The sequence below is a fragment of the Vallitalea okinawensis genome (assembly GCF_002964605.1).
GTDB lineage: Bacteria > Bacillota > Clostridia > Lachnospirales > PQDH01 > Vallitalea_A > Vallitalea_A okinawensis.
Genome location: NZ_PQDH01000002.1, coordinates 807,402 through 865,072 on the forward strand (window position 1 = coordinate 807,402; position 57,671 = coordinate 865,072).

47 protein-coding genes, 1 tRNA gene, 1 riboswitch and 2 other annotated features (2 of these 51 cut by a window edge) are annotated in these 57,671 nt (G+C 33.2%); of the genes, 14 read left to right on the plus strand and 34 right to left on the minus strand.

Annotated elements, in window-relative coordinates:
* A protein-coding gene (ptsP, locus tag C1Y58_RS08625; RefSeq protein ID WP_105615607.1) for a phosphoenolpyruvate--protein phosphotransferase crosses the window boundary here: on the minus strand, positions 1–1,342 show its 5' portion. Its footprint begins 374 nt before the window's first position; 1,342 of the gene's 1,716 nt are visible here — the first part of the coding sequence; the start codon lies at positions 1,340–1,342; its stop codon lies off the left edge, out of view.
* A gap of 183 nt (positions 1,343–1,525) precedes the next feature.
* Between ptsP and C1Y58_RS08630 the strand changes: the two genes are divergently transcribed.
* Positions 1,526–2,791, plus strand: coding sequence for a methyl-accepting chemotaxis protein (locus C1Y58_RS08630; protein ID WP_157950024.1), 1,266 nt, complete (start codon positions 1,526–1,528; stop codon positions 2,789–2,791).
* Between the two features lie 190 nt (positions 2,792–2,981).
* On the plus strand, positions 2,982–4,718 hold the full coding sequence (locus tag C1Y58_RS08635) for a methyl-accepting chemotaxis protein (protein ID WP_105615609.1): 1,737 nt from the start codon (positions 2,982–2,984) through the stop codon (positions 4,716–4,718).
* 48 nt (positions 4,719–4,766) lie between these two features.
* Here C1Y58_RS08635 and trpA read toward each other — a convergent pair whose 3' ends face one another.
* From trpA to C1Y58_RS08675, 8 genes are all read right to left on the minus strand, one after another.
* The gene (gene trpA, locus C1Y58_RS08640) at positions 4,767–5,552 is read right to left on the minus strand and encodes a tryptophan synthase subunit alpha (protein WP_157950025.1); all 786 of its coding nucleotides are present in this window, start codon (positions 5,550–5,552) and stop codon (positions 4,767–4,769) included.
* Positions 5,552–6,727 (minus strand): tryptophan synthase subunit beta, encoded by a 1,176-nt coding sequence (trpB, locus tag C1Y58_RS08645; protein ID WP_105615611.1) that lies wholly within the window; start codon positions 6,725–6,727, stop codon positions 5,552–5,554. Before trpB ends, trpA begins: the two co-directional genes overlap by 1 nt.
* Positions 6,717–7,340, minus strand: coding sequence for a phosphoribosylanthranilate isomerase (locus C1Y58_RS08650; RefSeq protein WP_105615612.1), 624 nt, complete (start codon positions 7,338–7,340; stop codon positions 6,717–6,719). Before C1Y58_RS08650 ends, trpB begins: the two co-directional genes overlap by 11 nt.
* On the minus strand, positions 7,324–8,115 hold the full coding sequence (gene trpC / locus C1Y58_RS08655) for an indole-3-glycerol phosphate synthase TrpC (protein ID WP_105615613.1): 792 nt from the start codon (positions 8,113–8,115) through the stop codon (positions 7,324–7,326). The genes C1Y58_RS08650 and trpC overlap by 17 nt, the downstream gene beginning before the upstream one ends.
* Complete coding sequence (trpD, locus tag C1Y58_RS08660; RefSeq protein WP_105615614.1) at positions 8,112–9,131, minus strand: anthranilate phosphoribosyltransferase; 1,020 nt, start codon at positions 9,129–9,131, stop codon at positions 8,112–8,114. Before trpD ends, trpC begins: the two co-directional genes overlap by 4 nt.
* A 71-nt stretch (positions 9,132–9,202) precedes the next feature.
* A complete protein-coding gene (locus C1Y58_RS08665; protein ID WP_105615615.1) occupies positions 9,203–9,778 on the minus strand; it encodes an anthranilate synthase component II in 576 nt (191 codons plus the stop codon).
* Entirely contained in the window at positions 9,775–11,193 is a 1,419-nt protein-coding gene (trpE, locus tag C1Y58_RS08670) for an anthranilate synthase component I (RefSeq protein ID WP_105615616.1), read from the minus strand. Before trpE ends, C1Y58_RS08665 begins: the two co-directional genes overlap by 4 nt.
* 68 nt (positions 11,194–11,261) lie before the next feature.
* Positions 11,262–11,642: a binding site (T-box leader), on the minus strand.
* A gap of 291 nt (positions 11,643–11,933) precedes the next feature.
* Positions 11,934–12,335, minus strand: a complete 402-nt coding sequence (locus C1Y58_RS08675; RefSeq protein ID WP_157950026.1) for a VOC family protein — start codon at positions 12,333–12,335, stop codon at positions 11,934–11,936.
* Between the two features lie 719 nt (positions 12,336–13,054).
* On the opposite strand from C1Y58_RS08675, the gene C1Y58_RS08680 reads away from it, so the two are divergent.
* Positions 13,055–13,327 carry a late competence development ComFB family protein gene (locus tag C1Y58_RS08680; protein WP_105615618.1) on the plus strand — a complete coding sequence of 91 codons (273 nt, stop codon included), beginning with the start codon at positions 13,055–13,057 and terminating at the stop codon, positions 13,325–13,327.
* Between the two features lie 74 nt (positions 13,328–13,401).
* Here the strand turns inward: C1Y58_RS08680 and C1Y58_RS08685 are convergent, their stop codons facing one another.
* Complete coding sequence (locus tag C1Y58_RS08685; RefSeq protein ID WP_105615619.1) at positions 13,402–14,049, minus strand: SIMPL domain-containing protein; 648 nt, start codon at positions 14,047–14,049, stop codon at positions 13,402–13,404.
* A gap of 200 nt (positions 14,050–14,249) precedes the next feature.
* Positions 14,250–15,047 carry an MBL fold metallo-hydrolase gene (locus C1Y58_RS08690; RefSeq protein WP_105615620.1) on the minus strand — a complete coding sequence of 266 codons (798 nt, stop codon included), beginning with the start codon at positions 15,045–15,047 and terminating at the stop codon, positions 14,250–14,252.
* 390 nt (positions 15,048–15,437) lie between these two features.
* Here C1Y58_RS08690 and C1Y58_RS08695 point away from each other — a divergent pair, with 390 nt between their 5' ends.
* On the plus strand, positions 15,438–16,469 hold the full coding sequence (locus C1Y58_RS08695) for a phosphotransferase enzyme family protein (RefSeq protein ID WP_105615621.1): 1,032 nt from the start codon (positions 15,438–15,440) through the stop codon (positions 16,467–16,469).
* A gap of 319 nt (positions 16,470–16,788) precedes the next feature.
* Here C1Y58_RS08695 and def read toward each other — a convergent pair whose 3' ends face one another.
* The 8 genes from def to C1Y58_RS08740 form a co-directional block, all read right to left on the minus strand.
* On the minus strand, positions 16,789–17,238 hold the full coding sequence (gene def / locus C1Y58_RS08700; RefSeq protein ID WP_105615622.1) for a peptide deformylase: 450 nt from the start codon (positions 17,236–17,238) through the stop codon (positions 16,789–16,791).
* A 139-nt stretch (positions 17,239–17,377) separates the two neighbouring features.
* A complete protein-coding gene (locus tag C1Y58_RS08705; protein ID WP_105615623.1) occupies positions 17,378–17,881 on the minus strand; it encodes a DUF6790 family protein in 504 nt (167 codons plus the stop codon).
* Between the two features lie 889 nt (positions 17,882–18,770).
* Entirely contained in the window at positions 18,771–19,238 is a 468-nt protein-coding gene (locus C1Y58_RS08715) for an HIT family protein (protein WP_105615625.1), read from the minus strand.
* 492 nt (positions 19,239–19,730) lie between these two features.
* Positions 19,731–21,536 carry a HAMP domain-containing sensor histidine kinase gene (locus C1Y58_RS08720; RefSeq protein ID WP_105615626.1) on the minus strand — a complete coding sequence of 602 codons (1,806 nt, stop codon included), beginning with the start codon at positions 21,534–21,536 and terminating at the stop codon, positions 19,731–19,733.
* Positions 21,523–22,194: a response regulator transcription factor gene (locus C1Y58_RS08725; protein WP_105615627.1), complete on the minus strand. Its 672-nt coding sequence runs from the start codon at positions 22,192–22,194 to the stop codon at positions 21,523–21,525. The genes C1Y58_RS08720 and C1Y58_RS08725 overlap by 14 nt, the downstream gene beginning before the upstream one ends.
* A 294-nt stretch (positions 22,195–22,488) precedes the next feature.
* Positions 22,489–23,208 (minus strand): hypothetical protein, encoded by a 720-nt coding sequence (locus C1Y58_RS08730; RefSeq protein ID WP_105615628.1) that lies wholly within the window; start codon positions 23,206–23,208, stop codon positions 22,489–22,491.
* A 295-nt stretch (positions 23,209–23,503) separates the two neighbouring features.
* A complete protein-coding gene (gene guaA / locus C1Y58_RS08735) occupies positions 23,504–25,039 on the minus strand; it encodes a glutamine-hydrolyzing GMP synthase (protein ID WP_105615629.1) in 1,536 nt (511 codons plus the stop codon).
* 193 nt (positions 25,040–25,232) lie between these two features.
* Positions 25,233–25,688: an SRPBCC domain-containing protein gene (locus tag C1Y58_RS08740; RefSeq protein WP_105615630.1), complete on the minus strand. Its 456-nt coding sequence runs from the start codon at positions 25,686–25,688 to the stop codon at positions 25,233–25,235.
* Positions 25,689–25,782: 94 nt separating this feature from the next.
* Between C1Y58_RS08740 and C1Y58_RS08745 the strand changes: the two genes are divergently transcribed.
* Complete coding sequence (locus C1Y58_RS08745; protein ID WP_105615631.1) at positions 25,783–26,559, plus strand: DUF6597 domain-containing transcriptional factor; 777 nt, start codon at positions 25,783–25,785, stop codon at positions 26,557–26,559.
* A 36-nt stretch (positions 26,560–26,595) separates the two neighbouring features.
* On the opposite strand, the gene udk is transcribed toward C1Y58_RS08745, so the two are convergent.
* Positions 26,596–27,213: a uridine kinase gene (udk, locus tag C1Y58_RS08750; RefSeq protein ID WP_105615632.1), complete on the minus strand. Its 618-nt coding sequence runs from the start codon at positions 27,211–27,213 to the stop codon at positions 26,596–26,598.
* Between the two features lie 247 nt (positions 27,214–27,460).
* Positions 27,461–27,568: riboswitch (TPP riboswitch) on the plus strand.
* 150 nt (positions 27,569–27,718) lie between these two features.
* Between udk and thiW the strand changes: the two genes are divergently transcribed.
* From thiW to thiC, 3 genes are read left to right on the plus strand one after another with little or no spacing between them, the layout of a single operon-like run.
* Positions 27,719–28,222 carry an energy coupling factor transporter S component ThiW gene (gene thiW / locus C1Y58_RS08755; RefSeq protein WP_105615633.1) on the plus strand — a complete coding sequence of 168 codons (504 nt, stop codon included), beginning with the start codon at positions 27,719–27,721 and terminating at the stop codon, positions 28,220–28,222.
* Positions 28,209–28,835, plus strand: a complete 627-nt coding sequence (thiE, locus tag C1Y58_RS08760) for a thiamine phosphate synthase (RefSeq protein ID WP_105615634.1) — start codon at positions 28,209–28,211, stop codon at positions 28,833–28,835. Before thiW ends, thiE begins: the two co-directional genes overlap by 14 nt.
* A gap of 32 nt (positions 28,836–28,867) precedes the next feature.
* Positions 28,868–30,181, plus strand: coding sequence for a phosphomethylpyrimidine synthase ThiC (thiC, locus tag C1Y58_RS08765; RefSeq protein ID WP_105615635.1), 1,314 nt, complete (start codon positions 28,868–28,870; stop codon positions 30,179–30,181).
* Between the two features lie 69 nt (positions 30,182–30,250).
* Here thiC and C1Y58_RS08770 read toward each other — a convergent pair whose 3' ends face one another.
* Together C1Y58_RS08770 and C1Y58_RS08775 are read right to left on the minus strand one after the other, a co-directional pair.
* Positions 30,251–31,132 (minus strand): glycoside hydrolase family protein, encoded by an 882-nt coding sequence (locus tag C1Y58_RS08770; RefSeq protein ID WP_105615636.1) that lies wholly within the window; start codon positions 31,130–31,132, stop codon positions 30,251–30,253.
* A 196-nt stretch (positions 31,133–31,328) separates the two neighbouring features.
* Complete coding sequence (locus C1Y58_RS08775; RefSeq protein ID WP_105615637.1) at positions 31,329–34,604, minus strand: SNF2 helicase associated domain-containing protein; 3,276 nt, start codon at positions 34,602–34,604, stop codon at positions 31,329–31,331.
* Positions 34,605–34,772: 168 nt separating this feature from the next.
* Positions 34,773–34,983 (plus strand) — a binding site (T-box leader).
* A 46-nt stretch (positions 34,984–35,029) separates the two neighbouring features.
* On the opposite strand from C1Y58_RS08775, the gene argS reads away from it, so the two are divergent.
* Together argS and C1Y58_RS08785 are read left to right on the plus strand one after the other, a co-directional pair.
* The gene (gene argS, locus C1Y58_RS08780) at positions 35,030–36,718 is read left to right on the plus strand and encodes an arginine--tRNA ligase (RefSeq protein WP_105615638.1); all 1,689 of its coding nucleotides are present in this window, start codon (positions 35,030–35,032) and stop codon (positions 36,716–36,718) included.
* Between the two features lie 95 nt (positions 36,719–36,813).
* Positions 36,814–38,526, plus strand: coding sequence for a S8 family peptidase (locus tag C1Y58_RS08785; protein ID WP_105615639.1), 1,713 nt, complete (start codon positions 36,814–36,816; stop codon positions 38,524–38,526).
* A gap of 58 nt (positions 38,527–38,584) precedes the next feature.
* Here C1Y58_RS08785 and C1Y58_RS08790 read toward each other — a convergent pair whose 3' ends face one another.
* Positions 38,585–40,624: an aminopeptidase gene (locus C1Y58_RS08790; RefSeq protein WP_105615640.1), complete on the minus strand. Its 2,040-nt coding sequence runs from the start codon at positions 40,622–40,624 to the stop codon at positions 38,585–38,587.
* Between the two features lie 100 nt (positions 40,625–40,724).
* Positions 40,725–43,151 (minus strand): ATP-dependent DNA helicase, encoded by a 2,427-nt coding sequence (locus tag C1Y58_RS08795; protein ID WP_105615641.1) that lies wholly within the window; start codon positions 43,149–43,151, stop codon positions 40,725–40,727.
* Between the two features lie 173 nt (positions 43,152–43,324).
* Between C1Y58_RS08795 and C1Y58_RS08800 the strand changes: the two genes are divergently transcribed.
* The 3 genes from C1Y58_RS08800 to C1Y58_RS08810 are packed head-to-tail and all read left to right on the plus strand — an operon-like array spanning position 43,325 to position 45,839.
* Positions 43,325–44,209, plus strand: coding sequence for an ABC transporter ATP-binding protein (locus C1Y58_RS08800; protein ID WP_105615642.1), 885 nt, complete (start codon positions 43,325–43,327; stop codon positions 44,207–44,209).
* 4 nt (positions 44,210–44,213) lie between these two features.
* On the plus strand, positions 44,214–45,011 hold the full coding sequence (locus C1Y58_RS08805) for an ABC transporter permease subunit (protein ID WP_105615643.1): 798 nt from the start codon (positions 44,214–44,216) through the stop codon (positions 45,009–45,011).
* A 30-nt stretch (positions 45,012–45,041) separates the two neighbouring features.
* A complete protein-coding gene (locus C1Y58_RS08810) occupies positions 45,042–45,839 on the plus strand; it encodes an ABC transporter permease subunit (protein ID WP_105615644.1) in 798 nt (265 codons plus the stop codon).
* 34 nt (positions 45,840–45,873) lie between these two features.
* Here C1Y58_RS08810 and C1Y58_RS08815 read toward each other — a convergent pair whose 3' ends face one another.
* From C1Y58_RS08815 to C1Y58_RS08855, 10 genes are all read right to left on the minus strand, one after another.
* Complete coding sequence (locus C1Y58_RS08815) at positions 45,874–46,443, minus strand: DUF421 domain-containing protein (protein WP_105615645.1); 570 nt, start codon at positions 46,441–46,443, stop codon at positions 45,874–45,876.
* A gap of 79 nt (positions 46,444–46,522) precedes the next feature.
* A complete protein-coding gene (selB, locus tag C1Y58_RS08820) occupies positions 46,523–48,412 on the minus strand; it encodes a selenocysteine-specific translation elongation factor (protein WP_105615646.1) in 1,890 nt (629 codons plus the stop codon).
* Between the two features lie 4 nt (positions 48,413–48,416).
* Positions 48,417–49,835 (minus strand): L-seryl-tRNA(Sec) selenium transferase, encoded by a 1,419-nt coding sequence (gene selA, locus C1Y58_RS08825; RefSeq protein WP_105615647.1) that lies wholly within the window; start codon positions 49,833–49,835, stop codon positions 48,417–48,419.
* 147 nt (positions 49,836–49,982) lie between these two features.
* Positions 49,983–51,011, minus strand: coding sequence for a selenide, water dikinase SelD (gene selD, locus C1Y58_RS08830; protein WP_408646591.1), 1,029 nt, complete (start codon positions 51,009–51,011; stop codon positions 49,983–49,985).
* Positions 51,012–51,104: 93 nt separating this feature from the next.
* A tRNA-Sec gene (locus C1Y58_RS26405) sits at positions 51,105–51,201 on the minus strand.
* A 44-nt stretch (positions 51,202–51,245) separates the two neighbouring features.
* The gene (locus tag C1Y58_RS08835; protein WP_105615649.1) at positions 51,246–52,472 is read right to left on the minus strand and encodes an RtcB family protein; all 1,227 of its coding nucleotides are present in this window, start codon (positions 52,470–52,472) and stop codon (positions 51,246–51,248) included.
* Position 52,473: 1 nt separating this feature from the next.
* Positions 52,474–53,235 (minus strand): HD domain-containing protein, encoded by a 762-nt coding sequence (locus C1Y58_RS08840; protein ID WP_105615650.1) that lies wholly within the window; start codon positions 53,233–53,235, stop codon positions 52,474–52,476.
* Positions 53,232–54,245 carry a DNA polymerase beta superfamily protein gene (locus C1Y58_RS08845; protein ID WP_105615651.1) on the minus strand — a complete coding sequence of 338 codons (1,014 nt, stop codon included), beginning with the start codon at positions 54,243–54,245 and terminating at the stop codon, positions 53,232–53,234. The genes C1Y58_RS08840 and C1Y58_RS08845 overlap by 4 nt, the downstream gene beginning before the upstream one ends.
* 182 nt (positions 54,246–54,427) lie before the next feature.
* Positions 54,428–55,264: an EAL domain-containing protein gene (locus tag C1Y58_RS08850; RefSeq protein ID WP_105615652.1), complete on the minus strand. Its 837-nt coding sequence runs from the start codon at positions 55,262–55,264 to the stop codon at positions 54,428–54,430.
* Positions 55,265–55,408: 144 nt separating this feature from the next.
* Positions 55,409–57,142, minus strand: a complete 1,734-nt coding sequence (locus tag C1Y58_RS08855; RefSeq protein WP_157950027.1) for an amylo-alpha-1,6-glucosidase — start codon at positions 57,140–57,142, stop codon at positions 55,409–55,411.
* 165 nt (positions 57,143–57,307) lie between these two features.
* Here C1Y58_RS08855 and C1Y58_RS08860 point away from each other — a divergent pair, with 165 nt between their 5' ends.
* Positions 57,308–57,671, plus strand: the 5' end (the start) of a protein-coding gene (locus C1Y58_RS08860) for a helix-turn-helix domain-containing protein (protein ID WP_105615654.1). It continues 497 nt past the right edge of the window; the window shows 364 of its 861 coding nt (coding positions 1–364); it begins with the start codon at positions 57,308–57,310; its stop codon lies beyond the right edge, outside the window.

The following is a 57,671-nucleotide window of genomic DNA, read 5'->3' on the forward strand; positions in this document are numbered from 1 at the left end:
TAAAAAAATCAACTTCTTTAGCAAACTGATCTGATAATAGAGCAGCTGATGGTACTTCAATCATCATTCCTATTTCAACATCATCATTATAAGGTACCTTTTCTATGTCCAAAAGCTTTTTGGCTTGATCCAAAAGTCCTTTAGCCTGTTTTAACTCTTCCATTGAAGATATCATAGGAAACATAATCTTTATGTTGCCATGACAGCTAGCTCTTAACAACGCTTTTAGCTGTGTAAGAAATATATCTACTTGATTCAAACATAGTCTAATAGCACGATATCCTAAAAAAGGATTCATCTCTTTTGGCATATTGAGATAAGGAATCTCCTTGTCGCCTCCAATATCCAACGTTCGTATAATGACAGGTTGATTATTCATTTTAATAGCCACCTGTTTGTACACCTGAAACTGTTCCTCTTCTGTTGGCAGATAACTTTGATCCAAATATAAGAATTCAGTTCGAAATAATCCAATACCTTCTGCTCCATTTTCAATAGCCTGATCCAAATCATTTAATGTGCCGATATTAGCAGCAATATCTACTTTACGATTATCTTTGGTTATTGTGCTCTGGTCTCTATATGTCTCATGTACTTTTTTAGCAAGTAGTTTCTGTTCTTTTCTATTTTCATAGAGAACTATTTGTTCTGGCTCTGGATTTAAAACCACTTTTCCTGTATCTCCATCCATGATGATAAAATCGCCATCTTTAACCTCTTTGAGAATATACTTTACCCCTACAACTGCTGGTATTTCCAATGTTCTGGCTATAATAGCAGAATGGGAAGTTTTTCCACCTGATTCAGTTACAAATCCTTTTACATGCTCCCCATCTAACCCAACAGTATCTGATGGTGTTAAATCTTTGGCTACAATTATGACCTCTTCCTTTAAATTAGAAAGATCCGTCTTTATAATCCCCAACAAGTTCTCTATGATTCGATTAGCAACATCCTTTAAGTCCAAGGCTCTCTCTTTAAAATAATCGTTTTCTATTTGTTTGAATTGCTCTATGTATTTTTCAAAGACACATTCAACAACAACCTCAGAATTAATTTCTTCTATTAATATTTTTTCTTTTATTTCTGTCATAAGAGTTTCATCTTCAAGAATCATTAAATGGGCTTCAAAAATACTAGCTTCATCTTTTCCAACCTCTTGAAGAACTTTGTCATACAACGCTTGAATCTGTTCTTTACTTTTATCAAAAGCTCTTATCAATCGAATAATTTCTTGATCACAATCTATAATAGGACGTTTTTCTATTTGATATAAATCTTGTTTAAATACTTTAACCCTCCCAAGTGTTATACCTGGTGATGCTCCGATCCCATTAAACACAAAGCCACCCCCATCACTTTTAACAATTACTTACATTAATATCTTACCAACATTATGAAAAGTTTACAAGACCAAAGTCTTGCACCTATAGTTGCAAAATATTGTACCCCATTTTTCAATATAATATTGTATAATAATATTATATTTTGCATTTTTTTAAAGGAGATTTATGGAGGTGCCATTTTGAAAACACAAAAGACAAAGTTCCTAATTATTTTATTTTTTTACTCAATACTCTTATCAACATGCGTTATCTTATTAACTACTGGATTTCAAGAAACAGGAAAATTTCAATTAGAGACGTATTTCGAATTAAGTTTTATTATCCTGCTTAGTCTATTTATTGCATCATTAGTTTTCCTCTATCAAACAATCAACAAGACCTATAAACTAATTAAACTTGCTCATATTAATACACAATCCATGACTGACAGTAGTACTGATAAGAACATTTCCGGGAGTCTTAATAAAAAGATTTTAAACTCTGAATTATTAAAGTCAATTTCAAATGTTGCTGAAAACCAACAAGTATTTAGAACCACTATAAAAAATTCTGTTGAACAATTATCTCACCATTCAAATACACTGAATGAATCTTATCTCTTCATGATGAGTAGCATGGATGAAATGTCTAAAGTTATACAAGAAATTGCAGAAAGCTCTACTTCTCAAGCTAACAATGTGGATATGAGTAAACAAGCTATTTATGCTCTTGGTAAAATTATCGATGAAAATTTATCTATTATTGATATAATTCTTAATTCTTTTCAGTCCATAAAGTCGGCTGTAAATGAAGGAAATATCTCCTTAGAAAATCTTGAAATAAAAAGTATGGAAAGCGCTGAATCATCAAAGAAAGTCTACAAAATTACAAAGCAAACCAGTGAAAGTTCAGATAAAATTAGTGAGGTTACCATGCTAATAGCCTCCATTGCAGAACAAACCAATCTACTTGCTTTAAATGCTGCCATAGAAGCTGCAAGAGCAGGTGAATCAGGAAAAGGATTCGCTGTTGTTGCAGAGGAGATAAGGAAATTAGCAGAACAATCATCTAATTCAACTGCCAAAATAGATGAGATTGTTAAAGAACTACAAGCAACATCACGGGCAAACTTTGAGGAAACCAAAATCGTTAGTGATCTTGTAAGTACTCAAATTAATCTCTTACAAGATACAAAAAGTAAATTTCAAGAAATCAATGGTACAATTGATATGTCAGAGATTTATGTTGCTGGTGTAAAAGAAAACAATCATAACCTCATTCAAAAGAAAGATAATGTTCTTCAGCAAATCAGTAACATTCATTCCTTATCAGAAGGCAATGCAGCTGCTACAGAAGAGGCTGCAGCTAGCTCTCAAGAGCAAACAGCTCGAGCTACAGAAATGATTAATGATCTTAACAAAATTTTAGAACATACAAAATATCTCTTAAACAATGTTCTGTCCTAAGTAAATGCATTGCAAAATACCTACCCGAAGTTTTGTATATGAAAACTTCGGGTTTATTTTAGCGCACAACAACTATACATTTTTATGATTTATAGCTAAATATTTTGAGAATCAAAATTTTTGTATTTTAAATTTATGGCTCATATGATATAATTTAAAATTGTGAGTAAATGTAAAAGGGGGTAAAAACATGTTAAGAAAAGAGAATAAAATTAAGTATTTTCATCAATTGAAAACTAAAATTACACTCTCATTCTTGTTTGTAAGCATTTTCATATGCTCGGTACTATTTGGACTGGTCTATTTTCAGAGTTACAATCTAGTCCTTGAAGACCTACAAAGAAATTCTTTGAATATCGCCAAGGCTACTTCTGAAAGAATTGACGCTAAAACTTTACAAGAACTGAATACTGAAGAAGATATGGATCATCCATATTATACTCAATTAGGAGAAACCTTAAATGATATTAGAAAGATTTCTGGAGCTAAATTTTTATACGTTATGACCTTGAATGATCAGGGTGAATACATTTACATAATAGAAAGCTCCGACTATAATAGCGCAAACGCTACACTTATAGGTGAGGTTGAAGAAAACTATTATGCCAGTTTCAGTGACGTTATGGCAGGTAATGCTGTTAGTGAAAATGAGATATCTGATGATGAATATGGTAAACTCCTATCTTCATATAGTCCGATACAAGACGGAGATCATGTTATTGGTTTTGTTGGAGTGGACTATGATGTGGAATCAGATTACCAAGCTTTTCATGAATTCAGGATTGAAATGTTACTATTAACGATGATTCTGTTTATATTAGTTTCATTGGTTGGGCTATTTATCTCTAACAAAATAGCTAAACCTATTATGTTGCTATCAAAAGAAGCTACTAAACTTGCTTCATATGACTTAACTATTGAAGGTTTAACGTTTAACTCAAATAGTGAAATAGGTGTACTTGCTAATAGCTTTAATGAAATGGTCCGTAACTTAAAGATATTAATTAATAGCATTGTACAAACATCAGTAAAAATTAATGAAACTTCAAATTCAATATCAGCTGCTTCTGAAGAAGTAACTGCTTCTAGTGAAGAGATTTCCTCAATGATTCATGAGATATCCATAGGCGCAGTTAATCAGGCTAATGAAGCCAACACTACTTTAACGACTACTAACAATTTATCTGAAAAGATTGAAGAGATAACACAAAATTTAAAGCTATCTGTTGATGATGCTATGGAAATGAAATCAATGAATGAATTAGGTCTTCAAACGATAGATGAATTGGATCAAAGCATCAAGAAAGATACTGAAGTACGAGTTCTTGTTCGAGAAAGAATTGAGGAATTATCCGATAAGTCAAAGTCAATTGGTGCAATTGTTGACACCATCAATTCCATCGCCGAGCAGACAAATCTCCTCGCACTTAACGCTGCGATTGAAGCAGCTAGAGCAGGTGAACATGGTAGAGGCTTTGCTGTTGTTGCAGAAGAAGTAAGAAAATTAGCTGAACAATCATCAAAAGCTACAATGGAGATAACTCATACTTTAGAATCCATTATCCAAGTTGTCGGTGAAACAAGTCAATCCATGCATGACTCTAAAGTTATGGCTGACAGCGCTTCCAGCCATTTGGAAACTACAAAGGCAACCTTTAAAGAGATTAAAATTGTTTCTGATGAACTGGTCAAGAAAATAGAAGGTCTTGGTAATCAAATTGCTTACGTCGATCAAACCAAACTGGATGTGGTCACATCCATTACAAATATTTCTACGATAACGCAACAATCAGCATCTGCAACCCAAGAGATCAGCTCTTCTGCAGAAGAACAAACTGGTTGTACGGAAAACATTGCAGAATCCATTCAAGAACTGAATACCATGATTAAAAAATTACATGAAACTGTTGAACTATTCAAGATTTAAAAGAGGCTGTCTAATGACAGCTTCTTTTAAGTGAATGTGATTTTAGAATTACTCATAAAGCTCTTGAACAAATTGATGAATATATGCTTCCACAAGCTCAACTCTCCCATCTACTTGATGAATATAATCAACTATAGCTGATCCAACGATAACTCCATCCACAAAGGGTTTGAAAAAAGAAGCTGTAGCTGGTGATTGAATGCCAAACCCAACCGCAACTGGAATAGGAGCTCTTGCCTTAACTTCTTGAATAAAAGTAAGCGCACTCTCAGAAAATTTTTTCCGCTTACCTGTGACTCCTAATGATGAGACACAGTAAATGTACCCTTTTCCACTTTGAAGTATCTCTTCTACTCTATTGATGGAAGTAGGTGTCACAAGTGGTATTGGAGCAATATCATGAGCAATCATGATGGGATAAATTTCATCGCTTTCTTCGAATGGTACATCAGGAATAATAAGACCATCAATACCGACTCTTTGGCATTGTTCCATAAAGTTTTGTATGCCATATTGAAAGATGGTGTTGAAGTATACTAAAAACACTATAGGTATCTCTGTATCTTGTCTTAACTTACTTATCACACGAAATATATCATTTACTTTTGTTCCTGCATCCAAAGCTCTTTTAGCTGCTTCTTGTAGAATCACCCCATCTGCTAAAGGATCTGAATAGGGGATACCTATTTCAACTATATCTGCTCCTCCACTAATCATAGCTTTAACTAAATCAATGGTTTTCATCAAGGAAGGATCGCCTGCAGTTATAAAAGGGATGAATGCTTTTCTATTTTCTAACTCTGCTTTTTTAAATGCATTTTCAATTCTTATCATCATACTTCCCCTATCTTAGCAACAGTTTGAACATCTTTATCACCACGGCCTGATAAATTAATTAGAACTATTTTCTCTTTTGTCATTTTCTTAGCAAGCTTTGTACCGTATGCTATTGCATGAGAGCTTTCTAGTGCAGGAATTATCCCTTCGGTACTGCTCAATAATCTAAACCCTTCCAGAGCTTCATCATCCGTTACGCCCTTATACTTAACACGCTTCCTTTGAAATAAATGAGCATGTTCTGGTCCCACACCTGGATAATCTAACCCAGCAGATATAGAATGAACGGGTTGAATATGCCCTTCTTTATCTTGTATGAGATAGGTTTTCATACCATGCAGGACCCCAATTGAACCTTTAGAAATCGCTGCTGCATGGTGCTCAGTGTGTAGACCATATCCAGCTGCCTCAACACCAAATAACTGAACTGTTTCAAAAGGTAAGAAAGCGTTAAATACTCCTGAAGCATTACTCCCCCCTCCAATACATGCAACAACAGCATGAGGTAACCGCCCCTCGATTTTAATCATCTGTTCTTTTGCTTCTTCTCCAATGATTTTTTGAAAATAGCCAACCATTCTAGGATAAGGATGTGGTCCCACTACAGAACCTATAACATAGAAAGTATCTTCAGCTCTTCTAACCCATTCTCTAATGGCTTCGTTAGTAGCATCTTTTAATGTGGCTGTTCCTGAGGAAATGGATTGAACTGTTGCACCTAGCATTTTCATTTTGAAAACGTTCAACTTTTGTCTTTCAATATCTTTTTCTCCCATAAAAACTGTACAGGTCAATCCAAACAAGGCTGCGCCAGTCGCTGTTGCAACGCCATGTTGTCCTGCCCCAGTCTCAGCAATGACATGTTTTTTCCCCATTCTTTTAGCTAATAGCATTTGTCCGATTACATTATTAATTTTATGAGCACCTGTATGATTCAAATCTTCTCTCTTTAAGTATATTTTAGCCCCTCCAACCTTTTTCGTCAGACGATTGGCATAGTATAAACTAGAAGGTCTACCTACGTACTCTCTAAGGTAGTAAAGGTATTCCCTTATAAAGTTTTGATCTTGCATACAGTCAACAAATGCTTTCTCTAATTCCTTGAGGGGTGACATCAGTGTTTCTGGCACATATTGACCTCCGAACTCACCAAATTTCCTTTCAAGATTCATAACCTTTCACCTTTCTAATAAAATCTCTTATTTTTCCTTCATTCTTTGACCCATCTATTTCAACTGAAGAGCTAACATCAACAACATGAGGATTGACTATGTTAATTGCTTCATTGACATTTTTTGAGTTTAACCCCCCAGCCAGAACTGTAAAATGATTCCTATAAATATCCTTAGCCATATACCAATCAAAAGATTGGCCCGAACCTCCTCTTTTTCCCTTTACATATGTATCCAGAAGTATCCCCTCCACATCCTTATAAGATTCTATCCTTTCAAAACTCCTCTTATCTTTGATACTAAAGGTCTTCCATACTTCTCTTCGAAGATCAGCACAAAAAGAAGGGTCCTCGACACCATGTAGTTGGATTATATCTAGAGAACAAACATCAGCAATTAGCTCGATATCTTCTTTAGGGGCATTTACAAAAACCCCCACTTTCTTTATACCTTTTCTCACTTTTTTAGTCAGTAACTGTGCTTGCCGCATTGTTAAGCGACGTTTACTTTCTGCAAAAATAAATCCAATATAGTCAACAGGATACTTATTAATCATTAAGACATCTTCAAGACGTGTTACCCCGCATATTTTGATTTTAGTATCTATAACCATTTCTAAGCACCTCACTTTGCTTCACTATATCTTTAGCTCGCATAAAACTTTCACCGACTAAGATCCCATTAATAGGTGTTCCCTTTAGTAAGGATACATCCTCTTCCCTATGAAAACCGCTTTCACTGACTAAAAGTACTTGTGGAGGAACATGGGAACATAGTTCTAATGATGTTCCAATATTGGTCTCAAATGTATGTAAATTACGATTATTGATTCCTAAAATCTCTGAACCAACCTCTAAAGAAGATAGTAATTCGTCAACCGTATGGACTTCTACCAAGGCATCTAAACCTAATTCATCGCATAGACCTATAAACCTTTTTAGTGTTTCCTTTTCTAGTAGCGAACTTATTAACAGGATGCAACTAGCTCCAAGAGCCTTTGACTCATAAATCTGGAATTCATCGATTATAAAGTCCTTTCTCAAAGTTGGGAGCTTTATTTTTTGGCTAATCTGACTTAAGTAATCCATACTCCCAAAAAAGTAATCCTCTTCAGTAAGTACTGAAACTGCATCAACAGCTTCTTCATATACTTCTGCAATTTTAGTTGGTTTAAAATCTTCTTTAATGATGCCACATGTTGGAGATCCTTTCTTGATTTCACCTATTATCGATAATCCTTCCTTAGCAATCTGAGATTTAAAATCCCCCTTACCCCTTTCACAATGATCAACCATTCGATAGATCTCTTTCTTATAGGATTTGCTCATTTGTTGAAGACGCTTCTCTTTTGCTGATACGATCTTTTTCAATATTGATGGTAAAGTCATGAAGTCACACCTCCTGAAACTTGAATGATTTCTTGAAGCTTTTTATAAGCCAAACCTTCATCGATGCATTTTCTCGCTACATCTATACCTTCACTCATTGAAGATACTTTTTCACCGACATAAAGTGCTGCTCCAGCGTTCATAAGAAGAATATCTCTAGCTGCTCCAAGCTTACCTTGGAAAATATCTTTTATGATTTGTCCATTCTTTTTGGCATTGCCTCCAGTAATATCTCCACTTCTACCTAATGGAATACCAAAATCTTCTGGATGTATTTCATAAGATGATATGTATCCCTCCTTTAACTCGGATATTATTGTTGAACCGGTAATTGATATTTCATCAAGTCCTTCTTTACCATGGACTACTAATGCTCTGTCTACTCCTAATGCTCTTAAAACCTCGGCCATTACTTCAGTCAGATTCTCATCATAAACACCTAATAGTTGATATTTGGCACCTCCTGGGTTCACTAGTGGTCCCAATAAATTAAATATTGTTCGAAAGCCCAAGGCTTTTCTAACAGGCATAACATTTTTTACTGCTTTATGATAAAGTGGTGCAAGCAAAAACCCAAAATTAGTTTGCTTTAAACACATAGCCGTTTCTTCTGGTGATAGATCAATTCTTACACCTAAAGCCTCTAATACATCCGCACTTCCACATAGACTGGAGAAAGAGCGGTTACCATGTTTCAGTACTTTAAGTCCTGCGGCAGCAGATAAAAGCGCTACGGCAGTAGAGATGTTAAAAGTTCCAGAGCCATCCCCTCCTGTACCACATGTATCTAAAGTATCTGTAGGAATATCGGATATGGTTAACGCTTTTTTGCGGAGTACCTTAGCACCTGCTGTCAATTCTGTAACTGACTCTCCTTTCATTTTTAATGCTGTAAGTAAGCTTGCTATTTGGTTGTCATGGATTTTACCTTCCATCATTTTTTCCATACAATGAATCATTAATTCCTGATTTAAATCATCACCATTAATGACTTTTTTCAACGCTTTTGCAAACATGCTCTCACTCCTTTTATGAATTTATAAACACTTATTACTACTTTTAATCATTGTCAGCTAGACAATAGATTCTAGAGTCTTTGTATACCCTCTAGGAAATTAGTTATAATTTTCATGCCTTCTTTTGTATAAATTGATTCTGGATGAAACTGCAATCCATAAACATAATGTTCTCTGTGTTTAATTCCCATAATCACGCCATCTTTTGTTTCAGCAATAATGCTCAATTCCCTAGGCAATGTCTCTCGATCTACTACAAGAGAATGGTATCTTGCTCCTTGAAAGGGTAGTGAAATGCCATTAAAAATGACATCATAGCTATAGTAAATAGGGGACTGCTTTCCATGAAAAATTGCTTTAGCTTTTATAACCCTGCCTCCAAACGCTTCTCCAATACATTGATGCCCTAAGCATATTCCCAGGATTGGTATAATACCAGATAACATCTTCACCACGTTAACGCATACCCCAGCTTCTTCAGGTTTTTTGGGACCGGGTGATATAATAATAGCTAATGGATTCAACTTTATAATCTCTTCTACAGTAATTTCATCATTTCTAATAACCATCACATTATCATGAAATTCACTTAAATATTGGTATAGGTTATAAGTAAAAGAGTCGTAATTATCGATTAATAAGATCATTTGATTACCTCCTTACCAATGACCTCTTCATTAATTCCGATAGCTTTTAAAAGGCCTTTTAGCTTATTCCAAGTCTCCTCATATTCCTTTTCCGGACAGGAATCTGCAACTATTCCGGCACCTGCTTGTAAATAAACTTTTAAATCATGGATGATCATGGTTCTTATCGCTATGCACATATCCATATTACTATCAAACCCAAAGTATCCAATAGCTCCACCATAAATACCTCTTTCATCACTTTCTAATTCTTCAATAATTTGCATGGCTCGAATTTTAGGTGCCCCTGTTAAAGTCCCTGCTGGCAGGAAGGCTTTAAGCACTTCAAATGGATCTACATCTGATTTTTTCTTTCCTTCGATTAAAGATACCAAGTGTATAATATGGGAAAAACACTTGATCTCTTTGAATGCCTTAATGTTTATTGACCCTATTTTTGCAACCTTCCCCATGTCATTACGTCCTAAATCGACTAACATGACATGTTCAGCAACTTCCTTCTCATCATGAAGAAGTTCTTCAGCTAGCCTTTCATCTTCTTGTCGATCTTCTCCCCTTTTACGTGTTCCAGCTATAGGGCAAGTCTGTATATTATCATCGTTTAATTTTACTAGCATCTCAGGTGAACTTCCTACGACTTGGTAAGTACTAAAGTTTAAGTAAAAGAGGTAGGGAGATGGATTAACCTGCCTAAGGTGACGATAAAGATTGAAAGATGATGTGGGTTGATCCACAGTAACCCTTCTAGATAGAACTACTTGAAAGATATCTCCTTCAACTATATACTCTTTAGCTCTTTCAACCTGTTGCATAAAAGTTTCTTGATCCACATTGGATTCCAGTTGTCCATCAAATACTACATCTGATAATGATTCTAATTGTAGATTAGAATCTTCTATCAGTTCTTTTATCTCATACAATTTTTTCATTGCAATTTTTGCTCCTGTTGGCGTTATATTCTCAAGTACAATCAAATGAACTTTATTGAGATAGTGATCATAGACGATAACTTCCTTCACAAACATTTGATGAATTTCAGGTAATTCTAGACTCTCATTGTTAAAGTCCGGCAATTTCTCATACTGTCTAACAACGTCATATCCCACCGTCCCTACTGCTCCCCCAACAAAAGGTAATTCTGTATCATTTTCAATCTTATAAGCATTTATATACTTTTTTAATATCTCTAGGGGGGAACCTTCTTCAAAATAGATACAACCTTCCTTTTCAATGATTATCTTTGACCTTCTAGACTTAAAGGTCATAAAAGGACTTTTGCCAATAATTGAGTACCTTCCTGTCCCTGTTTCCTTACTTTCAAGTAAAAATCCTTGCTCGTTTCTAACATATTTTTGATAAAGTGTTATCGGTGTCTCCATGTCACTGGATAGTGTTAAAATATAAGGCTTTAACATCTTTTCACATCCTTTCAAAATTGATAATCGCTTATTTTTCTGCACAAAAAAAACCTTATCCTCCCGTAATATGGGACGATAAGGTCATCGTGGTGCCACCCAAGTTCAGCATTAAAGAATTATTGTAACTCATGTTAATAATTAAGACTTTCTTCAGTGGCTTACATGTATTCAACAACAAAAAAAGGTATTCCATCTCACTATGAGACGAAATACCTGTGTATTCGCTATGCCACTCAACAATAATCAACTGCTCTTTTTCAGATACGGAAATATAGTTTTCGATATCCTATCTCTATAACGGGAGAATCCCGGCATCAGCTACTTGTTACCTTTCACTTAGCATCTCATGAACCCATTCCTTTACTTCATCTGTACCGGACCTTTCACCAATCGCCGGCTCGCTGAGACAAAATCACTAAAGTACTTCTTTCAATCAAAGATTTTGAATTATTATATTGTTCATAATGTTAGCACATAACAAAAGATTTGTAAAGACATATTTTTATTTAAAGCTTTATAAAATTTGTCTCTCCTTTCTCCTATATGGCACATATGATTAATATAATACAAATTTCAAAATGACTCCCTTATATAACCCCAAAACTCCATCTCAACTAACCTTAAGTATAACGGCAGATAAATCTAAATGACAAATAAAGTTAACCTCTGCCATTATTATTTATCAAAAAACCTCTACAATCATTTTATAATAAAGACTGTAGAGGTTTTATAAACTACTATTCGGAAATCAACTGCCATTTTATACCAAATTTATCTACTACTGAGCCGTACATATCACTAAAGAATTGAGGACCAAGTTCTACTATAACGTTTCCGTCTTCTTCTAGTTTGTTAAATGCATTGCATACCTCATCAACTGTTTGAAAAAATACGTTAAAACAGATCATGTTTCCTGCAATGGTTTTTTCCTGTGTGTCGCTAAAATTAAAAGGCGTGCCACAGATCGTCATACTGGAGTGCATAACTAGGTCTTTCATATCATCTGTTAAAGTAAATCCTGAATTAGATGGTGCATCACGATAAAACTCCACTTTCTTATGAGTTACATTAAATACTTTTTCATAAAAAGCTATTGCTTCATTACAATTTCCCGGGAAGTGAATCGTAGGTGAAATCATATTCATTATCTCCTTTCAATTTATATGATTAATCAAAGTCTTTCAGACGATTTTATCATATTGAAAATATATACAATGACGTTGATACTTGTGGCTTATTTAGCAATAAAACTCATGCTATCCTCAATTAATTCTATCAGTAATATCGCCATTCCTGTCATGAATATCTTAAAACAATTTAAGTATTTTGTCCATATCCCTTAAATAGCTATGTTTTTTTACGAAATAACCTATCGTAGAGTTTTCTTTTACTTTCATACCACTTTTTCATATAATTTCTGGTTTCTGATATATCTTGCCATTGATGATAATCTTATTATACATTACATCCTAAATTGATTATTGTAAAAAACGGACATATTCAATTTACACCTTAAGGACATTTTTACTATAAAATAATATATCACTTGAAATATCAGAAGTTGGTGCTTGGATATCAAATTTAAAACAATTGTAGTTTGTTAGTTCCACAATGACAGTCAATAGGTAACACTTCCTTCTATGGGTTTTACTTCACTATATACTTGTACAATATTTTTGCTTCAATATTGTTTTTTCTATTTCTATTAATTTCAATTCAATCTATAATGTGATATAATTTACTCTATAAAACAGAGATCACTTTTTAAAGTTCAGGATTAAACAGCTCAATCGTGAGACAAGAGATAATTTATAAAGACATTTTTAAATTACTTTAAAAATCGCTCGGGGGGATTACTATGGGACTGAATAATTATATGGAAGATATTGTTTTTAATGCGATAAAAGAATTAATGAAAGAAACCGAATACTGTTCTTGTGAAAAATGTATGTATGATATTGCAGCTTTGGCTTTGAATGAATTACCTCCAAGATACATTGTAACTGAAAGAGGTGAATTATATACCAAAACTGAACTGCTTCATAAACAATACCCTATAGATATCATATCGGTTATTACAAGAGCTGCTGAGATTGTAAATAAAAACCCTCATCATGATCATATAGATTAAAATATATTCTATCTTTGTGAAAACGCATCATATTCAAATCATTGAGTATGATGCATCTAGGCTGGTTTTTTTTATTATTCAATTTCTTCTACCAAAAATTTTACTTCTACAGAAGCTGGTATTACCAACATTGGGTATTCAATATCTTTCAATTGTTGCCCCGTAATAATAATTTCATCTATTATTTCATCAAAGTTAGTCGTCTCCTCCAAAACCAATGGAGTAGGAATGAGTCTTGTGTTCATACTCTCTGCAATTATATTAGCTTTGTCATAAGCTGTTAGGACCGCATTTTTTAGAGCCATATTATAGAACTCATATACATTACTTAGTGTTATTACGATTCTATTAATTATAATATCTTTTTCTTGCTCTATATTATAAACAAACTCACTCATCGAAGAATAATCATAAAAATATACAGCAATAAAAGTAGTTGCTTGATGCTTTAATATATTATTTTCGTAGTCGAAAAAAGGTGTTAATATTTCCTTTTCAACCCTTATATCTTTATCCTGGACACCAGTTCGTTTTAACCATTTTAAGATTTTATCTACAGTGTCACTATTTAACATTTCAGTTTCAACAGGATCTTCACCAGTTGAAACTATATTGGCTATTACTATCCCCATATCTGGAAGAGTGTATTCCTTGGCAATACCTCTAACAATAATTTCACTACGCTCATTCCTACGCATATAATTCCTGTGAATATTGTACATCAGTGCTCCACCTTAAATCACCACTTATACTTCAATATATGATTTTCTTTTTTTTTAATTACTATAATATTCACTAATTGTACATGCAGTTATCATTCAAGTCCTACTTCCTTTAGATGCCAAGTACTCATCAATAGATTCCTTCAATTTATTACAGTAAAGTCATTCTTAATCTAAACTAAAATCTCTTTATGTAATCTCTAAAGTTTAGCATTGTTGTATACTATACCACAATTAGCAAACTCACATAATAATCCGTCACCAACGAAGGTTTGGACAGGTTTACCCTTTTTCTGTCCTCCTAAAATAGCTTGAATACCTTCAATTAGTTCATAAATAATATCTGGCTTTATAGGCTCACCATGTGAAGGTAATATAATATCAAACATACTCAATTGGGATAGAAGGTTCTCTAAACAGAGTAAATAGGTGCTTAAAGATTCTGAATGATCAAGGTGCATCCATATATCTCCTTTTATTATTGAATCTCCAGAAAACAGTATTTTTTCATCTTTATCTAGTAAAGCTATACCACCAGGGGTATGCCCAGCCAGTTTAATAACTTCTATAATTTTATTTCCTAAATCAAAGGTATGTCCAGATTTAATAGGAATAATATTACCTAAATCTGATTGAATCCAGCTTTCAGTAGAAAATGTTTTTGGATAAGGTCCGTGTAGTGGATTATTCAGTGCCCATAAACGATTTTCTTCTTTAAAGCATCCTTCAAGGATAGGGATATCATCTTCGCAGATATGAACATTATCGAATTGATAATCTCCACTAACATGATCAGGATGACCATGGGTATTAACTAATATGACTGGTAAATTAGTAATTTTTGATATGACATCTCGAAGATTCCCCACACCCCAACCAGTATCAATTATAAGAGCTTTTTCACTACCAACAATAAGGTAAATAGTATCATGTCCATGATCATCAATTGCGTAAATATTTTTCGCTACTAAGTTAACTCTAAACCAATCTTCACTCATATATATCAGTCCTTCTTTAAATATGACATATATTTGGCATCTTCAAAGTATTTGATTTTACCTTTTGAAGACGCAAAATAATTGTCTATACTATATTATAAACAAACATACGTTTGGTGTAAAGCATAATCATATGTCCTAGAGTTAAATGAAAAAGTAATTGTCTGGTTATAATTACAAATACGAATTTTAAAATAGATTTACACCGCCAAAATGTACAGCTTAAAAATATATTCATTAGAGTATTTAATATAAAAAAAATTGCATTTAATTTAGCGAAAGATCAATTATAGTTATTTTGTATATTGAAAGTTAGTCTTGAGATAGGCTACGATTACCTAGACAGATTATTTATAGTTATATATTATTAATTAATTAAACAAAAAGGAGATGTTTACATTCAATACAGTAGAATTCAGACATGCATTAGAAAAATCGATACAAGAGACATATGATTTTGATAAGGTGATTCTCAATCAGTTGGATGCACATGATGGAAGTATGAATACTGTTTTTCATATGTGTAGTACAGCATCAGAAGGATATGTTAGAGTTACAACAAGAGCGGACAGAAGTATAGCAGATTTGATGGCTGAGGTTGACTTCATTCGCCATTTAGATGTATATGGTGTATCAGTAGCCACCCCCTATACATCTAAAGACGGAAAAGATGTTTCCATTATTAAGCATATGGAGAATGTGTTTTGCTATGTAATATTTCGAGTAGCAACTGGTGAGCAATTAAGTCATAGGGGGTATAAATATATTGAGGGTATACCACTAAGTAAACATCACTATAATTGTGGTCAAATTCTTGCTCAGATACATAAGGCTTCTGAGACATATATACCTACTGCTGGGTACAAGAGGCATCATATTCTGGACCACTTTAAAGTGTTAATTGAAACTTTAATACCTTATGAAATGATTGTAGTTCGTGGAAAGTTCAATGCACTCATTAATCAATTGGAACAATTAGAAAAGGTAGATATGAGTTATGGAATGATTCATGGCGACTTTGGTGATGGTAATTATAATATTGACTATCGCAATGGAAATATTACACTCTTCGATTTTGATGATGCTGGGTACTGTTGGTATATGTATGAGATAGCAAGTGCTTGGTCAGCTTCTACAGGCTGGGTTATGCATGAAGGAGATTTGGTAAGACGAAAAGTGTTAATGGATCAGATATTTGCAACCATTGTAGAAGGTTATCGCTCTATTAGGGTGCTGGATGACGCTTACATTGAGCAGCTACCGTTATACTTGAAGTTAGTTGAGATGGAGCATTTCCTTGGCGAACTATTGTATGTGACGATTACAGAAGGTGCTATTGATTTTGAGGATGAAGAACTACAGGAACTAATTCACTGTATAGAAAATGACATTCCATATTTAGGTATATATGAGGGTGATTAATAGGGCTTTGTTATTAATAATGAAAGCTTCCTAAAGTACAGAAAGTTATTATAACTAATCATTAGTATTGTCAATAGATATGTATGATATAATTCAAAACCTCTACAATCTCTTCTAATAAGGGGTGTAGAGGTTACATTATTTTTATGTTATTTTATTAATTCATATCGCCATTCAGTAAATTCACTAAATATAAGTATTGCACCCAATAAACTTGAGTATAATTATCTTCTTATATAGTTTGAACAATATAGGTAAAGAAATCAGATGTAGCTGTTTTCATTCGAACTATGTTCTATTTTATGCACAGTATATTAGATTACTTCAGAAACTCTTTAACTTTATCAATAAATAGGACTCCATTTAGATGGTCAATTTCATGGCATAAACACTTTGCTAGATCTCCTTCACCCTCAATTATTATTTCCTTCCCCTCATCATTTAAGGCTTTAACTTTAACTTTTGCAGGTCTATCTAATTTACCCCATTTTCCTGGAATACTCAAACAACCTTCTGTTACTTCTTGAATTCCATTAGATTCAACTATTTCAGGATTAATTAGATTTATTAACCCTTCCCCCATATCTATTACAACTAGTCTTTTAAGTATTCCTACCTGTGGCGCAGCTAAACCTGCTCCATTTTCTGAATACATAGTATCAGCCATATCTTTTAATAGAGTCAAGATTCTATCATCAATTCTTTCTACTACTTTACTATGCTTTCTTAAAATATAATCCCCGTGCGTTCTTATATTTCGTAATGCCATTCCAAAACCCCTTTCTATCCATAACATACAATTATAGCCTAAAAATAGACCGAGTAAATTATATCACATTATAGACTAAATTGGAATTTATAGAAGTAGGAAAAACTATGTTGTAACTGACCTTTATCAGTTAAATTTTTTATTTCAATTGACATGAGGAATTCACCCTCAATGAATATAGCATGTAAAAAATTACTATTGAAAGTATAAATAAATCCGAAATCATGGCTATTGCCTCTTTTAAATTTATCCCTTCTGAAATTCTAGAAATATGTAGTAAACCTGCAATTCCTAAATATATGCCTCCTGAACAAGCAGCTGCTTTTCTCCATTCAGAAAAATATAATGATGCAATCCCAACAATACCCAAGCAAATATTTGCGAAACCTAATTCTCTGATTACTACATAACTTTCCTCACTAACTTGGAGAATTGATGCTGTAAACTTAGGATTTATTGACTGACTAAGGCCAACTGTTAAACAACGTAAACCGATTCCCCAAAAAACAAACCATTTTATGACTATTAAAATTATTTCACCTGAATTATAAGTTTTCTTTTTAGAAAAAACCTCAATCAAAATTGATGATACTGGTAAAATAAACATTACTCCAACTATGTAATATAAATATAAACTCCACATATAACCCCTCTTTTCTTATAAATCTATGTTCCGCACTAATAACTTGTATTCTTATAGATCAAAAATAGTATATAACATATAAGAGAGCAAACTAAACTTTAATAGTTTAGTTGTACTAATAAGTTCCATGATACCCTCCTGATTATTTTCTTTATAGTAAAAATCGCTCATCTGATTCCAAAACCTTCATTCTGTAATAAGCATTGATATCTTTGCTTTTATAGTAAATTATATCACAATATAGATTAAATTTGGAATTTATCAAGAAAATTAGGTAGATGACATTAATCAACGCTTTATATAAAATGAACATATTTAGTTAAATGAAAAACTAACTTCTAGTTTTCAATCAACTCCTGAAATTGAAAGACTTAGTGCCAGTTTTGACGTATAGAATTATCACAAAACTGCAGAATTGAGTACACTTATTTGCATATTTTGATATATATGCATGACAAATAAGCCTCTGAAAGAATGCGTACATGATTTATTTCCAGTTGCAATATCGAAAGACTTAATTCTAGTATTAGATAAAAAATGAGCTTGTTGATTAAAAGATAGTTTATAGAGAGAAACTATCTTCTAATTAATTATTCTATATTTTTATAATTTATATCTTCACTGCGAACAAAAGTATGACATAACGAACAATGGTAACTACTTGTTATTATCTTTAAGTTATTTCCATAAGAATCTTTCTCAAATTTTTCTGTTTTATTTATTGTCATATCTGCAATAGAGTTGCATTTAGGGCAGTACTCAGAAATCATTTAATACATCTCCTTAAAGTTTAATATAGTACTTAAAATATAATTTAGTAAAGTTTCAATCATTGCATTTTTCTGCATTTACGAATTCACTTATATACGTAAATGAATAAAACTAAACTTTAATTCATTTTTGTCATACAATGTTTCAGTATTTTAAATAATACTTCTCCACTTTCACTATCAAGTTTATTTTCTTTATCATTTTTATAGTGATGAGCAAATTCCTCATCATAATATACTTGATCATTTATTTTTATTGATTCTTTATATCGAGGGCGTAAATGAAAATGGACATGTGCACAAGTTTCATTTTTCTTTTGTGCATTATTCATTAAACAAGTCCAATTGAACATTGTTGCATCCAGAGCCTTAGAAATAACTTTTTCTAATAAGTCAATAGTATATTTCAAATCATCCCACTCTTGTAGATATAGGCTGCTTAAGGATTCACAATGACGTCTAGAAACTACTATGCAACGTCCGATATAATCTTGCTTATCGGCCAGATACACTTTCCAAAAATCACTTGTATAAAATAACCATTGCTCATCTTCTGATGACAGATTACAGAATTCACAGCTCCCCATGGGTTACCTCCATCTTTTCTGAATGAGTAAATTATATCACATTATAGATGAAAATGGTATTTATTATGAAAACTAGGTTCTTTAGTGTTAACTAACTTTTTTTTAGAGTTAAATGAAAAACTAACTCCAGTTTTTATTCATTCCTTGAAATTACAAGACTTAACGCCAGATTAAAGAATTTAAATCGTACTAAAACTGAAAAAAACATAGAGCCTATCTGAATATTATGATTTGCGTGCATGACAAAAAAGTCTCCGAAAGAAAGTGTGCATGACTTAATTCCAGTTGCGAGATCGAAAGACTAATTTCCAGTAGGGGCAAGATTCTCCACCATTAAGGCATTTTTTCTATGACAATACGTTGAGAAGATGTCAAGTGTTTACTGTTTATTTATATCATCAATATACAGATTTACCCACAACAGAGCATCCTTACTATCGTAATGGTATTGTAATATAACGATGTCTCTTCTATATCTTCTCCATATCTCTTTTATGTCTCCTTTTTATCGACAGCTAATGAAAAGTACGCTCTTATGCCATTCGATGTATTGATTATACCTCTATCACTATTATGCAGTTCTAAAATATTATTAACTATAGCTAATCCAAGACCACTACCGCCCGATGATCTATTTCTCGATGTTTCTATTCTATAAAAAGCATCCCATATATGTGCTAACTCTTCCTCAGATATTGCTGTTCCAGTGTTATCAATATAGACATACAGATCCTCTTTCTTTACTTCTAATATTATAGTAATATCTTCATAATCATAGGAATACTTAATTGCATTACTTATAAGATTTAATAAAACTTGCTCGATTTTCTTTACATCTCCAATGACAAAAGTTTCTTGCCCGTCGATTTTAATTTCAATATTCTTTTTTCTCGCATCATTTGATAATTTCCTACTGATATTGTGAACACATTTCTTGATTCTAAAACTCATAAATTCTGTCTTAACAGTCCCTGATTCATAATTAGTTAATTCTATAGTCTCTAATACCAATGAATTTAATCTTGAAATTTCATCTTCTATTACCATATAGTGATAATCAGCTTTCTCAGGTTTTATACTATCTTTTCGCATCTGAACAAATCCAGCAATTATACCTAATGGAGTTTTAAATTCATGAGATAAACTTGCCAGTAACATTCTCATTCTTTTTTCTTCTTTTTCTTTTCTTAAAGCTTCATCACTTAATTCATCCATTTTAACTTTAAGATTTCTTGAAATTTCATTCAAACTATCACAGAGTTCACCAGTTTCATCATTCGATACTATATGAAGTTGCGTTTCAAAATCTGCAGCAGCTATGTGCTTAGCATAGTCATTAAGTTGTGTCATTGGTTTCTTAAATTTTCTAGCAAAGAACAGCCCTGCTAATATCACAATCAATGTGGTAATCAAATATTGTATCATATAGAAATTATTCAAAGCTCTAAATATCGTTTGAACATTTTCTAATGTAAACAACATAGCGTAAAATACATACTCGTCTTCATCATTTTTCACATAACCAATTTTGTAGTACACCTTTAATTTAGAGTCCACATCCTCAAAATAAGTTTCACCATTTTGATCAGCTAGTTGTATCAATTCCTGTTCAGACATATCGGTATAGATATATTGTTTTATTATGTTCCAAAGTCTTCTACTTTGAGTCTCTAATTGATTTTCTGAACTTTGTTTAAACTGTACATCTATTACATTTGCTTGAAAAAACTCTTGAATTTCATCTTCTTTTGCTGCATAGGTCTCTTCCCATTCCCAATAGGCTTTATAATTGGTATACACATGATTATCAATTTCTATCTCCACTGCATCTACATAATCTGTGCCCTTTATATGTATACCTCTTATGCTTATTTCTGAGCCAGTGTTTTCATTCAGTTGTTGATGAACACTTTTACCATTTTCATCAAACAAATAGTCTATCAATACTTTTGAATATTGATCATTTTCTCTTTTAACCATCACGTAGTTAAAATCATTAAAGATACTACTTCCATAAATGTTTAAGTCATCATTTAATAATACAACAGAAGCATTATGTTCATTATAAAAGTTCGTAGCTAAACTATCATTTGCCAACGTCTCGTTTGAACTGGATTTCAAATTGTCTTCAAAAGCTTCTATATCATTTTCTATGGTATCAACTCTTAAATGATAGTATATCTCTTCCATTTCAAAATTCTGAATGATTAAACTAATAGTTGCAATAACGACATTAATGGTTATTATTACTATAAAACTTTTCGTTATAATACTATTAATGAATTTAGTCTTTCTCATATTTATATCCCATACCAACTACGGTTGTAATCATTGAACCATAACAGCCTAATTTGGTTCTTATTTTTAAGATATGATTATCTACAACTCTTGTACTACCATAATAATCATATCCCCATATCTCATCTAAAATTTGATCTCTAGTTTTTACAGCCCCATTTGCTTTTATTAAATAGATCAATAAATTGAATTCCTTAGGCGAAAAATCAACTTTTGTACCATCAATAGAAACAACTCTTTGATCGAAGTTAATTTTAAGTTTGTCGTTCTCATATGTCGAATGAGCAATTGTTCCATCTAATCGGTACAAAAATCTTTTTACTTTAGCAACCAATACTTTAGGCATAAAAGGTTTTGTTATATAATCATCAGCACCTAAATTATAACACTCCAATTGAGACGTCTCATCTTCTAATGCAGTTAGCATAATAATACCAACATCTGACTCCTCTCTAATTTTAGAACAAACATACTTACCATCAAGTCCTGGCATCATAATGTCTAAGATCACCAAATCAATTGTTTCTCTTGAAAAAAGATCTAAAGCTTCACTACCATTTGAAGCTTCAAGTGTAATCCATTCCTCTTCTTCAAAATATTCTTTTATAAATTCTCGCATTCTCATTTCATCTTCTACAACTAAAATTTTAAAACTCATAAGAACTCCTTTAAAAAATTGAAATCTTATTACCTTTAACTATATTAATTATATCATTTAGTTTACAAATTATGAAATATCCTCTGGCTCATAAAGTAAATTTTTTCAATAATATAATCCACAAATGATTATTCTATAATTAATTTGAACCCTATTGTTTAAAGTGAATTTTTACATTTACATATAATATTACGCTAAAAATCATACATCAACATGATTATATTTAAAGACCCTATAGACCGACACTTTTAATGTTTATCCATAGAGTCCATTTAACTTTTCAATAACTTAATATTAATCAATTGATTGAATCGTTGCTCTGAACTTATTATTAAACTTCATTTCTGGTGATTCAACGTTATAAAACCCTAAATAATTTACATAGTTATTCACTACATCTACTGGATCTATTATAGCAACATCATCATGATTTACCTCAATGTTACCACTTTTTTCTTTTGTGTCTAAGCTTACATTTTTCTTTAAAGCTTCATATAAATTCTGATCTTTCTCAATTGAATTTAATACAAACGAGAATTGGAAATAACCATAAAGCGATGGATCACCGCCTAGATTATGATATTCTGCATTAAAATACTCAGCAGTATCTCTTCCTTCTGGTACTGGATTTTCCATTTTAGAAAGCACTTCTTTTAAAACAGCTTCTAATTCATTTATAAATTCCTCTTCACCAATTTCTCGCCAGTATGCAACTGTAATATCATTAACACTTTGTTCCTCATCATATAAATCAGTTTCAATATCATATACACCTCTAACACCATGTGATACTTCATGTACTGGATTAAATTTCATAAAATATATCTTGTAAAACTCTTCACCTTTTTTCATGTCACCATCGAAAAATGATGCAAAGAATGTTCTTGTGTCTTCAGGTACTTTATCCCATGTTGCATAATTAAGTGTATCTAACGGATTATTTAACGCTTTATATCCTACAAAACCTCCAACTGCCAACGCAACTATTAAAATACCAATAATTAGTTTCTTCATAATACTCTCTCCTTTTCTTATCAAGATATATTAGTATTTTAATATGACGATGTCTCTTCTAAATCTCCTTCATATCTCTTTTATGTCTCTTTTTTATCAAAAGAGCACCATATCAGTGATCCAAATTGAAAAAAATATAGTTTCTCAATAAAAAAGTCATAGAATATGAGTTTAGCTCAAATCTATGACTTTAATCTTAAATATTATATGACTTCCATTTTAAATGAAAATAATGATAATAGTGATAATACGTGCAAAGAAATATTATCAAGCAACACGAGAAGTAAAATTCTTTCTATTCCCACTCAATAGTTGCTGGTGGTTTAGAAGTAATATCATATACGATACGATTTACTTGACTTACTTCATTAACGATACGTCTTGATACAATATCAAGTACATCGTAAGGAATTCTTGTCCAATCTGCAGTCATAAAATCTGTCGTTGACACTGCACGTAAAGCGATGGTGTAATCGTAGGTTCTCTCGTCCCCCATAACACCTACACTTCGTGTATTGGTCAATACTGCGAAATATTGTCCAATTTCAGGTTGAAGACCTGCTTTTGCAATCTCTTCTCTAAATATATAATCAGCATCTCTTAAGATATCTAACTTTTCCTCTGTTAAATCACCAATAACACGAATAGCAAGACCTGGTCCTGGGAAAGGTTGACGACTAACTAAGAATTCTGGGATACCTAATTCTCTACCTAATTGTCTTACCTCATCTTTAAAAAGATCACGTAAAGGTTCAATTATTTCTTTAAAGTCTACGTGGTCAGGTAGCCCTCCAACGTTATGGTGACTCTTAATAACTGCAGCATTCTTTGTACCACTTTCAATTACGTCTGGATAAATTGTACCTTGTACTAAGAAATCAACTTTTCCAATTTTCTTGGCTTCTTCTTCAAAAACACGGATAAATTCTTCACCAATGATCTTACGTTTTTCCTCTGGATCGTCTTTCCCTGCTAATCGACCTAGGAAACGTTCTTGAACATTTACACGAATAAGGTTCATATCGAATTGCTCACTAAAGATTTGTTCTACTTCATCACCTTCATTTTTACGAAGTAGACCATGATCAACGAAAATACATGTTAATTGCTTACCAACTGCTTTATGAATAAGAACTGCTGCTACTGATGAATCTACTCCACCAGAAAGAGCACAAAGTACTTTCTTATCACCGATTTTTTCTTTAATAGCTTTTATGGATTCACTAGCAAAATCTTTCATGATCCAATCCCCACTACATACACAGACCTCTTTTAAGAAATTTCTTAACATCTTATTTCCTTCTGGTGTATGAAGTACTTCTGGATGGAATTGAACACCATATAATTTCTTCTCTTTATTTTCCATTGCTGCTACTGGACAAGTTTCTGTGGTAGCTGTTATATCAAAACCTTTTGGAGGTTCTGAAATATAGTAAGTATGACTCATCCAACAAGTTGTTTCTTCTTCTACAGTATTAAACAAAGCACTTTTTGAATTTACTTTTAACTCTGTTTTACCATATTCTCTTTGATCAGCTTTGCTTACTTCACCACCTAATAAGTAGCCCATCATTTGGCAACCGTAGCAAATACCTAATACAGGAATATCTAAATCAAAAATACCTTTATCTACAATTGGTGCATCTTCTTCATATACAACACTTGGTCCACCTGTAAAAATAATACCTTTTGGATTTTTTTCTTTAATCTCTTCTAAAGGAGTATCATAAGGCATTACTTCACAGTATACATTAGCTTCTCTTACCCTTCTTGCAATAAGTTGATTATACTGTCCACCAAAGTCTAGTACGATGACTAATTCATGACGCATCTCTTTACCTCCTGAGTTTTGACCATTTTATTCCTCAAATTCCTCTGACTGTCGATTCAGAGAAAGCACTAAGCCAACTCATAATTATAACAAATGATAACATAAAAACACATCTAAGTCCATAACACAATTTAACTTTTTTGAACTAAAAAAGCTGACCCTAGATATATTGCTTAGAATCAGCTTTTTCATATTACTCATGTAGACCTATATTAAGCGGTTTACCTGTTTCAGCAAGTGTCTTAATATTTGACAACATAAGCCACCAGTTTTCTTTTGTATTTTCATAGGCTGGGTCACCCTCATCCCAATCATCATGAATAACAATAAGCTTTACAAAGTGCTCCGATGGCTTGAGTTCATAAGTTATTGTTGAGGAAAATCTATTACCATTATCTCTATAAGCATCACCAACTATAAATGTATGCTTAAGTTTTTCATTCACTTTAACGTCCTCAATAATCCCTTGAATATGAAGAGTATTGTCACCATCTCTTCCAGGACCAATATATTGAATAGAGTCTCCTTTTTTAAATGTTGAATGGACTTCAGCTCCATAAAAAATTTTTGAACTTCCTTCTGGAGTTGTAAGAATTGACCATATGTTTTCTAAGCTTGAAGCAATATAAAAATGATAGACTAATTTCATAGAAATAACCTCCTTCAATCTTGATAATACTATTATAATGTTCTAAAATATAAATGTATTGTAGAAATGCGACATAAAAAAGGAGGTTATTAATATGAAACCAGACTATTTAAATGCTATTGTGCATATGAATGAACTTGAGAATCAAACAAGTTTCAATATAATCCCTCCAAGTAATGATTTAAAGCATATAGTTGAATTATTTTGGTCCATTAAGTGGAATCTTCCTGATGGGAAAGTATTTAATCAACAAATTATTCCCAATCCTCATATCAATATTGTTCATTATGGTGATTCTACTTTTGTAGAAGGAGTCGTTAAAAAATTGTTTGAATATCATCTGCAGAGTTCTGGTGAGATCTTAGGAATCAAATTCAAAATAGGTGCTTTTAACAACTTGACAAAGGTAAAAATGAGTACATTTACAAATCAAAAAATCCAAATTGGTGAAATACTTGAACCTACTCAATGGGAAAATCTGAAGGATTTGAATAGCACTGAAGAAAAGGTTGTATATATGGAAAATCTCTTACTTAACTACGCACATCCAGTAGATAATAAAGGTTTATTTGTAGAAAAAGTTATCAACTATATACGAGAAAATAAGTCCATAACTTCTGTTGATATGGTTGCTAAAAACTTCAATAAGAATATTAGAAGTATACAAAGAGATTTTGATACCTATGTAGGCGTAAATCCTAAGTGGATCATACGCATGTTCAGGTTGCAGGAACTAAATAAGGAATTAGAAATGGATTCTACTCCTCATTGGGCTGATCTTGCAGCAAAGCTAGGGTATGCAGATCAACCCCATATGATCAATGATTTTAAATCAATTTTAGGCATTACACCAAGAGAATATAAAGAATAGACATAGAAAGAGGGTGGCGTCAGAGCCACCCTCTATTTATTCCGATAATAGTGCATTTATTTTATCAATAAGCATAGATAAAGCAACTTTATTATAGCCACCCTCTGGGATAATAATATCAGCATACTTTTTACTTGGTTCAACAAACTCTTCATGCATGATTTTAACTGTTGTTAGATATTGATCGATAACAGCATCTAAACATCTACCGCGTTCTTTAACGTCTCTTAATAAACGGCGGATAATACGTACATCTGAATCTGTATCAACAAAGACTTTAATATCGAAAGCATCTCGAAGTTCTTTGTTTTCAAAAATTAAAATACCTTCAACGATAATAACACGGGAAGGTTGCACATTGACTGTTTCTTCCATGCGATTATGACTTACAAAAGAATATACTGGTCGTTCAATACATTCATCTTTTTTTAATAGATTGAGATGCTGAATTAACATATCTGTATCAAATGCATTAGGATGATCATAATTCAGTCTTGCTCTCTCTTCCAGTGATAATTCATCATGTGCTCTATAATAGTAATCATGACATAATGTCACAACTTTCTCTCCAAATTGTTCAGTTAGCTTTTTTACTAAAGTTGTCTTACCAGAGCCGGTCCCCCCAGCTATGCCTATGATAATCGTATCTTTCAAATTTCACCACTCCATTAGGTATTTGTTAATATCTATTTAAACATCTCTATAATTTTATCAGTCAAGTTGCACTTTGTCAAAAGAATAATATTTCTAAATATATTATTAACTTATGCAGTGAATTTACACTCAATATAAGCAAACAACCAAAATTCATTCGGATTTTTGCATGAATTATCTAGTAAATACATCCAATATATCTTGCTTAAATAATCAATCTATGTTATGATGCAATTGAAAACTTAATAAGAATCGCTAGGGGGGCTGGTAATGCCAGCTGAGATAAAGAACTTAATTCTTTGACCCTTGACCTGATCTGGTTAATACCAGCGTAGGGAAGCATATAATAATTATTTCTGACTTATAAGCACAACTCTACAGTTGTGCTTTTTATATTTGTCTTTTTATATTTATTTGTATGAAACCATGCTTTCTTACCCACTCAACTAATAGATAACCATTCAGTGTCATCATGTGATTAAGTATTGACAAAGGAGGGTTTTCAATGCAGGTAAATACACGTAAAATTACCATTTCAGCTTTATTTATTGCTATTGGTGTAGCACTTAGCCAACTGTACATACCAATAGGTGTCTCAAAATGTTTTCCTATCCAACATTTTATTAACGTCATATCAGCTATATTTCTTGGACCATTTTATGCGGTTTTAAATGCTTTTCTCATTTCTTTAATTCGTAACCTGTTAGGAATGGGATCCCTATTAGCTTTCCCTGGTAGTATGGTTGGAGCGTTATTGGCTGGTATCTTTCATCACTACTTCAAAAACATGTACATAACAGCCATAGGAGAAATCATTGGAACTGGATTATTGGGTGCATTAATAGCTATTCCAATCGCTAATATCTTTATGGGAAGTAGTTATGGTGCTTTCTTCTTCATTCCACCTTTTATCATCAGCACAGTAGCTGGATCACTCATAGCGATTATTGTTATGAAGTGTATACCAGTAAAGAAAATAAATGAGTTGAAACGCTATGAACTCAAATAAACAATTATATCTCGTAACAGATCATCGAATACCATTTGATCTGTTGGAGAAAAAAGTGAAACTCTGTCTTGAAGCAGGTATTGATGTTCTTCAATACAGAAATAAGTATGCTGATACTCGAGTCCAATATGAAGAATCAAGCAGACTAAAAAAATTATGCCATGAATTTGGAGTTCCATTCATTATTAATGATCGAATTGATGTCGCACTAAGCATTGATGCTGATGGCATTCATCTGGGTCAGAGTGATATGCCTTTAGATATCGCTCGACAACTTCTTGGACCTGATAAGCTTTTAGGAGCATCTGTTCATAACAGCCAAGAAGCTTATGATGCCATAAAGGCTGGTGCAGACCATGTAGGTGTAGGTGCACTTTTCCACACATCCACTAAAGTCAATACTAAGTTAATCTCTTTAATCGTATTAGAAGAGATTAGAGCTACCATTAAAGATATACCTATCTATGGAATTGGTGGTATCACACCCAATAACTTAACTTCTGAGTATTTAAAGATTTTAGACGGTGCTGCTATTATTTCTGCCATATTAAATTGTAGTAATCCTACAACAGAAGTTAAGAAATTTAATGCTTTATTAAAGAAACAAAACTAAATCTTTATTATGATATAAAAGGAGATAATACCATGACATATTCAACTCAAATGGATGCTGCTAAAAAAGGCATCGTAACTGAAGCAATGAAAATTGTTGCTAACAAAGAAAATATGGACATTAATACACTTAGAGAAAAGATAGCAAAGGGAACTATCGTCATACCAGCTAATAAGAACCATACAAGTATTAGTGCTGAAGGTATTGGAGAAGGCTGTAAAACGAAAATTAACGTCAACCTTGGAATTTCAAAAGATTGCTATAACATCGAAAAAGAACTTGAGAAAGTACAAACGGCTATTGACATGCATGTAGAATCCATTATGGATCTAAGTAATTACGGAAAAACCGAGGAGTTCAGAAAGCGTGTCGTTGATATGTCTCCAGCCATGATTGGTACTGTACCTGTATATGATGCATTTGGTTTTTATGAAAAAGAATTGAAAGACATAACAGCTAAAGAGTTTCTTGATGTCGTTGATAAACATGGTCAAGATGGTGTAGACTTCGTTACCATTCATGCAGGTATGAATCGAGAAAGTGCTGAAACTTTTAAGAGAAACCCACGACTAACCAATATTGTATCGCGTGGTGGTTCACTGATGTTTGCATGGATGGAATTAACAGGTAATGAAAATCCGTTTTATGAATATTATGATGAGCTATTAGACATTTGTGCTAAATATGATATTACCATCAGCCTTGGTGATGCTTGTCGTCCTGGTTCTATTGCAGATTCCACTGATGCTTCCCAGATTAAAGAGCTGATTACTTTAGGTGAATTAACAAAAAGAGCTTGGGCTAAGAATGTTCAGGTTATGATAGAGGGTCCTGGCCACATGGCATTAGATGAAATTAAGGCTAATATGCTATTAGAGAAAAAGCTATGCCATAATGCACCTTTCTATGTATTAGGCCCTTTAGTAACAGATGTAGCCCCAGGCTATGACCACATTACTGGTGCAATTGGTGGAGCTATTGCAGCTTCTTCAGGTGCCGATTTCTTATGTTATGTAACGCCTGCCGAACATTTAAGGTTACCTACTCTAGATGATATGAAAGAAGGTATTATCGCATCAAAGATAGCCGCTCATGCTGGTGATATTGCAAAGAAAATTCCAGGTGCTAGAGCTTGGGATAATGCTATGAGCCATGCAAGACAACAACTGGATTGGGACAAGATGTTTGACTTAGCTATTGACTCCGAAAAAGCTCGTCGCTATCGTAAGGACGCTAAACTTGAAGATGAAAAAACCTGTTCCATGTGCGGTAAAATGTGTGCCATTCGTAATGTCAATAAAGTATTGGATGGAGAAGATATTAATATACTAAGAAATGATGCCTAAATGAGATAATATTCATATAACCCTACCTAAAAAATCACTTAGGTAGGGTTAATCTTTTGGAGTTATCCATTAGCTATACCAACTTAATAAATCCGTACTCTTAAGTACTGCTAATGCAGCTCCATGTTTATCATCGTATTCACCATGTATAAACATTAACAAGGATCCTGAATTATTACGATCATCGATAACCATACCTGCAGATGGTCCATTAGGTGCCCAATCGTAGAAGCTTTCTTCAATAGATAATGTTTGAATATTTGACCAGTGAAATAAATCTTCAGACTTGGCCATACACATACCCCGCCCTGGTCTACATGGAGTAAAAAACATCATATACGACCCATCTTGATGGATAATACAAGGATTCTCGATCGTAGAGCTATCAGGCATTTGCTCACTTGTCAACACTGGTTCATCATGGTCTACCCAACTCTCTAGGTCTTTAGATATCATAACACCAATCTTGCCCTCTGTCTTATAAAAACAGAAAAAGGAATCGTTACGTTTTTCAATATAAGGATCAATTTGACGATGAGATTTTGACCATTTTGCTGTACACCCTTCTTGCTTTAAGCATTTAGGTTCAGACCAATTTCTTAAATCTTCACTCTCCATAAGCCATAACCGACTGTCTTTACTTCCCCAAAGTTCACCTTCATTGATAGGATAGGATTGTACACAAAGGTACCATTTCTCCTTATGTCTGAATACGTTACCTGGACTTGAGAAATTTAATTCTGAATCCTGCAATATAATAGGCTGACTCCAGTTATCTAGGTCAGTACTTTCTGTTAAGCCCAATTTTAATCTCCTTTTACCTTCTTTCTCTTCCACTAAAGTATGATAGCAAAAATAGGTTCCCTCATGATAAATGACAGCTGGGTCTCGTATAAAGTAGTCAGGTCTTAAATCTAAAACAGGGTTATTAATTGTATGCTTGATACTCACTAATCTCAACATCCTCTCTACACATATGTTGATTAATAAACTTTTATATCAACTTCATAATAATAAAAAAAGTAAATTTAATCTTTGCATTTGTTGCTTTAATCTTATTGTAATCGCGCATATTATGCTATTCAATATCTAATGGATCAAAAAAAGCCTGACCTAGTTTCCTATACTTTGGTCAGTCTTTTTATCGTTAATCTTCAAATAGTGCAAAGATCTCTTCCTTATTCATTTTACTGATGAGTGAATCTCCTGGTGAAATGACACTCTCTACTAAATGTTTCTTTTTATCTTTTAATTTAAATATCTTTTCTTCAATGGTACCTCGTGTTAATAGACGTATTACCTGCACTTTATTTTCTTGACCTATTCTATATGCTCTATCAGTTGCTTGTTCTTCAACTGCTGGATTCCACCATGGATCATAATGTATGACCATATCAGCACTAGTTAAGTTTAGACCAGTTCCACCTGCTTTTAGTGAGATTAAAAAGATTTCCCTTTCCCCATTATTAAAAGCCTTTACACGCTCTATGCGTTCATTACTTTTAACAGAACCGTCTAAATAGAAATATTCTATTCCCATCTTTGTCAACATTTTTTCTATAATCTTCAGCATGGAAGTAAATTGTGAAAAAATAAGTATCCGATGCTTTCCTGCTATAGCTTCTTCCACTAATTCTTGCAACAATTCTAATTTACCACTGTCCCCTTCATAGTCTTCCATAAATAGTTCTGGATGACAACAAATCTGGCGCAATCTTGTTAAAAGTGCTAAAATCTTAATTTTACTTCTCTCATAACCACGTTCACTGATTTCACCGTATATTTCTTCTTTTACCTTTTCTAAATAACTCACATAAAGTTTTTTCTGCTCCATGGTAAGTTCACAAGTCTTGACATCTTCAATCTTGGGAGGTAATTCTTTTAGTACATCCTTCTTCATTCTTCTAAGAATAAATGGATTGATTTGTCTGCTTAATAAACGAATTGCCCTTTTATTTTGATCTTTAACAATAGGACGTTCATACCGTTCTGCAAAGTTCCCATAACTAAACAAATATCCGGGCATAAGAAAATCAAAAATAGACCATAATTCCTTTAATGAATTTTCAATAGGTGTTCCAGTTAAAGCAAAATACCCTTTAGCTTGAATGTCCTTTACAGCTTTTGATAATAATGCATTAGGATTCTTAATGTACTGCGCCTCATCAATAATGCAATAGCCAAATTCAATGATTTTATAAAGGTCGATATCATTGCGGACTAGAGCATAGGAGGTAAGTACCATGTGTTCATCTCCAATGTCCTTAATCAACTCTTTTCTGGTAACTTTATCTCCGCTCACCACTGTAACATTTAACTCCGGCGCAAACTTCATGATTTCATCTTTCCAGTTATAAACCAACGAAGTTGGTGCTACGACAATGGATGGTTTCTTCATGCTTTCATACTCTGATAGAATAAATGCAATCGTCTGTAAGGTCTTTCCTAGACCCATATCATCAGCAAGTATTCCTCCAAAATTGTAAGCACTTAAGGTTTTGAGCCACTTATAACCTGTTACCTGATAATCTCGTAAAATAGAATTTAATGTATCAGGAACTTTATATTCCATATCCTCAGGCTCATGGACGTTCTCAACAAGATCCCTGAAGGTCTTACTCCTATGGAAATTTAAGGCTTTATTCTCTTTTAAATAATCATTAATATACATAGCTCTATATTGAGGCACAGTTACTGACCCATTATTTAGATCTGCTTTTTTTAAATCTAAATTATCCATAAAAGCCATAAAGCCATAAAAATCATCATTATCTATATTAAAAATTGAACCGTTTTTAGCACGATAATAACGTTTTTTCTCTTTAACGCTTTTATAGAGTTCATAAAACTCGGTAGGATCAATACCTTCTACTGAAAAAGTATACTCTAAGAAGTTTAATCGTTCAGCAAATCGAATGTCGTTCTTAATGGTAGGCTGATGAACTAATGGTATCTTTTTAAAACTTTCAGAGTAGTAAATTTGACATAGTGTACTTAACTTAGGTAATACTTCAAAAATAAAACCATACATCACTTCTTCTTCATCTATACAAAGTTGCCCTCTACCATCTGCATATTCTAAATAAGGAGTTAATAAGACTTTGACCTTACTTTCTCCAGCTGCATCTCTTTGAACAATAAGCTCATCACTTTTCAAATTTTTCTCATCTGTAAAAGCATTAAACTCAAACTGATCGTAAACAAAAGTACTCTTAATCAATAATCCTTCCTCACCTTGATCAATATAAACTTTTGATACTAACCCAGCTTCTATGATCTTGTCTTTTATGGATGAAGCCATCTGGATTTCTACCCACCCTTTTAAAGCGGTTAGCACTTCGCTTATAAATGCATCACGATGTCCCCCAGAGAAGTTAATGATACCCCTTCTTTTATAGGCTTCTTCATAGAGGAGTTTAAAGTAACGACTTTTGGATGAATCAAGATGATAGATATCCTCCCTAAAATAGACATACTCAGCATCCTCTGTTAGTAAGTAATAATCTTCGACGTGAAGGAAATGTACTTCAAGGCGTCTGCCTAGTTCCTCAATTTTAAGTTGTACTGGTAGGGACTCATGGTTGGTGTTTTTTATTTTCCCTTTAGATGTCATACCTTCTAAAATAAAGCTTTTATCACCTAAAGCTGCGAAAACTCGTTTTAAATACAGATCATTAAGATGAGCCGTTTTACCACTAATCACCTTGGGTAAATATCGATTATATCCTGTTTGCTTATTATAGGCATATATTTCATAGATTTCTTTAATAACTTGAAACAACTTAACATATTCCTCATCGAATTGATGAACACTGGGATAATAAGTGAAATGTTTACCAAAATCCATAGGAAGGTGGTTATTCCATGCATGAAAAAAAGTATTGTAATCTTTAAGAACATAAAGTTGATGTTCTCCCATTTTTATATACAAAGACATGTTTAATTTACGACCTTTGAAAAATTCTTGAGATTTTTCAGCATTCATATAAACTTCCACATGACATTTTCTTTTTTCGGTTCCAAATTCCAGAGACTGCTCTCTTCTAAAAGCTTCAATTAAATTTGTTTCTTCATCAGAAGTAAAATGACTTGTTGATAGATCCTTTAATATATCTTGTTGATGTTGTTGCTTATTAAATTTTTCATTACATTGTTTCATGGTAGCAACAACGTGCTTACAAGCACCAGTATATTTTGCAAATGCAGGGCAAGAACAGTGAAAGCTACTCATATCCCCCCCACCAGTAAACTGAATAGTTACCTGATAATACTCTTCTCCTGTAACAACACCGTTTATTTGTTTTGTAATTGTATCATAATAAAGCTCTTCCACAGCCCCTTGGCGATAGTACTTTAATCCTCTAATATAGATATTGGGGTTGGCAACTAATGCTTTAATTTCATCATCTCTAAAATATTTCATGACTCATCAACCTAACTTTACGACTTAACTAACTATAACTATATCATTAAGTGGATTAATAGTAAATATTCATTACTAACACCCTTAAAAATTAATTTTATAAAATTTTTTTGAAAACTTCTTGTTATTTGGAAATAGTTGTGTTAAAATATTTCAAAATAATAACTGATTAATTCGATGATTTGGAAAAGTATAATTACTCCCTTATACCAGCGATTCAGGGCAGAGTGGAAGCCTGATTATAAAAGTATTTAGAAAACGCTCCAATGAGAATTCTTCTGAACCTATCAGTAGGAAGAACGTCATCCCAGCGATAATGGGTATAGAGTTGGCTCACTATTGAGCAACAAGAGTGGTACCGCGGTCCCCCGTCTCTTATTAGAGGCGGGGTTTTATATTGCATTAATTTTGGAAGGAGAATTTCAATGGAAAAAATCAAAATGACTATTCAAGAACTTTTGGCATCCTACCTCAATGTATCTAAGGAGCAAATATTGTTTACAACACCTCCATCTTCAGAATTAGGTGATCTTGCTCTCCCTTGCTTTACTTTTGCTAAATCTCTCAGAAAGTCACCTATATTGATCAGTGAAGATATTCAAGAGTTTTTAGTAACTCAAGATTACGACTTCATTTCTCACATTGAAACCAAACAAGGATACGTCAATATCTATTTTAATAAGACTTATATCACACAGCATACTATTGAAGCTATTCAGGATAAAAAAGATTTCTATGGTTCTAACCAGCTTGGTATTGGTAAAGAAGCTCTTATTGAGCATACTTCTATCAATCCAAACGCATCGCCTCATATTGGCCGTGCTCGTAATGCACTTATTGGTGATGTTATTAGTCGATTACTTAAATTTGAAGGTTTCAGTGTAGACACACAATATTTTGTCAACGATATTGGTAAACAAATCGCTATGCTTGTCTATGCTGCCTCTGATTTAGAAAGTATTGAGTTTAAAGATCTTTTAAAACTCTATGTTGATATTAACAACACCATTAAAGAAAACCCTGAGCTGGAGAACGAAATCTTTGATCTTCTAAGTCGTTTTGAATCTGGTGAAGAGCTTATTGTTAAAGCTTTTAAAAAGATTGTAGATGTTTGTATAGAGGGACAGACGGGGCTTCTCAGTGAATTAGGTATTCATTATGATACATTTAAATATGAGTCAGACTATATTTTCTCTCATCGACTCCTGGATATCCTAGAAGCCTTTAAGCAAACTCCTTACTTAGAAGAAGATGAAAGTGGGCGTTATGTACTTAATCTTTCCAAGTATGAATTACCTATGAAAGCACCTTATTTAGTACTGACCAGAAAAGATAAAACCTCTTTATATGTTCTTCGTGATATTGCTTATACCATTGATAAAATAAAGCAAAACCCTCACCACAACTTTATATTACTTGGTGAGGATCAAAAGCTATATTTCAAGCAACTTAGTGCAGCTCTTGATATTCTGGGATACCCTTCCCCTAAGGCTATCCACTATTCTTTCGTCCTGCTTAAAGAAGGAAAGATGGCAACTAGAGAAGGAAAAGTTGTACTATTAGAGGATTTCATGAAAGAAGCTGTTGTAAAAGTAGAAACCTATGTGACAGAATCTAATCATACCATTGCAGATAAGAAGACTATTAAAGCTATCGCTTATGGTGCAGTTAAATATGCTATCCTTAAGGTTGACAATGATAGAAATGTAACTTTCAACTGGGATCATGCACTGAGTTTTGAAGGAGATTCTGGACCTTATATCCAATACAGCTATGCTCGAATCCAGTCCATATTAAAGAAGGTACCTACTATCGAATCAGATAGGGTTGACTATAGCTTACTAGATTCTCTTGAAGAATATGAATTGGTGAAGCATTTAAACCAGATGTCAGAAATAATTAAGAAATCCTTAGAAGAAAAAAGTCCACATTTATTAGCGCAATATGCCTATCAAACAGCAAAGAAATTCTCAAGTTTCTATCACCATTGTCCTATCATGACAGCTGATAGTGAAAAACTTAAACATAGCCGCCTAGCCCTCATTCAATGCGTTGCACAAGTAATAAAGAATACTTTGTCTATATTGGGTATTGATGTAGTAGATAGTATGTAATAAGCACTTGCCTCGTTTTCAAGTAATACATCTATATCATTATTCATACATTTAACATATGAGGGTCACCTATTACTATTAAAGTAGGGGTAAATATGAGACAAGTGAACTTGAAAAATAATATAAATCTTCATGATATCATAACATCTAATAACTATCTAGATATTTATCACCGTGTCACAGCTAATCTTGAGGAGGATGCTAAAGAAGCCGGTGCAGCCTATATTCAGCAGATATTACAGGACTGGGCGGTCTTTCATATTGAAGTACCTCCAGAAGAGTGCGAAGACTTTTATTTAAGTGGTGAATACTTTGTTATACCCAATGTATATGGCTTAACAAGTATTAGCAGTATGGAAATAGCAGGGATCGGACCAGTATTAAAAAGTGACACTTTAGATTTAAGCGGTAGAGATGTAATAGTAGCAGTAATCGATACTGGCATAGATTATACACACGAGGCTTTTATTTATGAAGATAATACAAGCAAAATAATGAGTATCTGGGATCAAACAATAGAAGGTACTCCTCCAGATGGATTTTTTTATGGCGCTGAGTACAGCAATGAGCAGATTAATAAAGCTATAAATTCTGAGGATCCACTTTCTATTGTTCCTTCTGTTGATGAGGTGGGTCATGGTACTTTTTTAGCTGGTATTGCAGCTGGAAGACCTAATAGAAGAGAGCAATTCCAAGGTGCTGCACCTGATGCTAACTTGGTTATTGTCAAACTGAAACAGGCTAAGAAATGCATCAAAGACTTTTTTAAGATAAAAGAAGGTGCCATAGCATTTCAAACCAATGATATTTATCAAGGTGTTAAGTATGTTTTAGATAAATACAGAGAATTTAATCAGCCAATCGCTATACTCTTTGCTGGTGCATCAAATGATGGTCCTCATAATGGAACTAATGAGCTAGAAGAGTTTTTGGCTGCACAAGGCGATTCCGTAGGTGTTGTAATCGTTACGTCTGCTGGAAATGAAGCCAACGCAGCCCACCATTATCATGGGAAGTTTAAAGAAGGTGTAGGACAAATTAATGTGGATCTTCATGTTGCTGAAGACGAGAATGGTGTATTTCTAAATATGTGGGTTCCACTACCAGACCAATTAAGTGTAGAATTGATTTCCCCAAGCGGTGTTTCTACTGGAGTTATTCCCCCTAAACTACGCCAATGGCAAAATAATATCTTTCCATTAGAAGCTTCTGTTATTCGAACCCATTATGATTTAGTTGAAGAGAGAGCTGCTGAAGAATCAATTGCAATCATTATAGAGAACCCTTTACCAGGTTTGTGGACACTTATAGTACATGGCGAGATCGTCATTAATGGTGAGTTTGATATTTATTTACCCATTAGACCATTTATAGAGGAAGATACAATATTTCTAAGTCCAGACCCTAATACAACTGTTGTTATACCATCAACTAATCCCCAAACCATAACTGTAGGTGCATATAATGAGATAATCAATAGCATCTATTTACCATCTGGTCGAGGTTATACAAGGGATAACCGTATCAAACCTGATCTTGTAGCTCCTGGTGTAGATGTCTTGGGTCCTTATCCCAACAACCAATATATCAGCATGTCAGGTACTAGTGTTGCATCTGCAATTGCAGCTGGTGCTAGTGCTCTATTACTTGAATGGGGCATTATTAAAGAAAATGATACCACCATGAATACAACCTCTACTAAAACTTACTTAGCTCGAGGAGCTAAACGCAGAGCTGGTATTCGGTACCCTAATCGTGAATGGGGATATGGTGAACTAGATCTATTTAATGTATTTCGAATCATTTAAATTATAAGACTATATATAAGAAATTAAAAAGGATAGCGGAAGCTATCCCTTTATACTTTTAACCCACAAAAGGTTTATTTAATTCTTCAGTACCTTTTAAAACAAAACGACCATCTTTAATAATGTCAATTGTCTCACCTGAAGTTTTTATCACAGTTATAAATTCTAACCCATCATAAGGCAAAGTAATATCTGTATGAACATAGGTATATGCATCATCCATATTTTCTTTACGTTTTATGGATTTTTCATTGTCTCTTGCCATAATTTCTTTTTTATCCGAGTTATATACAGGTGTATCTTCTTCCCTTGAGAAGCATGTATCTCCAACTGCAAAGTGTGGTCCCATTTTCTCAACAATTAAAATAGGCAAGATATCGATTATCCCATGTTTATTCGCCATAACATACGCAGTCGTATTAGTTCCTATAGCAAATTCACCAAGAGGTAGTGTTTTATGTGGGAACATTAAGTTCTCTTCAATATATTTTTTATTTTCCTCTTTGGACTCAAAGTTCGTACAGCTGTATTCTTCAATAAAACCATCCTTAAAGGTTAATACTAAATTGTCATACTTTAAATTATTGAGATACACTTCTTCAACATGTAGTGTACCGTTGGTTCCAGTTAATTGTGGTGATGTAAAGACCTCACCAACTGGAATGTTCACATCAGCTACACAATTGACAAAGTTAGTTTGATGAGCAGGGTCATCTAATTTGGGAAGTGCTACAGTAATATCTGTTTGATTGCCTTCTTTTCCTTTTACATGAACTTCTTTACCTAGATCTAATGCATCGATAATGGATTGTTGAATTCTTTCATAAATATCACTATCCAAAGTATTAACTTTACATGTATCTTCAAATATTTCTTCGAATTTTTCACCAACATCTGGGATTGGTAACGCCATAATGGTAAAGCTGTATTCTTCTCGAGGTACATATTGATTAAGTATCATCTGAAGTTTTCCTGTATGACTTTGTTTCAATTGACCTTGTTCATCAGAAAGCTTAATACATGCCTCTTTACTTTCAGGTTTAAATGGAATTTCCCCAAATTGTTCAAGAACTGCTGGACCAGCATATCCTTTAACTTGATCCTTTAATAGCTTTAATGCTTTTTCAGTAGCTTCTTCTAATAATTCTGCATAGTCACTACCAAAGTATAAAGCGTCATCAAAACGATGGTCATATGTGAACTGCTTATTAGGTTCATTGCTGTATAATACACTAATAAAGCTTGTAAGATTCATTGCCTTGAAATTATCAACTGCCTGTCTAATAATGCGTTCCTCACCTACATGGAAACGAATACCAACATGATCTTTAATAGACATATCTTTATTATCACGGATAAAGCCTTTTCGATAACCCTCAGTAAAAGTTTTTGCTATATCATTAATTTTAGTTTCATCCATTGAATTAATAAATCTAGCCATTTTTATTTCATTTTCCGTAATATAGACGCCATATCTAAAAAGATATCTTAAATCATCTAATTTAGACTCTGTAATAATATCCAATCGATATGAGATTTCGGGAAGTAGTGATTCTCTTGCCCATAATTCTCTCTTTAGTGATAAACCTTCTTTTACATTAGAAGTTACTATTGCCTTAAGTTTTCCTGTATTAATATGTTTGTTACCCATGATATAGTCGAAGGCACGTATAAAGATATCATTCATTTCTGCCATATCAAATATTCTATGCTCATAAGCAGATTTCACATAACCTCTTATTTTTGTATTTAAGTAGGCTAATATTTGACCTACTTCTAAACCAAAACGCTTAACTGAATAGGCTGGGTTTGCATAACTTGTCCTATAGTTTTCTCCAGTAATATCTTTATAAATCTTATGATTATCTTGAAATAATGCATCAAAGGTATTCTTAACAAAATAGTCTTCACCTAGCTCATACTCAAAATCAGCGATCATTAAGATAAAGGTAGAAAGACGATGGAAGTAATCGTTATATTTATTTTTCTTCTTGTCTTTTGTTTTGTCCTTTATTTTCTTTATATACTCTAGTGAATCATTGTAGTCCCCTTGAGCCTTATTGTTGAGTGTCTTATAATAGTTTCTATAATCGAACATAAAAAACCTCCTTAGTACAAATTCCAGTCATTTACATCAAATGACTCTCTAATATAACTTTATCATACTCTTTAACAGAAGACAACCTTCTGTGTATCAATCATAATTTTTTTGTGTCAGCTTTTATTTTAGTGTAGGGAATGCTTGTATTTTCCTCGAAAGGCATCGTACTTTGCCTGTGCCAAAAAGACGTTATTTCATTATTCAGCTGGGTTTCATGATAAACATATCTACCATGGCTCCATTCATTAGGGAAGAGTTTTTGATACATCCGCTGCCCATAGCGCTCATCGATCAATACACCAATACCAATATCCTCCTCTGTTCTAATAACACGCCCAACAGCTTGTAAAACTTTATTCATGCCTGGATAGACATAAGCATATTCAAAACCTTTATGATATCTATGATCAAAGTGCTCTTTTATGATGTTGCGTTCAAAACATATCATAGGTAAGCCTACGCCTACGATAATGACGCCTTGTAAACGATCACCTATTAAATCAATTCCTTCTGAGAAACTAGATCCCATTACAGCAAATGCCACCATGGTTTCTTCCTTCCCCCCCTTAAATTGATTCAGGAATTCTTCCTTTTCTTCTTCATTCATGCCTTGTTTTTGTGCTAATATATTGATTTCTTTAAACTCCTCCATGAAATAGTCAATTATTTTGTTCATGTAGGCATAGGACGAGAAAAAAGCAAAATAATTACCTTGGTCATGACGTATAGCATTATAGATGCAATGAGCTACTTGATCATAGGTTCTCTCACGATGTTTATACTTTGTTGAAATAGATGTATTAAAGAGCAATTCTAAATTATTTTGATCAAATGGTGATGCTAGGTGCATACGATAAGACTCAGCATCGCCTCCCAGTAGATCAATAAAATATTGCATGGGTAATAATGTAGCAGAAAAGACAACTATTGCTTTAACACCATCATGGATTTTCTTTAAAAACTCAGCTGGATCTAAACAGAAGAGTTTAATCATAACATCAGTACCCAGCTTCTCATAATATGTCATGTAATTATCGTCATACATTTCTGCTATTTTTATAAAATTATTGATTTCAAAGAATAATTCCATTAACTGATCTTTATATGCAACCTTCTTATGCTCATTAAGAAACTCCTCTGTATACTTATGCAACTTTCTTAATTGTTTTAAAAATTTATCAGAGTAATCTTTTTGTTTATAGACTCCATCATTAGCTTCACATATCTTCCTAAATTCTATAAAAGATTTATTGACATTATTAAATAGCTTGGTCAAATAATCATCTTCAGATTTAACCAGATTCTTCATTTCTAGCATAGGCTTTTTATACAAGGCTGATGAGTACATGTCCCGTCCCCTATCAACAAGGTTATGTGCCTCATCAACTAAGAGTATTAGTTCACTACTCTCTTCTGTGAAATACCGCCTTAAAGCAACACGGGGATCAAATGCATAATTATAGTCGCATATAATAACATCACAATAGTTAGATACATCTAGGGAGAATTCATAGGGGCACATCTGATGTTTTTCAGCGTAATCCAATAATGTCTGACGGTCAATCCGATCATTCTGCTGTAAAATATCGTCAAGAGCATCATTTAACTTATCAAAATAACCTTTTGTATAAGGACACTCCCCTGAATTACAATCTCTATGCTCAAGAAAACATACTTTATCTTTAGCTGTTAAGATAATTCTGCGTAACCTCAAGCCATGATTTTCTAGTAGCATTAACGTCTTATCCGCTACTTCTCTCCCAATAGTTTTAGCTGTTAAATAAAATATTTTTTCACCATGCCCCTCGCCAATAGCCTTAATGGCAGGGAATAACGTAGCTAAAGTCTTTCCTGTACCAGTAGGAGCCCTTGCAAATAGTTTCTGCCCATTACCTTCTTTAATTGTCTTATATACTGCAACTGCTAACTCTCTCTGCCCATTCCGATACCTATCAAATGGAAAATCAAGTTCTTTGATAGACAATAGTTTTATATTATTCCATCTCTCTAGCTTTTCTATCCATCGACCATAAGCATCCACATAATCATAAAATTCTTTTTTTAATTGTTGAAAAGTATATTTTTTACGAAGTCGTTTTATCGAATCATGATCTAAATTAATATAAGTCAATTGTAGAGTTAGAGCAGATAATTCTTCTTGCTCTGCATAAATAAACCCATAGCAAACTGCTTGAGCCCAATGTAATTGATTAAAATCTTCATCAATATCATCAAGAGGTACATATGTAGACTTAATTTCATCAATAATGAATAACCCTTCATCTTCATAAAGGCCATCAATACGCCCACTGATATGCATATCAAAGCTGGGAAAATTAATAATCTTGGAAACGTGTACCTCTGCTTGATAACCATCCCCCATATTTTTTTGTATCTTTTGATGGGCAAACAATCCTTCCAGCGTACGATTATTACTTCCAAAATCAAATATCAAATCTCCACTTCTTAGTGAATATTCAATTAAACTTCTTACAGATACTTTATATTTCTTATTAGAACTCATGCCATCACCATACGAACAAATTTTCTCATATACTCTATCATAATGCATACGCTAACAAATAACAAGTTAATTTATACTTTAGCATGCTTAACCCTACTATATTTTAATACATAGTTTCCCTCTATACACCTATACTAATGAATAATAGCCCTTGATTGAAGGAGGTCCATAAAATGCATGTTATTGAAACAAATAAATTGACCAAGTATTACGGTAAGGCAAGAGGTATCATAGATGTTTCACTTCAAGTACTAGAAGGTGAAATCTTTGGCTTTATAGGTCCAAATGGAGCAGGAAAATCAACAACTATTCGAACCCTCTTATCTCTCATCTATCCAACTAGTGGCAGTGCAAAAATATTTGGTAAGGATTGTATCAAAGAAGGCTCAGAGATTCGTAAAAGAATAGGTTACCTACCCTCAGAAGTTTTTTACTATGATAATATGCGCGTAATGGACCTATTAAAGTATTCTGCTAGTTTTTATGGAAAAGATGCTACCACACGTATACATGAGCTTGCAGAAATAATGAATCTTGATTTGAAGAAAAAAATTGATGAACTTTCTTTCGGTAATAAGAAAAAAGTCGGAATTGTACAAGGTTTGCTTCATGAACCTGATCTTATTATCTTAGATGAACCAACAAGTGGACTTGATCCATTAATGCAGCAAAACTTTTTTAATTTAATCAGAGAAGAAAATAAAAAGGGAGCTACTATCTTTTTCTCTTCACACATTCTTGATGAGGTACAAAAAATGTGCCATCGTGTTTCTATCATCAAAGAAGGTAAAATCATAAAAACTGAAACCATAGAATCTCTCAGACAGGATAATTATAAAAAGTTTAGAATAGAGACGACAACAGCTTTATCACAAAACCTTTTTCAGTTAGCTGGTGTTAATGATCTACATGTTGATCAGAATATAGCAAGTTTTATCTATAAAGGCGATATCAATACTGTTATCAGTCAACTTAATGCATTAAATCTAAAGAATTTGCTTGTTGAAGAACCTACCCTTGAAGAAATCTTCATGTATTACTACGAGAAGGAGGACTAATCTTATGAACATCTATATATTTGAGTTCAAACATTATATGAAACAAAATATCATTTGGCTTGTTTGTATGATTGCTATGCTCTTTATATATATGTCCCTGTTCACAACCTTCTCAGCAGAGGCAGAGCAATTTGAAAGGATGATGGAGCAGTTTCCAGAACCCTTTAGAAAAGCTATGGGCTTAAATAATCTTTTCTTGACTAACATATTAGGTTACTATGGGTTTACCTTCGCTTATATCTCGTTAATAGGTTCTATCTTTGCAATGAAGCTTGGAATCGATATTCTCTCCAAAGAAACCAGAGAAAAAACAAGCGACTTTTTATTAGTAAAACCTATTAATCGATCTGGAATATTGATATCTAAAATACTTGCCGTATTAACCCAGATAATTATTATGAATCTGATTTTTTTCCCTCTTGCTTACTTAGCTATTGAGATTTTCAAAAATGATAATTATAACTTTCAAGTTTTTACTCTTATATCACTAAGTCTTTTTCTCATACAGCTTTTCTTTCTCACCCTAGGTGTTTTTTTAGGCAGTTGTATGAATAAAATTAGAAGTGTTCTCCCCTTAACCATGGGGGTAGTTTTCGGTTTATATGTCCTTCAATTACTCAATCAAACTCTTGAAGATGTCAAACTGTCATACCTAACTCCCTTTGGATACTTTGATGCAACTCAAATTATTGAAGAAACAAGCTATTCCTCAACACATTTATTTGTTTCACTACTATTATCAATATGTTTCATTCTGTTAGCTTACTTAGTCTATAAGAAAAAGGACATCCATTCCCTATAAACAATCTTGGTTGATAAGAGGAGGTATATTATGAATATCATCTTAAGAGAATTACGAGCTAATAGAAAAGCTCTTATTATTTGGTGTGTAGCTATGACTCTCTTTGTGGCTGTTGGTATGGTTAAATATTCAGGTTTTGCTAATATGGGGGAAGAAGTAAATGAACTCATGGCTTCTTTACCTGAAGCTTTGCAAAAAGCTTTTGGGTTGGGTAGTATTAATCTTACCGAAGTCGGTGGCTACTACAGCATGTTTTTTATTTATTTCATGCTCATTGCTGGTATTCACGCTAGTTTACTTGGATCAACTATTATCTCCAAAGAAGTGAGGGATAAAACAGCTGATTTTTTAATGGTCAAACCAGTGACTAGAACTCAAGTAATTACTTCAAAAATCATTGCTGCTTTGATTAATGTTATCATACTTAATTTCGTAACTTGTTTATCATCCATCTTGTTTGTTCAGTACTATAATACTGGAGATTCCATTACAAATCTGATCATTCAAATGAATGCTTCACTACTGATAATTCAGCTTATATTTTTGAGTCTAGGCTTGTTCATATCTGCATTAACAAGAACTTCAAAAAAAGCAACCTCTATTTCAACTGCTGTACTTTTGACAGCTTATTTTCTCTCTATTGCTATTTCCATCTACGAAGATATTAGCTTTTTAGGTTATCTTACACCCTTTTATTACTTTGATGCAGAAGCTATCATGTTAGGAGAAGGTATCGAAATGATTTATCTATTTATTGCTATTGTGATTATCGCAATAAGCATTCCAATCACTTATCACCAATATCGAAATAAAGATTTACATGTTTAGGATTACAAAAGGGGCTATACGCCCCTTTAATCATTTACATTACACTATCTTTTTTATCCACCTTTTTATTTAATTCCTCGACCAAATTAATATGTTTATTTGAACCCCTGTTATTTAAAATACGATTAATAATAAACTCCATATCATCAACAGTTACAGGACTGGCACCTTTTCTTAACTCATAACCTAATTCCCCATTATACTCAAGAGTTGCTCTTTTTATATCGGACATTCTTTTAATACCCTCTTGCCGCATCCTAGAATCCAATTCAGTTGGTGTAAGTTTAAGCTTTTTTAAGTTTTCTGGAATTATTTTACCATCCTCTATAATCAGTACACTTTTTCCGACAAACAACTTTTCAAACTTATTTGAATGGTACTCAAAATACTCAAATATGATTAGGAGGACAATATAAATAACAGCTGCAACAACAGTTTTAAAAACGCTCTTATCAGCAAAAGGTTCAACAATCATTGCGCCCATTGAAATAATTACCACTGTTTGAGCAATTGTCATCTGAGATATAGAACGTCTTCCAGTTATCCTTAAAAGTATAACAGCTGAAACAAATAAAATAATCGGCTTTAAAACAAAAGGCATCATACTCACTCTCCATCATTGTTCAATAGTTTTAGTATGAAGAATTTGGTTATTTTTATACCCGATTACTTCCATTCGTTACTTAACCTCTTATCCGATAATTATCTATACGTTTTGTAATACCTTGTTCATCTAGATACTCTAGTAAATTAATTGTTCGCTTTCTCCCAATTTTCAGAGCATCTCTTACCTGAATAACTGTTATTTGCTTCTTCTCTTTAAATAAGCATTCAATAATATTTAGAAATTCTTTATAGTTAACAACATGAATCAATAAATCTCTGTTTATCTGTTTAACCCGCCCCATATCCTCAAGGTACTTAAATATTTCACTTAAACTAGCTAAAGAATATTGATTAGTTTCAAAGTTAGATAGGTCAAAACCGTTCAATCCACCATGAAGAATAAGCTGTTCAATTGCCACAACTTTTGTTTCCTTTGAGACAAGGTTAATGCGTTCTTTTAAACCCATTGCTAGCTGGTGTTCATTTTGGTAAATAACCTTTTGTTGAATAAAATGTTGGATAAGCTCCTGAAATTCTTTTAAACTCAGCTCTGAAAAATATTTGGTTTTTAATTCTTCTTTACTCATAAATAGACTGTATTTATTTCTTTTATAATGTTCGTCAAAAGCATAGGTAACTCTTTCAATATAGTTAACATAGGCATCTTGACTTACATAGTATTTGCCTAGCCTTACAACTTTACCTTCCCTTGCTAAGTCCTTCAGCGACTTCCAAATATCTTGTTTATTGCAGTATAGCTTTGAATAGATCCTATCGATATCATACAGGTACTGGTTATATCTTAGTAAGTAATCAATTATTTCTTTTATATTTGCTCTTTCTAATAGTTGAAAATGTTTAATACTCTCTTGCTTAAATCGAGATAGATAGGAAGATTTATGATTCAATACTATTCCTCCACCAATCGTTGTGACTGGTGTTAGTGATCTAATGATAAACCTATCTTCTCTTATTGCAATAACTGATTTTTCTAATTTAATGCAAGCATATCCTTTTTGCTTACTATTGATTTGATTCTCTCCAATGATTCGTAATTGCCCTATGACTTCAACTGTACCAATATTAACCTTTACCCGTTGATTATGTTTAATCGAAATGTTCTCAGCTACATTGTAAATAACAGTCTCTATCCAACCTGTTGGCTCAACTGTTTCAGGCTTAAGGATCACATCACCTCTTTTAACCTGTGATCTTCCAACTCTATTGAGATTAATAGCACATCGTTGTCCACTAAAAGCAATCTCTCCTTTTTGCCCATGAACTTGCAGACTTTTTACTCGTGTTGTAATACTACTCTCACCATCAACTATTTCTATAGAGTCATCTTGTTGAATCTTGCCTCCTAATATAGTTCCCGTAGCAATAGTACCATGTCCTTTAATTGTGAAAACTCGATCAATTGGCATTCTAAATAGCTCTTGATTTCCAGTTCTTTTTAGTGTCTTTACTTCTTTAATTATTATATCTTTAAGCTCTTCTATACCGATATTTAATATAGAAGATACACCATGTATGGCAGCACCTTTATAGATAGTATCTTTTAAAAAGTCATTTATTTCACCCTTTATTGAAATATATGCACTGTTGCTTACCATATCAATCTTTGTTATAACAACTATTATGGAGCTAACATTCAATAAAGATAGTATATGCAAGTGTTCAATGGTCTGAGGCATAACGCCCTCATTAGCATCAATAATTAACAAAGCAAGATCAATACCACTTGCACCAGATACCATTGTCTTAATTAATTTTTCATGTCCAGGTACATCAACGATGGATGCCCTTTTATCTTCTAACATTAATGGAGCAAAACCAAGTTCTATGGTCATACCTCGCTCCTGTTCCTCTTTTAAACGATCTGTATCAACCCCTGTAAGAGCTCTCACTAATTCTGTTTTCCCATGATCAACATGTCCAGCAGTTCCAATCACAAGATGTTCCATATCATTAGTTCCTCTCTTCCTTACTGAATGCAAAACCTAGTCCTTGAACAATATGATGGTAATCCCCTTGGCTAATGGTTCTCATACTTAAAATTACCTTATCTTCTTTGACTCTAACTATAATTGGTAGGGTATACTCTCTTAATCTCTTTTGGATTCTATTGGCATTCACATGAGCACATTCTATAGCTAATGCTATACCTTGGATAACCGTTCCAGGTAATGCACCACCCCCAGTTGAATCTTCCTCTTCAATCGTGTTGACTTCTAAATCTTCTAACTTATGATTAATCAAAGCCTTAAGTTGATTAGCAGCAATCAAAAGCTCATCCTGAGTCTTTGTTAGCATAGACAATATTGGTATAAGTTTAATAACATTTTCCTTGTCACGATATAGGCTTAATACTTCTTGTAAAGCAATAAGAGATAGCTTATCGATACGAACCATACGTGTAAGTGGATTGCCTTTGATTCTACCAATTAATTCTCTTCTACCAACAATTATGCCAGCTTGAGGACCACCTAATAACTTATCCCCACTAAAAGTTACTATATCTATCCCTTCACTAACCAAATGACATACTGTCGGTTCATAGGGTAAGTTGTATTCTGATAAGTCAATAAGCACGCCGCTACCTACATCTTCCATGACAATCACATCATTCATCTTTGCTAGGTCCACCAATTCTTTCCCCTGAACCTCTCTTGTAAACCCCTCTATCTTATAGTTACTCTTATGAACCTTAAGGAATACACTTGTATTTTCAGTCACGGCATCTTCATAATCTTTAATGTATGTTTTGTTAGTTGTTCCAACCTCGATCATCTTAGCACCGCTTCTGTTAATGATATCTGGAATGCGGAAGCTTCCACCAATCTCCACCTGTTCAGATCTAGAAACAATCACTTCCTTTTCACTAGCCAATGTATGAAGACATAGAAAGACTGCTGCTGCATTATTATTGACAATCAGAGCGCTTTCTGCACCGGTTAATTCAGTAATAAGTTCCTCAACACTTTCATACCTAGAGCCTCGTTCCCCTTGGATCAAATCATATTCTAGGTTACAATAGCCACTGACAGTGTCTCTTATCTTCTCAATAGCTTTTTTAGGTAGTGGTGCTCTTCCCAAATTCGTATGAAGAACAATACCTGTTGCATTGATAACCTTCTGTATTCTCTTTCTCTCTTTTAATGCAAGCTCTTCATCAAGCTGATTGATGAGCTGACTCTTGATTTCCTCCTTGGTCAATACATGTGTCTTAGCAGGGTTAGAGAAGACAATCTCTTCTCTCAAAAGGTTAATTTTTTCGATAATAATGGCTTTTAATGTAACCCTATCATGATCTTTTAATAATCTGCTTATCTGCGATGATTCTAAAAGCTCATTGACTGAGGGGATATTCCTTAATTGCTCTTTCATAGGCTTCTCCTTAAAACTAATCTTTTTTTAGCTAAAAGTACAAAAGTGGCTAATGCCACATTTAAACTGGAGATAGGAAAGTATGGTTTCTTGCGAGCAAAACGCAGTACTTTCCTATACCAAAAAAAAGAGGGTATTTCTCCCTCTCTAACTTATTTCTATATATACATTCTTTTCATCCTTTTTTATAACTTCACCGATAACACTTGCACAAAGACATGCTTGTGTTTCTAGCTCATTAACTAAATGATCTACTTTATCTTTTGAAACAGCTATTAACAGTCCTCCAGATGTCTGGGGATCGTAGAGAGCTGTTCTAAGATTATCAGACACATGCTCTTTAACAGAAACCCATTTACCAAAGTGTTTGGTGTTAGATCTTGCACCACCTGGGACAGCTTTTTCTTCAATCAACTCTATGGTTTTCTTGAAAAGAGGTACTTGTGATGAATCAATTTTTACTTTTATACCACTACCACTAGCTAATTCATAAACGTGACCTATTAAGCCGAATCCAGTGATATCTGTACAAGCATGGACACCAACCTTTTCCATAGCAATGGCTGCACCTTTATTTAAAGTACGCATACTTATAACAGCTTCTTCAAGCTCATCTTCAGAGATTAAACCTTTTTTTAATGCTGTGGTTAGTATGCCAGTACCAATAGGCTTTGTTAAAACAAGAACATCAGACTCTTTAGCACCTGAATTGGTTAAAACCTGATTAGGATGAATATATCCTGTAACGGATAACCCATATTTCACTTCATTATCTGTAACGGTATGTCCACCAACAAGAACTGCTCCTGATTCACTGATTTTGTCAGCACCACCTCTTAGAATTTCAGCCAAAACTTCTGGTTCAAGGCATGTGGCAAAACAAGCTATGTTCATAGCAGTAAGGGGTGTTCCTCCCATAGCATAGACATCACTTAAGGCATTCGTTGCAGCAATCTGTCCAAATATATAGGGATCATCAACAACAGGTGTGAAAAAATCCAAGGTCTGTATAAGCGCATAATCATCTTTTATTTTGTAAACACCAGCATCATCTGATGTGTCTAATCCTACAATTAAATTGGGATCTAATTTGTTTTCTTTAGTTTTCAAATGACGCAAGACTTGCGTCAAGTCCTGTGGACTTAATTTACTAGCTCAGCCAGCTTTAGAAGACATCTGAGTTAAACGAATTCTATCTCCATCTGCCACAATAGTCCACCTCCTGTATTTTTCATCCAATGAACTCATTGGATATTATCATTGTTATATTGGCGGGAAAGGGTAGGAATCGAACCTACCTCGGATGGTCTTAGCACCCGAAAAAAGATTTGAAGTCTCCTGAATCCACCAGAATTCATCCAATCCCTTACAGACAACTATTATAACCCATTTACTATTATTTGTATACAATTAATTAGCCTTAAAGTTATAAATAGGTTTGATTATATCAACAATTTCTACTGTATCGTCAATATTATCAATGATCTCTTTCATCGGTTTATAGGCCATTGGTGCTTCATCAAGAGTCGTTAGTTTCACTGATGTCGTATAGATATCTTTCATGGTATCTTGAAACTCCTCCAGACTTAAAACCTCTTTAGCTTTTGAGCGACTCATTAATCTACCTGCACCATGTGGTGCCGAACAATTCCACTCCTTACTCCCCTTTCCAACACCTATCAAAGATCCATCTCTCATATTCATTGGAATTAATACCTTTTCACCTTTTTTAGCCGATATAGCACCTTTTCTGAGAGTATAATCCTTCATATCGATATAGTTATGAATGGTTTGGAACTTATCTAACCTATCGTACTCTAACCCTATACATTCCTCAACTATTCTTCTTCCCATAACCTCTCTATTGAGCTCAGCATATTGCTGCACGATATGCATATCATGTAAATAATCCTCCATCAATTGTCCTTCCAGGTAACATAAATCTCTTGGTATTTTACTTTCTTTTTTATGTTGCTTCATTAACTCTTTTAATGCTTTCTGAATCTCTTTTCTTCTTCCTTCCTCCTTATAAGTTTGAATGAGTTCTTGCTTTTCTTTTTCAAATTCATCATTTAGTCCGCTATGATAAGCATAGGCCTTATTCTGATAGTATGAGGCAACTTGCAACCCTAAATTTCTACTACCACTATGTAACACTAAGTACCTATTGTTCTCCTTGTCTTGATTGATTTCGATAAAGTGATTCCCTCCACCAAGACTACCAATAGCTCTATTAAATTCTCTTGATGATTTAGGAATTTCTCTAAAACAATATAAGCTCTCGATCATCGATTTATAGTCTGTCTTTGGATTGAGGTTAATATTAAAACCACTAGGAATCTCTTTTCTAATATAATTATCAACACTCTCAAGATCTAGATCCATTTGACCTAATGAAATGGTAAGCATACCACAACCAATATCAACACCAACTAAATTGGGAACAATCTTATCCTGAATATTCATTGTAAATCCAATGACGCATCCTTTACCACTATGACAATCTGGCATAATTCTAACTTGTGCATTGCTTGTAAACTCTTGATTACATAATTCAATGATTTGGTTACTAGCCTCCTCCTCAATGTTATCTGTAAATACTTTTGCCGTTGTATATTTTCCACTTAACTCAATCATTTTAATTCTCCTTAAATTTCTTAGCTAAATCAATTAATGCTTCTTTTTCATTCTTATCGTCATCTTTTATAACTATATCTAATAAATAGTTCAAACACTTCCCTATATCACTACCTTTATAACCTAAGATCATCATATCATGTCCATCAACCTCTAAATCTTTGATGGATAAGGGCGGAGTTGAATGGATGACTTCATTACACTTATTCTGCAGAACATCTACTTGTTCATAATTATGTGGTGGCTTTCCTCCTGAAATATCTGCTCTTTGAAGCTTGAATAAGTCCTCCAGTTTGTCATCACCAATATTCTTGATAAACTTTCTAATTGTTTTGGTTTTTATAGTGTTATGTTTAATCATATGCCAATAGACTAATTCACTAACATAGTCAATTTCTTGTTTTGAATAATTAAGTTGGGTCATGACCTCTCTGCAAATCTTTGCAGATACTTTATGATGCGTATAAAAATGACCTACACCTTTTTCATCTTTTGTATAGGTTTCTGGTTTACCCATATCATGAAATAAAGCAGCTAATCTTAATTCTAATTTGGGCTCCACTAGATCAAGAACAGTCATAATATGCTCAAAAACATCTTTGTCATGATGAGGATTATTTTGTTGAAAGCCTTTACACTTTGCTATTTCGTCTAGACCATACATTGTGTACGTACCATCATCCATTATTCTTCTAATTCCATGACTAGGCCGATTGGATATCAAAATCTTATTCAACTCATGACGTAATGTATCTTTAGTCATTTCCTCACCTTCTTCAGACTTAGTTCATTGATTGCCATAACTAATTCTTCAACCTTCTTGAAATCATAATCTTCTGGTAAAGTGGTATGAACTCTAGCATACTCTATTTGCTTTTCAAAATCATCAACCATTTCAAATATCTGAGAATAGGTATAACTGCCATTTCTAATACCCATTAATAAACCTCTATCTTTTTCTCGATACGTATTAATTCCCTTGCCCTCAAGAATATCAATTAACATTAAATAGAGTCTGATGAGATGCATGGCATGCTTAAATAACTTTTTTTCTGTCTTTTTATTATTTCTATGATTCAATTTATTATAGTCCTTGACTACATTATGCATTTCACTATAGATATCTTTAAAATCACGTAATGGATAATGGGTAAGCTGTATATCCATAAAAATTTCTTCTTCAAAATCGGGTCGATTACTGGTGTCCATATATAACCTAATATTCTCATCAGTAAAGGTCTTATAATTACTTTTCAAATGATACATTTGATTTTTGATACTACCCAGTATGTGTTTCTCTTTTTCTGCTTGAGGATAGCTATCTCTAGCCAAAGCATTTTGTAATCTTCTTAACTGTGCAGTAGCATACCCTCCAAAAGAGTGTATACACTTTTGAGATAAGAATAAATCTATGTTATCCCGTAAAAGCTTACCTTCCTCAGATATCGTAAATATATGCTCAGGTTTAGTCCCTAGAATTTCTATGGTATTAGGATTACAGTTTAATAATAGTGTGACAATCTTCTTTAATGAATATATGGTGGTATCGGTTGCTTCATCAGTAAATTGCTCAAAATGAGATAACCCTAGCAATTCTTCTGGTTTATTTAGTGCAACACCTCTAATATCTAGATCACTTGTCTCCACATTGGTGCCGTATGCATAGCTTCCACCTAATGTTAATAAAATTATATTACTGCCTAAATCTCTATGTTCTCTTAAAAATTTGTACTCACTACTATTCAATTTATCTCTTATATCGTGTATATGCATACTATCAGCCCCTTACGTATTTAGTTAACCAATATAGCACAAACTATACTTTATGTCCATATTTAATTCAAATTAATCCTCACTATTTATTCACTATCTATTTTCCCATGATAGGCCAATACTATTTAAGTTTTTATATCAAAAAAACAGGGTTTCTTCCCCTGTCTAGATCTTTCCTACTATTATGATAAATATTGTCCCATTTCCTTAAGGGATTGGGTATAATTATAACTTTGAATCTCTTCTCTCACGCTATGGTGAATATCTTTCATTGACAACATTGGTCTTTGCAAGTAGTAACCTTGACCACCATGAACACCTAACTCAATTAATGTCATTAACTCTTCTTTTGTTTCAATACCTTCTGCAATAACTTGAAATTGAGTAGCTTTTGATAAATCAACAAACGCTTTTATTAATGCGTATTTAAAGTCATCTTTATCAATATCCCTTATGAGATCCATATCCATTTTTATAAATCTAGGCCGTGTTTCATTGAGAGTCTTTAATCCAGAATAACCCGCACCCATATCATCTATGGCTATATTATAACCTTGATTTTTATAATGATTCAGTATATTGGTAAAACTTTTATAATCCTCTATAGCAGTCCTTTCAGTTATTTCAAAAACAATGGATGAGGGTTTTAAGTCCATTTGCTTTATGTATTCTTTCGTAAAACCCTTTTTAAAGTTAGGATCGTTCATAATTTTAGGATCCACATTTATAAAGAGTAATTTGTCTTTATGGAGATTTTGAGCCTTCTCTAATGCCTTTGTTCGAAATAAGAGTTCTAGTTCCCATCCTTTATTTAATTGATCTGCTAGGCTTAATAACGTTAATGGACTAAAGAGTTTAGACCCTTCTGGTCCTCTGCTAGTCGCTTCATAACCAATGACACCACCCGTTTGTAGATTGACAATGGATTGAAAGTAGGTATTAACTAACTCTTTTTTTAATATATTTTCAAATTCATATATGATTAATTGGTCTATTTGATAATCTATACGGTTATACATTATCTTCATCCTTTCGTCTACTAAGATAAAAGTACCAAATCAATATGAAATTTTTGTTATTAAATTTTAAACTATTTGTTAATTAATACATTATCTAAAGTCAAAACCATGCTAATCATTAATTATCAGCATGGTTTATCATATCTATCTCATTAATGCGTATTCCATAACCATAACTGGGAATAGTGTGCATGACCAACCATAATCCCTAATACTCTGATACCTAATTCTAAAGTCGTAGGGTTCTATTGCAGGTCCTTTTCTATATAGTTGACAAGGTGATACTGTATTTGTTGAATCATAAAATTCATAAATAACCCCATCATGTAAGTACCATTGGGTCATTATCTCTATTGTTTTTTTCAAAATTTCATCGGCTAGCTTGTTATAACCATAATCTTTTAACCCTTTGATAATCATATAGTTATAATTGATCCACACTGGACCTCTCCACATATCTGTACCAAAGGTAGGGTCATCTAAAGATATACTAGGAATAGGGAATGTTGTATTAAATTCATTAACATCCTCTAGATGCTTCACTAACCATTCGGCATGTGGGGGTTCACAAACACCTGCAAACAACGGTAAAAAAGAAGATACAGCCTTTACCTTCTTAAACTGCCCATCAGCTATAATTTTATCATAGTAAAAATGATCTTCTTCATCCCAAAGGTGTTTGTTAACAGCTTCTTTAATACTATTGAATAGTTCTGTCCAGTATTGCTGATCATCTTCTAAACCTAATACACCAGCAATTTTAGCCATAGTGTTAGCTTCTTTAGCCATAAAGCATGAAAAATCAATGCACTCCATTAATGTGACATCATCGAATCTTGGTGAGTTATCCATGCCAGACTCACCACATCTACACTTATCATCATTTTCTATGAGCCATTCAAAAAGGTTATTCTTATTACTATCTCGCTTCTCCATATTCCAGTGTAGATATTTCTTAAGTTGATCGTATGTCTCTTCCAGAATATTTTTTTTATCTGTAAATTGGTAGAGTTCAAAAATACCATAAGCAATTATTGGAGGTTGTGTAATATCTGAATGATCATAAGGTGTTGCCATATGAGGTATAAAGCCATCTTCTTTCTGCATATCTAAAACAGCTTTAATGCTATCATAGGCAAGTTCCTTAGAGATAAACTTGTTTCCTATACTATGAAATACAGAATCCCAAAGCCACACTTTTTTGTGTGGTAAACGATCCGGAGTAGTATGACGAGTTTTGAATATTCCTTCTGGTGTGTAGACTTGAGTTTTCATTACTGAATAGCACTTATACACAGCACGCTCTATAGATTCATCTAACACCTCAAAATTTGGAAGTTGATAGAAGAAGCTTAACTTGTCAGCAACGACCCCATCTACTTCAACAAGCAATGCGGATTTCGCCTTCTCTATGGCATCTTCTTTTGATTGATTGCTATATGAAAAAGCATACTTGATGCAATCATTTGACTGATCTTTCACTAAAACAGTATACTCTTCATCAATAGAGATAACGGTCATATCGTCTTGGTACTCTAATTGTACATCGCCATCTGCAAATATGTAAGGAGCTGCTGCTGGTGTAGTGATACCGACTACTGTATCTTGAGAATAGAATGCTAACACAAGCTCTTTTTCTACTTTCGTAATCTTCTCCTGTAACTGTGCTTTAATCATATCTGAAGCAACTAATTCGTAATGGATATCTCTAATGTTCTTTAATCCAAATCTCAGCTGTCTTCTCGTCTTTGTATGAAAAGTAACCCCTATTCCATCAGCAGACAGCGTTCCTACTAAACTATTTTTATAAGTATTTTCTCCTTCTAATCCTGAAAAAGCAAACAGACTTCCTGGACCCCAAATATTAGGTAAGTTCATAAGTATACCTCTCTTTCGATAGTTCTGATTCATTGAATACAGTCATTATAAAATATCAAAAAGCCTTTTCATATAAATGATCATGCTTAAAATTTATATTATTTTGCTTTTTGTATATGACTTTGATATAATATGGGCAATTAATACTACAATAAGAGGTATATTATGGAGAAGATTCAAGAAAAAGATGAGCAATTTTTTAGAATGACCATTCAAAAGGATAAAGATTGCCTTGTTCATCCTCATTGGCATGAACACATAGAATTTATCAAAGTACTGAATGGTAAAGTAGCTATTAATATTGATCAAAATCATTTTTTAGCTACAGAAGGAGATATTATCTATATCAGCAGCCGACGTATGCATTCTGTCTATTCAGTTTCAGACTCTAAGGCTTCAATTATGGGAATGGTATTCGATAGGTCTTATTTATCAAATGTCATTGAAAGATATGATACAAGCCATATTTATTCTATATTTGCTACGACTAAAAAGATGGAGAATCATATTCAATCTTCACATGTTCTAT

Bases quoted from the DNA above. Each gene is read 5' to 3' on its own strand.
- C1Y58_RS08775 (WP_105615637.1), bottom strand. From the start codon at position 34,604: ATGAAATATTTTAGAGATGATGAAATTAAAGCATTAGTTGCCAACCCC.
- C1Y58_RS08805 (WP_105615643.1), top strand. From the start codon at position 44,214: ATGAACATCTATATATTTGAGTTCAAACATTATATGAAACAAAATATC.
- C1Y58_RS08730 (WP_105615628.1), bottom strand. From the start codon at position 23,208: ATGAAGAAACTAATTATTGGTATTTTAATAGTTGCGTTGGCAGTTGGA.
- C1Y58_RS08680 (WP_105615618.1), top strand. From the start codon at position 13,055: ATGGGACTGAATAATTATATGGAAGATATTGTTTTTAATGCGATAAAA.
- guaA (WP_105615629.1), bottom strand. From the start codon at position 25,039: ATGCGTCATGAATTAGTCATCGTACTAGACTTTGGTGGACAGTATAAT.
- C1Y58_RS08705 (WP_105615623.1), bottom strand. From the start codon at position 17,881: ATGTGGAGTTTATATTTATATTACATAGTTGGAGTAATGTTTATTTTA.
- C1Y58_RS08715 (WP_105615625.1), bottom strand. From the start codon at position 19,238: ATGGGGAGCTGTGAATTCTGTAATCTGTCATCAGAAGATGAGCAATGG.
- trpE (WP_105615616.1), bottom strand. From the start codon at position 11,193: ATGTTAAAGCCTTATATTTTAACACTATCCAGTGACATGGAGACACCG.
- C1Y58_RS08855 (WP_157950027.1), bottom strand. From the start codon at position 57,142: ATGAACTTACCTAATATTTGGGGTCCAGGAAGTCTGTTTGCTTTTTCA.
- C1Y58_RS08795 (WP_105615641.1), bottom strand. From the start codon at position 43,151: ATGAGTTCTAATAAGAAATATAAAGTATCTGTAAGAAGTTTAATTGAA.
- def (WP_105615622.1), bottom strand. From the start codon at position 17,238: ATGGCATTACGAAATATAAGAACGCACGGGGATTATATTTTAAGAAAG.
- C1Y58_RS08665 (WP_105615615.1), bottom strand. From the start codon at position 9,778: ATGATCTTATTAATCGATAATTACGACTCTTTTACTTATAACCTATAC.
- C1Y58_RS08815 (WP_105615645.1), bottom strand. From the start codon at position 46,443: ATGATGCCTTTTGTTTTAAAGCCGATTATTTTATTTGTTTCAGCTGTT.
- C1Y58_RS08690 (WP_105615620.1), bottom strand. From the start codon at position 15,047: ATGAGTGAAGATTGGTTTAGAGTTAACTTAGTAGCGAAAAATATTTAC.
- selA (WP_105615647.1), bottom strand. From the start codon at position 49,835: ATGAAAGAGCAATTAAGGAATATCCCCTCAGTCAATGAGCTTTTAGAA.
- C1Y58_RS08845 (WP_105615651.1), bottom strand. From the start codon at position 54,245: ATGCATATACACGATATAAGAGATAAATTGAATAGTAGTGAGTACAAA.
- C1Y58_RS08790 (WP_105615640.1), bottom strand. From the start codon at position 40,624: ATGTTCGATTATAGAAACTATTATAAGACACTCAACAATAAGGCTCAA.
- C1Y58_RS08840 (WP_105615650.1), bottom strand. From the start codon at position 53,235: ATGACTAAAGATACATTACGTCATGAGTTGAATAAGATTTTGATATCC.
- C1Y58_RS08685 (WP_105615619.1), bottom strand. From the start codon at position 14,049: ATGTACAATATTCACAGGAATTATATGCGTAGGAATGAGCGTAGTGAA.
- C1Y58_RS08635 (WP_105615609.1), top strand. From the start codon at position 2,982: ATGTTAAGAAAAGAGAATAAAATTAAGTATTTTCATCAATTGAAAACT.
- C1Y58_RS08725 (WP_105615627.1), bottom strand. From the start codon at position 22,194: ATGAGTTTTAAAATTTTAGTTGTAGAAGATGAAATGAGAATGCGAGAA.
- argS (WP_105615638.1), top strand. From the start codon at position 35,030: ATGGAAAAAATCAAAATGACTATTCAAGAACTTTTGGCATCCTACCTC.
- trpA (WP_157950025.1), bottom strand. From the start codon at position 5,552: ATGATAAGAATTGAAAATGCATTTAAAAAAGCAGAGTTAGAAAATAGA.
- C1Y58_RS08695 (WP_105615621.1), top strand. From the start codon at position 15,438: ATGTTTACATTCAATACAGTAGAATTCAGACATGCATTAGAAAAATCG.
- C1Y58_RS08675 (WP_157950026.1), bottom strand. From the start codon at position 12,335: ATGATTTCACCTACGATTCACTTCCCGGGAAATTGTAATGAAGCAATA.
- C1Y58_RS08650 (WP_105615612.1), bottom strand. From the start codon at position 7,340: ATGGTTATAGATACTAAAATCAAAATATGCGGGGTAACACGTCTTGAA.
- C1Y58_RS08835 (WP_105615649.1), bottom strand. From the start codon at position 52,472: ATGATTGAGTTAAGTGGAAAATATACAACGGCAAAAGTATTTACAGAT.
- selB (WP_105615646.1), bottom strand. From the start codon at position 48,412: ATGGAACATCTTGTGATTGGAACTGCTGGACATGTTGATCATGGGAAA.
- thiC (WP_105615635.1), top strand. From the start codon at position 28,868: ATGACATATTCAACTCAAATGGATGCTGCTAAAAAAGGCATCGTAACT.
- trpB (WP_105615611.1), bottom strand. From the start codon at position 6,727: ATGAATCTTGAAAGGAAATTTGGTGAGTTCGGAGGTCAATATGTGCCA.
- C1Y58_RS08745 (WP_105615631.1), top strand. From the start codon at position 25,783: ATGAAACCAGACTATTTAAATGCTATTGTGCATATGAATGAACTTGAG.
- C1Y58_RS08800 (WP_105615642.1), top strand. From the start codon at position 43,325: ATGCATGTTATTGAAACAAATAAATTGACCAAGTATTACGGTAAGGCA.
- C1Y58_RS08720 (WP_105615626.1), bottom strand. From the start codon at position 21,536: ATGAGAAAGACTAAATTCATTAATAGTATTATAACGAAAAGTTTTATA.
- C1Y58_RS08810 (WP_105615644.1), top strand. From the start codon at position 45,042: ATGAATATCATCTTAAGAGAATTACGAGCTAATAGAAAAGCTCTTATT.
- C1Y58_RS08785 (WP_105615639.1), top strand. From the start codon at position 36,814: ATGAGACAAGTGAACTTGAAAAATAATATAAATCTTCATGATATCATA.
- C1Y58_RS08850 (WP_105615652.1), bottom strand. From the start codon at position 55,264: ATGTATAACCGTATAGATTATCAAATAGACCAATTAATCATATATGAA.
- thiE (WP_105615634.1), top strand. From the start codon at position 28,209: ATGAACTCAAATAAACAATTATATCTCGTAACAGATCATCGAATACCA.
- trpD (WP_105615614.1), bottom strand. From the start codon at position 9,131: ATGTTTGCAAAAGCGTTGAAAAAAGTCATTAATGGTGATGATTTAAAT.
- thiW (WP_105615633.1), top strand. From the start codon at position 27,719: ATGCAGGTAAATACACGTAAAATTACCATTTCAGCTTTATTTATTGCT.
- trpC (WP_105615613.1), bottom strand. From the start codon at position 8,115: ATGACTTTACCATCAATATTGAAAAAGATCGTATCAGCAAAAGAGAAG.
- C1Y58_RS08740 (WP_105615630.1), bottom strand. From the start codon at position 25,688: ATGAAATTAGTCTATCATTTTTATATTGCTTCAAGCTTAGAAAACATA.